Source organism: Limnohabitans sp. B9-3 (assembly GCF_002778325.1).
Lineage (GTDB): Bacteria > Pseudomonadota > Gammaproteobacteria > Burkholderiales > Burkholderiaceae_C > Limnohabitans > Limnohabitans kasalickyi.
Genome location: NZ_NESI01000006.1, coordinates 115344 through 173014 on the forward strand (window position 1 = coordinate 115344; position 57671 = coordinate 173014).

Consider the following 57671-nt stretch of genomic DNA (forward strand, 5'->3'; position numbering starts at 1 on the left):
GATGAAGTACGAACGCACATCTTGCGCAGTGCCTGGAATGAAGCGCAACAACTGGGGCAAGCGACGCAACATTTTCATTTGCGTGGCACCGCCTGTGGCGGGTTTGTCCTTGCTGCCGCCACGCAATTTTTTCAGCAAAGCCATGGGGCCGCTGGCGGGTTTGCTCATGTCAAACTGACCAAAGCGGGTCAATTGTGTGACTTCGGTGGCACTGGCCATACACACCATGGCATCGCAGTTCATGCGACGTGCACGCAGATCGTCCAAGATCGGCAAAAAGTGATCTTCAAGGAACAACATGCCGCACAACACAATGTCGGCAGAGGCAATGTCTGCCTTGCATTTGGCGATGAGCGCATCGTTGCCGGTGTATTCGGAAGCTGCGTGCAGAGACCATGTGAGGCCTGGAAAATCACGTTTCAATTGGCCATTGGCGCGATTGAACGAGCTGGCAAAGTGCGTGTCCATGGTGACCACCACCACTTTGATGGGGGTGGCATCACGCGGCATGACCTTACTGCTGTGAGAAGTAAGCTTTAGATTCATAAAGTGTCTCCGTCGTGATGACCGAGATGCCACGCTCGTTGGCGTACTTCTCGGTATTTCTTCGTGCTTTGCCTCTCACGAAAAATGGGATTTTTTTCAGTTCTTTTTCTGCACCCGTATCCCAGACCGACACAGTGATACTTTGTGGCGAGATGGCGACTTGGGGCTGTTGTTCTTGCGTTTGCGCAACTTCTAATGGCTGGGCGACGTCAAGCTGACTTTGTGCATGGACCCCTCCGCCTAGGTGAGATGGCGCAGCGTCCTCATGAAACTCAGAGTCGCCTCGGAACATGCCGATCAAATGTTCCTCAAGGCCCATCATGAGTGGGTGAACCCACGTGTCAAACAACACATTGGCACCTTCAAACCCCATTTGAGGGGAATACCTTGCAGGGAAATCTTGCACGTGAACTGGCGCAGAGATGACCGCACAGGGCACCCCCAAACGCTTGGCGATGTGACGCTCCATTTGGGTGCCCAGAACCAATTCAGGGTTCAAGGCTGCAATGCATGCTTCTATTTCTAAATAGTCATCGCTGATCAAGGCTTCGACGCCGTACAGACTGGCGGCCTCTCTCACCTCACGCGCAAACTCACGGCTGTAAGTGCCAATGCCCACCACCGTGAAGCCCATCTCTTGAGCTGCGACACGCGCCGCAGCCACCGCATGCGTAGCATCGCCGAATACAAAGACACGCTTGCCCGTCAAGTAGGTGGAATCGACCGATCGGGTGTACCACGCGGCACGCGACGTGGCATCGTGAAGTGCGGCAACGGGATCAATGCCCGCCAATTGCGCCACCTCGCGCACAAAATCGCAGGTAGCGGAATGACCAATAGGAATGGTTTTGGTGAAGGGTTGTCCAAAACTACGCTTCAACCACTGCGCACTCAAGTTGGCGATTTCAGGGTAGAGCACCACATTGAAATCCGCATTGGACAAGCGGGCAATGTCATCAGGCGTTGCCGAGAGCGGCGCCACCACATTGATGTCAACGCCCATATCGGTCAGCAACTTGCGAATTTCAGCAACGTCATCGCGGTGCCTGAAACCCAAGGCCGTGGGCCCCAAGATGTTGCAGCGAGGCTTGGCTGATTTCGACTTTTCAATCGCGTCTTTTGGCAACGCCAAGTTGCGAACCAACTGGTAAAAGGTTTCGGAAGCGCCCCAGTTTTCTTTGCGCTGATAAGAAGGCAACTCCAAGGGAACAACGGGAATAGGCAAGTTCAGTGCTTTGCACAAACCACCTGGATCGTCTTGAATCAGCTCAGCGGTACAAGACGAACCCACCAACATCGCTTTAGGCGAAAAACGCTCAAAAGCTTCGCGCGCAGCGGTCTTGAAAAGCTCAGCCGTATCGCCGCCAAGATCGCGCGCTTGAAACGTGGTGTAGGTCACAGGCGGACGCTTTTGCAATCGCTCGATCATGGTGAACAACAAATCGGCGTATGTGTCACCTTGAGGCGCATGCAGGACGTAGTGGACATCTTCCATCGCCGTGGCGATACGCATCGCACCCACGTGAGGCGGACCTTCGTATGTCCAGAGTGTGAGTTGCATGGCTCTGACTCCTTTAGCTAGCGAGGCGCATGCGGCGCATCAGAGGACGGGTGAACAACTCAGCCAAATCACCGGCTTGGTCGTAGCCCTGAATCGGGGTAAAAACCAACTCAATGGCCCATTTGGTGGTCATCCCCTCAGACTCGAGAGGATTGGCTAAACCTAAGCCGCAGACCACCATGTCGGGGTGAGCCGCACGACAGCGGTCCAGTTGTTTTTCAACATCTTGACCTTCCGATAAAAAAGTACCTTCAGGCAGCATGGCCAACTCCATGGCCATGTGCTGACGATGCAAATAAGGCGTGCCCACTTCGACCAATTGCATGCCCAACTCACGCGATAAAAATCGCGCCAAGGGAATTTCAAGTTGCGAGTCGGGGAAAAAGAAAATGCTTTTTCCATCCAAATGCAACTTAGCGCGTGCCAAGGAAGCCTCAGCTCTGGCCATAGGGGCTGCAACAGCAGCCTGAAAACGATCGGACGTGATGTCAAAGGCCGTGGCTGCAGCTTGCAGCCATGCAGTTGTGCCTTCAATGCCCAATGGGAACGGCGCTGGCAACAAGCGCGCACCACGCGCTTGCAACACACGCGCTGTATCGCCTAAAAAGGGCTGTGCCAACAGCAAACGTGTGTTGGCCCCGATAGGCACCATGTCTTGTGCGCGCCGCGGGGGAAAGAACCGAACGCGCTCGATGCCCATGTGGTTCAAGATACGCACAAACTGGTCTTCCACCACATCGGCCAATGTGCCCACAATGACCAACTCTTGTTCAGCATTGGCTTGAGGCACTGGCAGATCGGGCACCATCGATGCCAAACAAGCGTCTTCGCCTTGGGTGAAGGTGGTTTCGATGCCACTGCCTGAATAGTTCAACACGCGCACAGCAGGCGAATGCTGCACAGACAACCTAGCGGCAGCGCGGGACAAATCCAGCTTGATGACCTCAGAGGGGCAAGAACCCACCAAGAACAACAATTTGATTTCAGGACGGCGGGCCAGCAGTTGATTCACCACGCGATCCAGCTCGTCATTGGCATCGGCCAAACCCGCCAAGTCGCGCTCATCGATGATGGCCGTGCCAAAACGGGGTTCAGCAAAAATCATGACACCCGCAGCCGACTGGATCAGGTGCGCACAGGTGCGTGAACCCACCACCAAAAAGAAAGCATCTTGAATTTTGCGATGCAGCCAAATGATGCCCGTGAGGCCACAAAACACTTCGCGCTGGCCGCGCTCAACCAAGGGCACGACGTCTGTGCAGCCTTTACCCACGTTGGCGCGAATAGGAATCACAGTACTCATACAGCCACCTGAACTGCCGAACCGGCTTGGTTGACACTGGGCTTTTGCAAACGCGCCATGCGAAGTTTGCGAATGTACTGGGCAGCGTTGATTCCGTAGGTGATGTAGGCCGTCAACGCCAACCAGAGTTGCTCACTGGTTGACCAACTGCCCGTCCACCACACCCACAAATAGGCCGTATGCAAGGCCATGACCCCCATGCTGACCACGTCTTCCCAAAAGAAAGCGTGGGCGAACAGGTATTTGTCAAACACCACCTTCTCCCAAATGCAGCCCGTGATCATGATGGCGTAGAGCACCAACGTTTTGAGCACAACAGAGGCCAAGGCCCAGTCGGTGTGCTCACCCGTTTTCAAACTGTTCAACACCAGGTAAAGGCTGACCAAAAAAACCAAGAATTGAACAGGTGCCAAAACACCTTGCACCAAGGTCCACCGCGTCGCATCACGCTTAGCGCGCTGCTCGGGTGTGTATAAAACCTGTGGTTGAGACTGCTGCATGACCTGCCTTCATTGCAAATGAACTGAGGCAACTCTAATGCTTGAAACCACATGTGTCAACATTAATTGACAATAAATATGTTGTCTAGGGTTTACACTTAATGGAGATCCATACAACTTCGGTGAAACTTGCTCGGTCTCGTAAAAGATGAGGAGAGTCGCCGTGACTCAATTTAAATTTGACCCACCTAATACTTCGCCAAGCACGCCATGGACGTCTGAATTTCAAGACGCCAGGGTGACAATTGAGTTAGGCACCAGTCCTCGACTCGTGGGCGGCACGACCTTTTCTACCAAATCGGCGATCGATCAAAATCAAGTGAAACTGCTGATTCAAGCAGCGGTTCACAGCATCGAAGAGACCCGAAAATTATTGATGAAATGGCGTCGGCAAGGGCAGTCTTTAAGCGATATTTATCTTTACGGCATCACGGAGTCCGCCAAGGCAATTGGTGAACTTTGGTTTGATGACAAATTAGACTTTTTAAACATTACCATTGCACTTTCACATCTGCACCAAATCATGGAAGAGCTCAGCCCAGAATTTTTGGCAGAGGGCCATCCAGGGTCAAAGGAGCTCAGTCTTCTGCTGATGGCCGAGCCTGGCTCCCAGCACGGATTGGGTCTTTTTATGCTGAGTGAGTTCTTCCGTCAAGCTGGCTGGCGTGTCACGCTCGCTATGCCCCAAGACATGGCTGAATTCAAGCGGATATTTCTATCGGACTGGTTTGACGCTGCTGTTTTATCGCTCCCAACAGACCGATACATCGATAGCGTCGCAAAGGCTGTGGCCGAACTACGCAAAGCAACCACCAACCCTCATTTAAAACTCTACGTGGGTGGGCCGATGGCGCACATTTCACCGGAGTTGCTGAACTGGCCCGGAACTGTGCTTCTCTACACAGACGCACGCCAAACCGTGAGGCTTGTCACACAAGCCATGGATGTTTCTCAACATGAACCCGTTCAAATTTCTCGCAACACCAGATCCCGCAGCTGTGTTGAGGAATTAGGCCAAATCAACACAATGTGACGATATAATCGGCACCTTATAAAGTCATTACTCAAATACAAAGAATTAATAATAAAAATGAACTTTTCCGATCTTGAAGCCGTGACCTTCTCCAAGCTGTTGGGCGCTGTTTCCGACGTCAGTTTGGTCATCAGTTCCAAAGGCGTGATCGAGGATGTGTCAACTGGACAAGACACCATGGCAGCTTTGGGTTGTCAGAGTTGGTTAGGAAAACGGTGGATTGATACCGTCACTTCCGAAAGTAAGAAAAAGATCGAAGATCTACTCGCCGTCCAACCTGACACGCCAAATTTACTTTGGCGTCACGTCAATCATCCGCTGCCCTCTGGCGGTGAAGCCGCTATTCAGTACATCACCGTTGCTCTTAAGGGCGACAAATTGTTAGCCGTCGGTCGCAGCCTTGAGCGACTTGCCGAACTCCAACGCCGACTGGTTGAAACGCAACAGTCCATGGAGCGCGACTTTCTCAGACTCAGGCACATTGAAGCGCGTTACCGCATTTTGTTTGAAACCTCGCCAGACGCGGTATTGTTGGTGGACTCACATTCCTACCGATTAATTGAAGCCAATGCAGGCGCGCAAGCGCTGTTCAAAGATGCTGGCAAACGGATGGTGGGCCGTGATTTCCGAGAATGTGTCGATCCTGAAAGCCAAGCCGAAGTTCAATCCCTCCTGAGAACCGCGCTCGCAACGGGTCGTATTGAAATGTGCTCGGCCACCCTGCCCGGCTCTTCGTTGCCAATCACGGTATCGGCCTCGGTTTTTAGGCAAGATGGTGGAGCGCAATTTTTGGTGCGTATGACTCCCCGCGAAGCGCATACATCGGCCCACACATCCATCGATGCGGCCACGGTTTTGAGTGAACTGATGGCGCACTTCCCAGACGGATGGTTACTCACAGACACGACGGGCACCGTCAAGAGCGTCAACGAGGAAGGCATGGCGCTCTTGGGGTTAACTGCAGCTTCTCAAGCCGTGGGCCAATCGTTAGAACGCTGGTTAATCCGAGGCGCTGTTGATTGGGGCGTCCTCAACACCTCACTGAAACAGCAAAAACCCGTCAGAAACTTTGCCACCGAAGTCAAAACACTGTCGGGTATGACGCTTCCCGTCGAGATTTCGGGAATTTATTTGGCCAATGCAGAACCCCTGTACGTGTTGTTTGTGCGAGATTTGAATCGACGCGCTCAGTCAGCTGCGCATGCCTCGGAACCGCTGCCCAATCCTTTTGCAGACCTGTCGCAATTGGTGGGTCGACGCCCTATCAAAGACATCGTTGGCGATACTGTCGATACGATAGAGCGCATGTGTATCGAGGCAGCGCTGGAGATGACGCATAACAACCGCGCCTCTGCTGCAGAAATGCTGGGACTCTCTCGCCAAAGTCTCTACGTCAAGCTGAGAAGGTTCGGAATTTCCTCTGAAAACGACTTCAACTCGGACACAAACGCTTGAAGCGGTCCAATCTGTTGATCTACAAAAACCACCACTAACCGCATTTGTCTTAGGCAACCAAGGGTAATTGATAGTGGTGCGTGGGCTGATAATTGATCAAAATCAAGGCCTGTTAGCGAATCGGTATGCTATTTTGCTGGTGAACCATCACCCCGATCATTTTTCCGATATGTCGGTACGCTAGCTTTTCTGTAGGAATCTTCATGCCTAAGATGAACAGCATGCATCACCAGCGTGCGACAGACTCGGCGAATGATGAGTGCAAAGAGTCTCTCCAAGACTTAATCGGGGAGCAACTCATCCCCAGGCTTTTGAATTCTCAAAACTACAGAGAACGCCTGAGTACGCCAGAAGTCTCTGGTGCCAACACGGGCGCCATCCTTGAATTTAATGACTTTACAAACGCCTGCATTCAAGGCGATTCGTTGCGGGTCAACAAAATTGTGGACGATTTGATCGCACGAGGTTTTGCACAAGAACGGATTTTTTTAGAGCTGATCACGCCAACCGCCAGGCACTTGGGCCATCTTTGGGACAACGACCTCTGCAGTTTTACTGACCTGACCTGTGGCTTGGCCATCATGCACCAAGTTATTTACCGATTTGGCTATGAGTTTCGTGATGGGCCGCATGACAAAGGTGAGCAGTCCAATGTGCTGGTGTGTTGCGCCCCTGGCTCATTGCACCTTTTGGGCGCCACCATTGTGGGCGATTTGTTCAGAAGAACAGGCGCGAGTGTGGTGGTTGAAATTTCTTCCACAGAAGAAGAGTTGGTCCGCGCCGTCGCTAACGAATGGTTTGATGTGATCGGCATTTCTGTCGCGATTGAATCCCAATTGCTCCAATTGAAATCACTCGTTCACGCGATGAAACGCAACTCCGGCAACCCTCATGTCAAGGTGATATTGGGTGGCCCTATCTTTTTGCTGGTGGATGTCACGGCTGACCTATTTGGCGCTGATGTGATTTCCAACAACCCACAAGAAGTCTTGTCTTTGATCTAACACTTGTTGAATCAAAGGGCACGTCGCGATCGATCAAGGCCGCCTAGGCATACGCCAAGGCAACATCAATCTCACTGGCCATGAGACAAGCCTCGGAATATTCAAGCTCTCGTGCACGACGGTGAGGTCTTCACCTAATAAACGTGTTCGCAGCAATGAGCGAGCATAAAACGGCGTGTCTTCCAACGTACTCACCACCTCTGGTGCGGTGCCAGATTCACTGCACATCGCGCGCTCAACGCGCCAAGCAGATGCTGGCAATGGGTAGCGGGCTGGAGCCTCAAAAGGCGTGTGCGAACCATTTGGAGCAAATCTTTGTGACACCACACGGCCCGGACCCTTTTTGGGCCTCACGTCATACACCACGCTGGTGTCGCCATTGCTCATTTCGGCGCGTGCCCAGTCCCAGTCCCAAAATCCTTTTTCAACGGGTTCATCACCTTCATTCGAGTCCAAGTACGCGTGACCACCCCAACTCAAGCGGGGGTTTTCCATTTCAACTTGGACGCGTGAGCAAGGTGCAATAGGTCCCCAACGATGTAGACCTTCATTGTCTAAAGACGTGACAAACTGACAAAGCCCCTCGGGTCGAACCGTCACGCGACCACGCACCCGTTTGGGCAAAGGCACGTTAACCTCATCAATGTCGATGACCAAGGCTTGGCCATCCCAATGCAAACTACTGGGCCCAATTTGGTAGTGGTGAGCGCTGCGTTGAATGTGCTGACGACCGCGCTCGGTCATGGTCCAACGCTTACCGCCTTTGCCATACAAGGCCACATTCAAGGCACAAAAATTTTCTGGATCTGCGACACCGCCTTGAAGGCTGCGGGCCAACGCGTAATAAGGTGAGAAAACACTGCCTACAAAAGCGATGATGGACAAACCATGTTCGCCATCATCACTCAACGCATCGACATACCACCAGAGATAACCACCCGGTGGGACTTTTTGGTCAAACCGAGGTCCGCCATCAGCGTCGCGGCCGCCAAACGTCCCGACATGGCTGCCATCGGAACGCCCGGCCCCGGGTGAACGCTCCCCCCCGCCGTGTAGAGGCCCGGCACTTTGCTGCGCGCAGAGGGGCGACGAAATGCTGACATCCACCCGTGGGTCGCCTGACCATAAAGCGCTCCCCCACTGCCCGGAAAGAGTCGGGCAAAGTCCTGAGGCAAGGTTCGCACCACCTGCTGTGGCGTGACTTCGATCTCCAAGCCACAGCGACGCATCAGCGCCATACTGCTTGATTCGCATGCGTGTATCTCCGATGCATTGAATGTGTGTGTATCGCCATCAGCGGGCGCATTGACAAGGCAGAAAATTCGTTCTGAAGCTGCTTGTGTCAGCCCGTCATCGTTGCGATCTTGGGCGCAAACATAAACCGTGCCCTGCGCAGGCAATTGCCGTTTGTGAAAAATATCATCGAACTCAGCGCGGTAATTTTGGTTGAAAAACACGTTGTGACGCACCAACGGAAAACCATTTGTTTTTGCGTGCATCGACAACGTCATCGCCGAGAGTGAACGCTGCTTTGCGCTCACCGCTTGAAAGTTAGGGCTGAGACCTTGACCCAGCATGCCATGGGCCAACGCCGCCACATCACCGTTAAAAACAACGTGATCAGCGTCTAAGTGCTCACCTGTAGACAATTCCACGCCACTCACCCTTCCCTGCTGGGTGTGGATCTGAGTGCACGACACGCCATAGCGAGCTTTCACGCCATGCGTTTCACCTAACTTGGCGAGGGCGGATGCCACTTGAAACATCCCGCCCTTGACCGACCAAACGCCATCAAGCTCCACCTGCGCCACCAACATCAGTGTGGCAGGTGCAGACCAAGGCGATGAGCCGCAATAGGTGGCGTAGCGGCCAAACAACTGTTGCAGACGCGGATCGTGAAAATGACGGCCCAAGCTGCGCCATAACGAGGCAAAAGGACCCAAACCACTCAGTGTGGCCATGCCACTCATGCCTAAGTCGCTCACCATACTCACGAGATTCGGGCGTTCACTGCGGATATAGGGCTTCTCTAGCGTGTCATACAGGCGTCGCGTTTGCTGACAAAAGTTGAGAAAACGTCGCGCCTCTTGTGGGCTGCTGAATTGTGCAATTGCCTCGGCAGTGCGCGCCGTGTCTGAATACAAATCAAGCCGTTGTGGACTGGCATCCCAAGCGTGTCGGGCCAAAACACCGATGGGCTCCAATTGCAAAATGTCCTCCAACGAGGTGCCTAGATTTTCAAGCATTTGGTCCAACACCCATTTCATGGTGAAGACCGTGGGGCCGGAATCGACACCCACCCCATCGACTTGCACTTGCCTGATTTTTCCGCCGGGTTGATTGGCACTTTCTACCAAGGTGACATCGAGCCCTTGATGCGCCAACAGCAACGCGCTCACCAAGCCGCCAATGCCCGCGCCCACCACCACCACACGAGGCGTTTGCATGGACTTATGCATACCGTTTGCCCAACCACTGACCTTCAACTTTCAGAGGCACAAAACGTGCAAACATAGATTCCGAAAAATAGCCCTGCTGATTGGCCGCTTGAATCGCTTTGAGGTGCGAACCCGAACGCGCGTAGGCATTCATTTCAGTCACGCTGTTCCAAATGCTGAATGTGGCTTGGCGAAAAAAAGGTGCTTCGCCTAAGCCCACAGCCAACTGACATCCCTCAACGCCCTCAAGCGCAGTTTGTGAAGGAGGGGCATGACGCCAAAATGCATGCGCTTTGCTGAACTTGATGGAGGCTCTGGTCAGCGCTGCAACAGGACCGTTGATAGGAGGCTCGGCATTGGCTTGAAAAGAAACGCCATCCCAACTGCCACGACAGGAAAAAGCTTTCAAGGTCACGCAGCAAAATTCATTCGATCGCTTCTGATAGTCACCAACAAGGGCGGAGTGAGAAATGAAATCTTGCGCCGTTTGAACAGATTCAAACAACGCGAATACACCTTGACGGGAAGGACTTGGCCGAAGGGCAAAGCCACCCTCATACCCGCTGCCCAATACTTTTGAAAAGAGCAAACCAGGAACGCGCTGCAAAGCACGAGGACCTCGCACTATGCGCGACCAGCCCCACAGTCGAGAAGCCTCTGCAATGTCGGCCAATAAGACAACAGCCGTCTGGTCATCAAGCCCCACTGGGTGTGCTTGGCTCATTTCTGGACTCCCATTAAAAAAGGCCTGCACCGCAACGGGTGCAGGCCTTATGAACTTCTGAGTTTAAGGCTTTGCTAAAACTTGAAGTTCAGGAAAGTCTTTCGCCATCGCTGCGCCATAGAGAGGCTTGAAAGCACCTTGGTGGCACGTGCTGCAATTGACTTTTGCAACATCTCCTTTAGGCCCCAAACGATGGGGGGGGAAGGTATCTGTTAGAGGCGTCATGTAGTCATTGTTGAGCTCGCGCGCCATCCGAATGCCATGCCAAGCGGTCACACGTTGAGGCCTCGATTCCTCCCAAGATTGGAAGTTGCGTGTGTTGTGGCAATAAGTACAGTTCACACCTAAGGACTCTGACATGTGCACCATCAAGGAGTACGTGTGTTCAGTCTGCTTGAGAGAAGCACGGTTGGCATTGGAACCCACACCCGCCATGGCCTCATTGCCGTTGACTCGGATGGGCGCCGCGTCTTTGAGGTAAGGCGAAAACGGATCGAACGGCAACGATGTCAGTCCGGCTTCTTTGGTGGCAATGTTTTGGCCAGCCAAATCACCCAACAAACTGCTTGCATATTTGCGATCCTTAGGCTCCGTCCAAACTTGCGTTGGCACGTTGTTGCCACGGTGGCAGGTATAGCAAGTCACACCCGTTTCAGCTACGTGGGGCTTCCAGTCCTGGTTGACTTTTTGCGTCATTTGGATCATGCGACGCGCCACCACCTTGGTGTACTTGCCGTCATCCGCAAAATTCTGGACGTTGTGGCAATAGGCACAGCCCTGATCTGGTGCCACCCACTGCGTGATGGCGACCATTTGTCGATTGAACTGCCCTACGCTCAGATCACCCAAAACTTTGACGTTCTGATAAACCTGACTGGCCTTTGGACCATCGGCAGCTGCGGCATCTGGGGCTGCGGGTGCTTGATTCAAAGACGCTTGTTTTAGCAAGGTTCTGGGGTTGTAGATTTGCTCCATGCCTGTGCCGCGAAAACCCGTCTGAACGGTTTCGATGGGCGGGCGTTCGCAGCCCGTAAGCATCACGGCAGCCCAAATACAAAGCGCTAATTTAAAAATCAGTTTCATGGCTTCACTCCCAGAATTGCAGGATCAAGCACGGTGGGGCTGACCAAGGGGTACGCTGGCACAACATGGTGTTTGACGGACCACAGATACCAGTTGTCCACCACAGTACCGGTGAGCAAAATACCCACACCACCCACCAAGGGACAAAGCACGGCAAACCACCAAGCCCAACGGTGGATGGACTCCATCGTGGCATTGAAGCCCATGGTCCAACGCCAGAACAAGGCTGCGCGCTCAGATGCTGTACCGCGATCGACAATTTGTTCAATCTCACGCTCACCGCCGTAACGGGTTACCGCCAAGATGGTGGCACCATGCATCGCAAACAGCAGCACCGACCCGTACAGGAAAACGATCGACAGCGCATGGAACGGGTTGTAAAACAAGTTACCGTAGCGCAGAGATATGGCAGAGACCCAGTCGAGGTGAGGGAATATGCCAAATGGGACCGCCTCAGACCAGCTGCCCATCATGATGGGACGGAAAAAACCGCACACCAAAAACAACCAAATCGCAGCCGCATAAGCCCAAGCGATATGGGTTCCTAAGCCCAACTGGCGCGCACGTCTGTAAGTACGTGCCCACCACAGCATGATGGACGCGGTCAGCATGAAGCCAACAATCAGCCACCAACCGCCTTGTTGAAGCGGCGGAAAACTCAAACCGTAAGCAGGTGCGGGTGGCTCTAGCGCCAACCAAAACAACTGACGTACTAATTGGACGGGGTTCCAGTCCACAGAGGCCAACATATTGAAGCCAATGATGTTGAAAGCAAAGATGCCCAAAATTAAGGACGCCAGACCGAGCGTACCTAAATAGACGGGACCGATTTGGGCATTACCAATGCGCCCTAATAGGTGCATTAAAAATGGTTTGCCTAAACGTTTGTCATCACCGCGAGGTAAGTCCACCCCGTCGTGCAGGGGCCCGACCGGCTGCACCGTGGTGAAAAGATTTTGATATTGAGACATTTCAATTTCCTCTCTTTTTGAATCAAGTGCGCCAGATCGGCATATTCAGCCACCAACTCCACCACTCTGGCCAAGCACCCGTCCAAAATGGACCACTGACCACAATGCAGACGATGCCAAACCAAACGCCAGAAAGCGCTAAGAACAGACCCAATCGGTGAATGCCAAGCGTGCCAACGGAGTAACCAATCAAATCGCGGAAGAAGGTGTCTTCGTGTTCAGGCGACTTCACTGTTTGCCCTTTTCCAGGATTGGTAGCCGACAAGACCAAGCCACCGTGCATAGAGAGTGAAAGTACTGTGGCGAAGAACAAAGTCACGGCAATCATGTGCCACGGGTTGTAGTGAAAGTGCAGGTACTGATAGGCCGTGTTGCTCACCCAATCTAAGTGGCTGTAGATGCCGTATGGGAAAGCATGCCCCCAAGCACCCATCAAAACTGGGCGAATCACTTGCAGGCTCACATAAGCCAAGATAGCCATGCTGAAGGCAACAGGCACATGCAGACCCATTCCTAATTTGCGGCAAATCTCAACTTCACGCAATGCCCAAGAAACGAATGAGCCGATGGCACACACCGTGATGAGTTGCCACAACCCCCCTTCCATCATGGGCGCAAATCGCAACCCGTATGAAATGTCTGGTGGGGCAATATTAATTTGCCAAATGTTCCAAGTGGGCCCCATGGCAGCGCCCCACAGAATCATCATGGTTCCGGAAAGCGCAAAAAACAAGGTGGTGATTCCGAAGAATCCAACGTAAAAAGGACCGATCCAAAAATCAAACAGGTCGCCCCCAAATAGGGTACCGCCGCGCACTCGGTATTTGCGTTCAAAACTTAACATGGACATAGTTGTATCCTCCGACCGGATGACTGTTTGTAAGGTCTTTTGGGCTTCAAGTTAACAATTCAAAAGGACAGACGTATCGTTCAAAATGAGCGAATTACGTCTGCCTGAATAAAGACCAATGGTCCTTACTTTTGCGGCAAAGCCGCGTTTTGTGACTGCACTCTCGCCGCTGCGGCTTTGGCCGTATCGGGATGCCAGCTGTTGATGTTGTAACGATCGCCACTGATTTGGATCAGATGAATCGAGGTTGAAATAAAGGCAATCATCATTCCAGTCAGAACGATGGCCTTGAGGGGATCTATCACACGCCAAATGCGCCACATAGTAATTTCCTTTCTTAATTCAATTGAGAAATAACGGTGTAGACAGAGGACTTCACGCCGTCCAAAGTGCCCGTTGAACCCTCAGCCCCAGGGAGCCAGCTTCGCCAGTCAAGAACCAGCAACTGTCCCGCTATGGCGAGAACCATGAACACTAAAAACAGCAAAACAAACGTGATCCCATAACCATCGAAATGGCCGTGAGATTGAACCGTTGTTGTGCGATCGTTCGGGTGGGTCATATTCATCTCCGTTGATTGGTTTTTTTAGAACCAGGGACGCCAGATCCACACTAAGCTGTGGGCGAAGAAAGCTCCTACGGCCCACAACAGGTAACCCTGTATGAAGTACGTATGGAACTCTTGGGCTTCTTCGTCTGACAGCCCTGAAGGGTTAGCTGCATCAGTCATAGTTTTTGCCTCTTTCTAAATGCCTTGCGGCAACTCCCTGAACTCTTGCAAGTACAGGACGGACTGTTGTGGTTGTGACACCGCAACAGGTGGACCCTCGGGCTAGCCGAAGGATTGGACGGTCCAACAAACTCAAGTGCACATCGTTCATGCATGTGCCCCTTCATTTGCTTTTCCGAACAATTCTGTGAATCTCTCTGCTTCAACATGCGAACGGCCGGTTTCCCGTGCATCGCGCTCCGCTTGATCGCGCATTCGCTTCGCTGCTGAAATTCGAACCAATACGGGCTGTTGCTCCAGCAAAGCGTCTAATCTGTCTTGTGCCTCGGGCTCCCACGGCACGGTGGTGTTGGGCGCAGAGCGACCCAAGGTGCCTTCGATCTTGTCCATCTCTGTGCCCAGGGGCAAGATGTGGAATAAGGCATCAAAGAGACCGTTGCAAAACTCTTGAATGATGTATGTCGCGCCGGCATAACCCATGAAGGGCGTGCCGGTATGGCGACGAATGATGGGCAAAGGAAAACTGGCTGGAATGAAGCTGGTTTTCATCATGCCGCCACCGCCACACTCGGCCAAATAAATACGCTCGTTGTAGCTGCCGTACAAAATAAGCGGTGTTTTTTCGGTCACCAGTTTGCGCACTTCTGCGTTGTCAGTTTTGGCACCTGCGATGCGCGAGATAGCAAAGTTGCAAGGCAGGCCCATTTCGTCTTCTAAGAAATGGCGAATGCCGCGTGTGTAGGTTTCATTGGCCACGACGCCAAAGTTGGCAGTACCAAAAAAGTCTTGTGTGACCGAGCGCCATAAATCCCAAATGGGTTTGATGGTGCTGTGCTTTTCTCGTTCAATGAACGGCTCTGGATCTAGGCCGAGCAACTCACCCAAAGAACGAAGGAATTTGGTGGTGCTGTGCAAACCAATAGGCGCTTGCAAATACGGGCGCTCTAGGGCTTCACACAACATGCGGCCGAATTCGCGGTACATGCAAATATTGACATCCGCCTCAACCAATCGGGACACATCTGCGACGTGCGAACCCAATGGGAAGACCATATTGATGTCGGCGCCAATGCCTTGCACCAAGCGACGAATTTCAGCCAAATCACTGGGGCAGTTGAAAGTGCCGTAGCTGGGTCCAATGATGTTGACACGAGGACGCTCGCCCTCTTTGCGCACACGCTTAGGAACATGCTTGACACCGTACTGCTGCCAAAGCCAGTACATGGCGCGATTGGCACATTGCCACTGGTCTTCGTCAATGGTGCGCGGCAAAAAGCGTTGCAGATTGGTACCCTCAGGCGTCACGCCGCCACCAATCATTTCAGCAATCGATCCCGTCACAACCACTGAAGGTAGATCAGGGTTGAGCGTGGCGTGCGCACGGCGCATGGCGCCTTCGGTACCTTCGCGACCCAATTGCTCTTCGGCTAGTCCTGTGACCACAATCGGCAGCTCATGGGGTGGCAGTGCATCGGTGTAATGCAACACCGAAGTGACAGGCAAGTTCTCGCAGCCCACAGGGCCGTCAATGACAACTTGCAAGCCTTTGATGGCGGTGAACACATACACCGCTCCCCAATAGCCACCCGCGCGATCGTGGTCAAGAACTAGCATCAGATCATGGCCTCCGCTTTGCGTTTTTTGGCTTGCTTTTCCAGTTGCCTGCGCGTTTCAGCTTCAAACTCAGGGCGGTTTTGCGGCACGCCGTGTGAGGCTTCCCACACACCTGCGGCGTGCCCAGTACCGGTATCGCCAAAGAAGGCTTTCATTTCGTCAAAGCGCGACTTGTTGGCAATGGCGCCATTGATGACTTGCGCCAACGAACCCGCACCTGCAGGACCCATCAAGGGACGGGCAGAAATGAGGTTGGTGAAATACAAGCTTGGAATACTGAGCTCCTTGGCCGCTTGCACCACCGGTGTGGTGCCAATCGCCAAATCAGGCTTCCATTCGTGGATAGCAGCCAAGTCTTGTTCAAGGGAAGCACGGTATTGCACATGCACGCCTCGCGCTTGCAGCCATTCGCAATCCGAGGCGCTCCAAGGCGTTTTTGGACAGGCTGTGCCGACATAGCGCAAATCAGCTCCACTCTCCACCAACAAACGCGCCACCAACAACTCAGAACCTTCATAGCCACTGAGGGTGATGCGACCCTTGATGGGTGACTTGGCTAAGCCGGCTTTGATGGCGCCGAGCATGATGTTTTTGACCATGTCGATTTTGGCTTGCGGCACATTGGCTGCGTTGCCGATGGCTTGCAACCAAGCTTCTGTGCCGTCATGGCCCACCGGCGCTGAGCCCACAATGGGGCGGCCGGCCGCTTCAAATTCGCGGATGCTGGCAGTGTAGAAAGGATGGATGGCAGCCACCGCAGAACAATCCAGCGCCGCATAAAGTTCGCGCCATTCTCGGGTGGGCACCACAGGACCGGCAGCAAGGCCCATGGGTTCGAGCATGCGCCCAATGATCATGGGGTCGGCGGGGAACATTTCACCAATCATGGTGATGGTGGGCTTGTCAGAACGCCCTGTGCGGGGGGCTTGAACAGGACCTGCCAAAATTTCTTCACGCGCATACTTCAACATCGCGCCAGCCAACACATCTTTGGCTTCCGCATGGGTTGGCACGCCGAAACCGGGCACATCCACACCAATGATGCGAACGCCATTGATCTCTTTGGGCAGCAATTGCAGTGGCACGCCGCTGGCTGTGGGCACGCACAAATTGATGATCACGATGGCGTCGTATTTCTCGGGATCGGCTTGGTCGTAAACAGACTCGCGAATGTCTTCGAACAACTTACCCGTAACCAAGGACTCTGAGTTGAAAGGCACGTAACCGACACTGCGCCGAGCGCCGTAAAAATGCGAGGTGAAAGTCAGGCCATACACACAACAAGCTGAACCCGACAAAATGGTGGCGGTGCGGCGCATGCGAAGGCCCACGCGCAGAGAACCAAAGGCGGGACACATGCTTTGCGGCTGATCGTGGGGGCCTGCTTTAGGATCAACTGGATAGTCCTTGGCATATTGCGCCAACACGTCAGACTTGCCAGAAGCCTTCGCTGCTGCCAACATTTTTTCGCCGCCGGCATGACAACCCATGCCATCACCTTCTATGGAGGTGCTCATGCCTTCTGGTGCCTGAGCCATCGCGGGGATGATGGGTATGGTTTTAGTCATGGTGGTTATTGACTGAATGTCAGACTTCGTCGTAAACAACTTCAAGCGTTGGCTTGCTGGTGTCTGTCTTGCCGCACATATCAAATTGAGTGGCGGGCTCCAGCACCACATCGCGCCCCACAGCTGAAGCGGCAAACAAGCCCAACAACTGGTCTTGCGTCATCGGGTTCGGACGGATCGGCACCGATGTGGCCACGTTGGCGGCCAACTCTGCAAACATCGGGCCCCACACAGAATCAGGGCGACCAATGATTTCGTAGCTCGCGCTCTTTCTGCGAATGTCTTCGTTGGCAGGAATGGTGGACAACACAGGAATACCCACCTTCTCAGCAAAGTTGGCAGCTTCACCGGTGCCATCGTCGCGGTTGATCACCATGCCGGCCACACCCACATTGCCACCGAGCTTGCGGAAATACTCAACCGCTGAACACACGTTGTTGGCCACATACAGGGACTGCAAATCGTTGCTGGCCACCACAATCACTTTTTGGCACATGTCGCGTGCAATCGGCAAACCAAAGCCACCACAGACCACGTCGCCCAAAAAGTCGAGCAACACATAGTCAAAGCCCCACTCGTGGAAACCCAACTTCTCTAGCAATTCAAAACCGTGGATGATGCCGCGACCACCGCAACCGCGACCCACTTCTGGCCCGCCCAATTCCATGGCGTACACGCCATCGCGTTTGAAGCACACATCGCCAATGGCAACCGCTTCACCTGCTAATTTTTTCTTCGAAGAAGTTTCAATGATGGTGGGGCATGCGCGACCACCAAACAACAAACTGGTGGTGTCGCTCTTGGGATCACAGCCAATCAGCAACACCTTTTTGCCTTGCTGGGCCATCATGTAACTGAGGTTGGCCAAGGTGAAGCTTTTGCCGATACCACCTTTGCCATAAATGGCAATGATTTGGGTTTCTTTGGTGACTGCCTCGGTACTCACCGACTCCGTTGGCAAGGCCGCCTCTTGACGAAGTCGATCCACGAACTGGATCGTCTGTTCGTTGGATGTTGTTTGATTATTCATGCGTGAGCACTCCAGTCCAGGACCATCTTGAGACAAGAAACATCACCAAACGCCGTTTCATAGGCAGCGTTGGCAGAGTGAAAGGCTTGGACATGCGTGACCAAACCCTTGAGAGACAGTTGACCGTTGTTGACCAGCTCATTCACCGCCAACAAATCTGCCCTTTTCCATTCGGAAGCAATCCGAATTCGAGCCTCACGATTGAATGCAGGCGAGTAAGAGAACTGAAGGCCATGCTTGTAAAAACCAGCCAACACCACTTCGCCACCAGGACGAATTCGCTGAATCAAGTCGTCCAAAACGCCAGCATCGCCATTCACGTCATAAATGGCTTGGTAGTCTTTGCGTGGATCGTCTTCAGGACGAATCACGTCATAACCTTGGGCGCCTTTGGCAACCTCTGGGCGAGATTCCCAAACGGTTGGCGCCGGAAAACCAGCCGCCACAGTGAGTCGCGCCAACAAACGGCCCATCACACCGTGGCCGATGATCAAATCTGGCGGCGTGAATGGCTCGCCAACACCACCACCCGAAACGGCGTGATAAGCGGTGGCAGCAAGCGCCAACATCACAGCATCCACACCCAACTGGTTTGAGACTGGCAAAACCAGATCGTCGGACACCACCAACCGGGATGCAGCACCCCCATACAGACTTTTGACACCAGAGAAGCAATTGGCCCCAGGCACGAACACCATGTCGCCTTCTTTCAGCTTCGCGCCTTTGTGCGCCTTGACCACTTGTCCAAAGGTTTCAAAACCTGGGACCAATGGATAGGCCAGACCCGGCAAGGCAGGCATGCTGCCATCCCACAGCATCCGCTCGGCGCCAGTACTGATGCCGCTGTATTGAACCGCCACCTCCAATTGACCCGCTTTGACTTCGGGCAGCTCGAGCGCCTGCAAAGACAATTGCTTGGGTCTATCAAAAACGACGGCTGTTGATTTCATGACTGTATTTTCTGCATTACAAATTGATGTGTCAAGCTGGATTTACATTTATTTGCAGAAACTAGGGCAAACACTTACTCTTTCGTCCCAAAAGAATCTGCGCATGGATCGGCATGTTGTTAGGCACCAACTCCACACGGGCAAATCCCGCCTCGCTCATCATGAGCATCAACGCTTCTGGCGTTCTCAAGCGGCCGGCGCCCATGGCAAGCAAATAAAAATGGAAATAGGCATCTGTCTGCGTCGGTCCATCGGCACTTTGCGAATAAGTCCTGGCCATGGGCTCTGCCAAAAGCAAGGTTCCACCCACAGGCAGTGCCTCATAAATTTTTCGCAACAACTGCTGAACAACATCGTCTGGGTGATCGTGAGCCACACGAACCAAAGTGACCAAATCAGCACCTTGGGGCAATGCGTCATGCAAAAAATTGCCAGGACACAAACTCAAACGATCGAGCAAACCTTTGCTCTCAAAAGTGGCCTTGGCCAACTCAAGGACGGGTGGCAGGTCAAACAATTTAAGGTCGAGGTGCTTGGCGTGCAAGGCCAACTCGCTGGCAAATCGGCCCTTGCCTGCACCCACATCCAACACGCAACGGTGTTCATCAAAAAAGTAGGCGCCAAGAATTTCTTGAACCACAAATTCTTGCGACGACGCCATCAAGTCTGAATAACGACTGAACTTGTCTTGGGCCACACGCTCTGCCGCTTGTGCGTCATGGGCATAGGGCCAATATTCGGCCATGCCACCGCGCCACGCGTTGTTGAGAAATGCCAATGGGTCTTGCATGTCCTGATACAACAAATGGTTGTGCTCAACCATCGCTCCAATGCCTGGATGAATCGCCATGGGCACACCCAAAGCGCCCAATCCAAAACGCTGACGACTGCGGTACTCCAGCAGACCGACGGAGACGGCAGACAACAACAATCGCTGCAATGCCTCTTCGGGTAATTTGGTTTTAAGTGAAATTTGCTGGAGGTCTAGAGGCCGCAGTTGCAGCATTCGGAAGAGGTCCAATCGAACGCATCCAAGAAGTACTTGCGAGTAGACAAACCCGGACATCAAATCGAAAATTTGTTGTGTTCGACGTTTTGTAATCCAGCGCGTCACGGGATTACTCAACGACCATTTGTAAAGGCTAGGACTGGCATAAATACGTTCCAACCACTGAAGTACTTGGTCGTGCCAAGAGGTCACCTCATTCAGTGCATCAGGTAAGCGAGCGGCGTTCATAGGACGGGTCATTGAATGATTTGCTGTGGATGTTTGGCGATCACGCGTGAAGCCCGCTTCTTGGTTGGCTTCGTGCTCGCGAGACGCTTGCGATAGTCTTCGCACATGGATTTAGGCACCAAGCGTTGCGACTCCAGCAGGACCAACTGCATCAACATGTCTCTGCAAGCGCAATCTGGAATGGCCTGACCAGCCTGGGCGATGAGTGCATCAAAATGCGCAATTGCGCCCTCTAATCCCATGGCTTGCGCTGAACTGGGTCGCTCATTGAGCTTGTCTTGCCCAGCAGGTTTGCCCAACATCGCGATGTCACCCAACACGTCACGAATGTCATCTGCAACTTGATATGCCTCGCCTAAAAAAGCCCCCAAAGAGGCCCAGGGCTTAGGCGATTGGCCACTCGCAATCGCACCCGCACGCGTCGCTGAAACGAACAAAGAACCGGTTTTGGATCGCTGGTAGTGCGCCAAGTCAGCGGAGGATTCACACTCCCAAGCTTGGCCCGCCACAATGCCGTTTGGCAACCCCACACCCTGCGACAGGTTGTCCATCAACGCAATCAATCGGTCAGGATGATGCCGGCCTGCGTTCAATAAAACTTGATAGGCCATCACGATCAGGCCATCCCCTGCCAACAGCGCCAAAGGCTCACTGAACGCTTTGTGAACCGTTGGCAAACCCCTGCGGAAATCGGCATTGTCAAAGGCTGGCATGTCGTCGTGAACCAACGACGCACAGTGCATCAACTCTAGGGCGACGGCTGCGGCATTGGTCAACTCAGGCGCATCATCACCACACGCGGTGGCCACGGCCAAGCAGAGCTGCGGGCGAATTCTGGCGCCTCCCGAAAACACAGCGTGACGCATCGAAGCTTGCAATCGAGGCGGGGCCCCAGCCCCGGCGGCTGCGTCAAAGTGTGACTTCAGCGCCTCTTCGGCGCGGTTCAAAAGACTCATAAAGCCCCCTTTTAACGAGTTTGACAAGATGAAAGAACACATCTTGGTGTAAATATAGCATTACACATTTCGTTGTCAATAGAAATTGACACGCAGCAATTGAAGCCAATCAATCGCGCTGAAAAAGGGGGATACGCGCTTCGTGGTGAGGGTAAAAATTAAGAAGATTGGCGGTGAGCCAGCATCAATCCACAGTGGATGCTTTGGAAGTGCGCTTTAAGGTGGCATTTAAAAATTCAGTCACTGGCGTCAAACCCAACTCAGGTTGTTCTTCCTGAATCAAGTGACCTAGCTTGGGCAACAACACAGTTTGCGAAACTGCCAAAACATTGGCATAGCTTTGAGCGTTACTGCTGGGAATCAGCTGATCTTGGTCTCCCCAAATAAGCAAGGTAGGTGCCGTAATCTTCTTCAAACGGGGCACGGGGTCCGTGTAAATGGTCTGGTTTGCACGGTCCAAGATGGCATCGCGCACGCCGGGCGCTCGCAACATGTCGTAGTAGCGATCGACCAAGGTGTCGGTCAGTGCGTTTGCGTCAAAGAATGCAGACTCAATGGATTTACGAACCAAAAACTTGGGCAAAGAAAATTTGATCACACCCATGATGGCTGGCATCGCATAGGGCTTGGTGCCAATGTCTTTGGTTTCAGGAAAACCGTCAGGTGCCATCAAAACCAAGGCCTTGACCCGGTCGGGCTCCGCTGCCGCCAAACTCCAAGCCATTTTTCCGCCCATAGAGTGACCCACCACTGAGAAACTGGATAAACCCAGCTTGTCCACAAAACGCGTCAATGCAGCCACATCGTTTTGCTCAGAATAATCATGGGTAGGGCTGGGGCCTGTCAGACCAAACCCAGGCAAGTCTGGTCGGATGACCCGGTAATCTTGTTCTAACTTACCGGCCCAAACATCCCAAGTCTGAAGGCTTGAACCAAACCCATGCAAGAGCAAAAGGACCGGCGCATCTTTGGGGCCTGTGTCTTTGTAATGGATATTCAATCCGTCAACTTGCACCACATGCTCGGACGTAGACCCGTAACGTTGGCGCAGCTCCGACATCGTCAAATCAGGTGCCCAAAGCCCGTAAAGAACACCGACAGATAAAAAAGCACTGGCTAACAAAACACCACCTCGATCAAGTAATTTATGCATACGGTTAAAGAGTTGCAAGCCCAATATTTGTCAACCCATTATGCATTTAATGACTTTGAAACCACCGCATTTGAAGCGGTGAGTAAGGTTGATCGGGCCACCGCAACACGCCGTGAAATCTTTGACAAGGGCCATCGATTCAAGTCAGAATTGAAGTTATGAAAGCCAAAGCTATTGTTTTTGAAGCTCCCCAATCTCTGCGTGTTCGTGAACTTGAACTCGCGCCCATGGGGCCACTCGATCTAGAAGTCGAGGTCTCGTTCAGTGGCATCAGCACGGGAACAGAGCGCTTGTTATGGGATGGCACCATGCCCCCTTTTCCTGGCTTGTCTTACCCCTTGGTTCCGGGGTACGAAACCGTTGGCACTGTGGTTGACTTAGGTGCTGACGTATCTGGATTGCAAAAAGGCGATCAGGTCTTCTTGCCCGGCTCGTATGCGTTTCAAGGTGTTGCCAACTTATTTGGCGGGGCAGGTTCTCGTTTGGTGGTACCGCACGACCGCGCTGTCCGGCTTGACCCCTCACTGGGGAACAAGGGGGTGCTTTTAGCACTGGCAGCGACCGCGCATCATGTGTTCACCGTGGGCCGTGAAGGCGCATCGTTGACCTATCCAGACTTGATCGTTGGCCACGGCATCATGGGAAGACTACTGGCGCGCATGGTGGTGGCGGCTGGCAAGCCGGCTCCTGTGGTCTGGGAAACACAAACCTTGCGGCAGGCGGGTGCGATGGGGTATGACGTCATTCACCCCAATGAAGACACGCGCAAAGATTACCGGTGCATCTGTGATGTCAGCGGAGACGCAGGCATTTTGAAACATGTCATTCCAAAAATGGCACCTGGTGGCGAGGTGATCCTCGCGGGGTTTTATAAACAAGACCTGTCCTTTGCCTATGCCCCCGCTTTCATGCGAGAAGCCAGCATTCGTGTCGCTGCACAATGGAAAAAGCAGGATCTCGATGCCGTTGTGGCCATGTTTCACGACGGCAGTTTGTCGCTCGATGGACTCATCACCCATACTGAAAAAGCGATAAACGCACAGCACGCCTACGAAGTCGCTTTTGGTGATCCGCAATGCCTCAAGATGGTGATCGACTGGACAGAGTGAGGCAACGCAGTGGCATCCAGCAACACTGACGTGCCTTTACCGATACAAAAATTAGGGCGTTTTACGAAACTCTCGCCCTAACAAATACAAACCACTCAACACCACAATGCCCGCCCCCAAACCCACGGCGCTATCAGGCACTTGGCCAAAGACCAACCAGCCACCCAAGGTCATGTAAATGATTTGCTGGTACAAAAATGGGCCCAGCACCCCAGCCGTCGCATAGCGGTGTGCCAGCGCCGAGGCGATATGTCCCAAGCCACCACTCAAACCGGTGAGAAGAATAATCAGCCACGTTTGCCATCCATCGGGTGACTGCCATTGCCACAATGCAAACGGAGCGAGCAACACCGTTGACACAGCGGCAGACGTAAATTGCGTGACCACAGGGTTATCGCTGCTCGCCAAGCGACGCGTCATCAAATTAAAACCCGCATACAAACATGCGTTCATGAGGCTGAGAAAAATAGCTGGATGAAATGCATGACTTCCCGGGCGGATGATGACCAGAACACCTAAAAATCCAACGCCAATCGCAGTCCATCGCTTGGCATCGAGTCGCTCTCCTAGAAAACATGCGGAGACCAAGGCGATCAGGAGAGGAACAGAAAACTGAACAGCGCCAGTCTCAGCCAATTGCAAATACTGCAAAGCAAAAAAGTTCAGTATCGTCATTGAAACCAACATCACACCCCGCAACAATTGCAACCGTGGATTGGTGACGACGAACAACCGTGGGCCCATGAATGGCATGAAAGCCGCTGCGGTGAAAAGTGTATGAAACAAAAACCTCAACCAAACCACTTGTAAAACAGGCAAGCTTTGCACCAACCATTTGGCGCTGGTGTCCAACACGGCAAACATCAGCGTCGTGGCTGTCACCAAAGCAATGCCAATTTGACGGTGACGGGCTGTATCTGTGAAAAGGTTTGACATGCGCCTGGTTGTAGTGGATCGGGACAGCTGGCCATTGTCACCTAGGCATCAAGCGCCACCCAAGAAGCATCCACATCAGGCCATGATTCACCACTGACACATGTCACCACGCCCAACGCTTTTTAGAAAGGTAAATCATGACCGTTCACGCACTGCCCACCCAAACCCATTCCGAGGTCATCCGGCAAACCAAAATTCATTTGGCAGCGGCTTTGCGACTGGCAGTCCATGATGGTTTTGACGAGGGCATTGACAACCATTTCACAGTCAGCGTTCCGGGGCGCGAAGATCAATACATGGTTTTGCCATTTGGTACGCACTGGTCAGAAGCCAGCGCCAGCAACCTCATGGTTTTCAATGAAGCCGGTGACACGCTTGAGGGCAAAGGCGTGGTCGAACTCTCAGCTCGCAGCATTCACGCACCACTGCACCGAATCTCGGGTGCCAAAGTGGTCTTACATACCCATCAGCCGTGGGCTCTTGCACTCAATATGCTCAAAGACAACCGCCTGCTGCCCGCGACCCAAACGGCTGCGTTTTTTCATGGACGAATTGCCTATGACGACACCTACACCGGGCTAGCAGCCTCTCTCAACGAAGGCGAACGATTGGCTTCTCTGCTGGATGGTAAGTCCGTCATGTTCTTGAAAAATCACGGCGTCATCACCGTTGGAGACACCGTGGCACAGGCCTACCGTTTGCTCTACAAGCTTGAAAAAGCTTGCAGAACACAAGTGCTGGCGATGAGCACAGGTCAGCCCATTCATATCTTGGAAGAGCATGTGATTGAGAAAGTCCGCACGCCCAGCAAAGACGATAGCTACTCTAGAACTGAGCGGGAAAAGCTTTACTTTGAAGCCATGATGCGCGTGCTAGACCGCATCAATCCTGGCTACGCAGACTGACGCCTTTGCCCGCCATTGCAAAAGGAATTTATGCAAAAACGTTTGAGTGGTCGCGTTGCCATCGTGACGGGGGCAAGCAGAGGCATTGGTTTGAGCATCGCTCAAGCCTTTGCCAGTGAAGGCGCATCCTTGTGTTTGGTCGCAAGAAACAAAACAGCTTTGGACGACTTGGCAGCGAACCTAACTTTGGACGCTTCACACGTGATGACGCAGGCAATCGACGTCACAAACAGAGAAGCTTGCTTACAAGCCGTTGCGGCCGCCAAAAGTAAGTTTGGACAAATTGACATCTTGGTCAACAACGCGGGTGTTTACCGCTCCAAACCTTTTTTAGATTTCAGTGCCCAAGACTTTCAAGACATGCTCGATGTCAATCTATTTGGGGTTCTGCACTTCACACAAGCCTGTCTGCCCCATATGCAGGAACAGAAAAAAGGCAGCATCATCAACATTGCGTCTACGGCAGGTAAATGGGGCTCGCGCAACCAAAGCGCTTACAACGTCAGCAAGCATGCGGTTGTGGGCCTCACCCGTTGTGTGGCACTTGAAGCGAGTCCACATCAAGTGACCGTCAATGCGATTTGCCCCGGTTTTGTCGAGACCGACATGCTGGACGAACTCAAAGCCCAAGCCTCACAAAGCGCAGGAACGTCGATTGAAGATTTTGAAAAATCTGCACTCTCTCGGGTCCCCTTAGGTCGCATGATGAGGCCGCAAGAAATTGCAGCCATGGCGGTCTTTTTAGCCTCGCCAGATGCCACAGGCATCACCGGCCAATCCATTCAAATGGATGGTGGCATGGTGCTGACTTGAACCCTTCACTCCATAAATGGCCCGAGCTTGCTAAGGCAACCAGCTAGGTAATCACCTAGAACAGCGACGCCAAGTCTTCCATATGATTTTCCACGTCACACAACATTTACATCCTTGGACGTGCACATGACGCAAACAGAAAAATCCCCCGTTTTGATCATTGGCGCGGGTCCCGTTGGCCTGAGCTTGGCGATGGATTTGGCTCAACGCGGCGTTGAAGTGATCGTGGTGGAAACCCGCCACCGTGGTCAAGCGCCTAGTGTCAAGTGCAACCACGTGTCAGCCCGCACGATGGAGATTTTCAGGCGCCTGGGCGTAGCTCAAAAAATTCGCAGTAGCGGTTTGCCTGCAGACTACCCACACGACGTGGCTTATCGCACGTCCTTCACGGGCATGGAGTTGTCGCGCATTTCCATTCCCTGCCGCCGGGATCGCTTCACAGACATTGATGGACCCGATGGCAACTGGCCCACCCCAGAGCCACCGCACCGCATCAACCAAATTTATCTCGAACCCATCCTTTTTGAACATGTGGCGAGCTTGCCAAACGTGAAAATCCTGAATCGAACCTGCATCGATGATTTCACCCAAGACGACGAGGGTGTCACTGCGCTAGGCCATCATTTGGATTCAGGCGATTTGGTGTCGATCCGTTGCCAATACATGGTCGGCTGTGACGGCGGCAGGTCCAGCACACGCCAAAAAATTGGGGCCAAGCTGGAAGGTGTGGACGTGGTGGGCCGTGTGCAATCCACCTACATCCGCGCACCAGAACTGATTAAATATTTGAAAGTCGCGCCTGCTTGGGCGACCTTCTCACTCAACCCTAGACGCTGTGGCAACGTATACGCCATCGACGGGCAAGAGACTTGGTTGATTCACAACTACCTCCTAGAAAACGAAACCGAATTTGATTCGGTCGACCGTGATTGGGCTATTCGACAAATTCTGGGTGTGGGTGAAGATTTTCAATACGAGATCTTGGCCAACGAAGACTGGGTAGGCCGCCGCTTGGTAGCCGACAAATTCAGAGACCGACGCGTTTTCATTTGCGGAGACTCGGCTCACCTTTGGATTCCTATGGCCGGCTACGGCATGAACGCAGGTATTGCCGACGCCATGAACTTATCTTGGTTGTTGGCTGCACACCTCAATGGCTGGGCAGGTGCTGGCATCTTGGATGCTTATGAACGTGAGAGAAAGCCCATCACCGAACAAGTCTCGCGCTTCGCCATGAACCATGCTATTGCACTGCAAAAAGAACGCGAAGCCGTTCCCGACGGCCTTGAGGAAATAGGCACAAACGGTGAGGCGCTGCGCACTCGTACCGGACAAAAACTTTATGACTTGAACGTGCAGCAGTATTGCTGTGCGGGCTTGAACTTTGGATACTTCTACGATGCGTCCAACCTGATTGCCTATGACGGTGAAGCCCAACCCGGCTACTCCATGTACCAATTCACACCGTCAACTGTGCCAGGCTGTCGTACACCGCACGTTTGGATGGACAGCGGTCAGTCCTTGTACGACGCCATGGGCGACGACTACAGCTTGTTGCGCACGGATCCCTCGATCGATGTCAGCATCTTGTTAGACGAAGCCAAAGCACGTGGCATACCGCTGCGTTTGGTCGACATCACAGGCGAAGCAGCACACCTCATCTACAAAGAAGCCTTGGTCTTGTCTCGGCCAGATCAGCATGTGGCTTGGCGCGGCAACACACTCCCCAACAACTTACACGCCCTCCTCGACTTGATCAGTGGCACAACGAAGGAACTCGCATGACATCGCATCGACAAAATTTTCGGCTTTTGCTCTGCGGCATCACCGCCTTGCTATTCACAACGATGGGCGCGCATGCGCAAAAAACGGACTACCCAGCCAAGCCCGTTCGGATGGTCGTCACCTTTCCTCCCGGTGGCAGCACCGATGTCGTGCTGCGCATGCTCGTGCCTCGATTGAACGACAAACTGGGCCAGCAAGTGGTGATCGACAACCGTCCGGGTGCGGGTGGCAACATTGGTTTGAACTTGGTGGCCAAAGCCCCCGCGGACGGCTACACCCTTGGGATTGGTGCCGCAGGTGGCTTGTCTGCCAATGCCAGTTTGTATGCGCAAATGCCGTTTGACCCCGTCAAAGACCTCAAACCCATCAGCATGGTGGCCGCCATTCCTTTTGTGTTGATTGGCCAACCAGGACTGCCCGCAAAGACGTTCAACGAGCTCATGGCGTACGCCAAATTGAATCCGGGAAAGTTGTCGATTGCCCACGGTGGCAACGGCACAGCCATGCACTTGTCCTCTGCTTTGCTCAACCAAATGAGCGACATGAAATTGGTTGAAATCCCTTACAAAGGTTCAGGTCCAGCGGCCATGGACGTGCTTTCTGGGCAAGTTCCTTTGGCGATTGTGGATTTGCCAGCTTCACTGCAACACATCAAAGCGGGCAAGCTCACCGCTTATGCCGTGACCAGCTTGCAACGCTTGAGCTCCCTACCCGATGTGCCCACCTTGTCTGAATCCGGACTCACAGGTTACGACTCGACGGGCTGGTTTGGCATGGTGGCACCCGCAGGCACACCAAGCGCTATCGTCGCGCGCATGAATAGCGAGATCACCGCCGCACTGAACGACGACGCCATCAAAACCAGCATGAGAAATCTGGGCGTCGAACCCGCACCCAGTTCGGTAGAGGCTTTTGAGGCCTATATCAAATCTGAATCGCAAAAATGGGCCAAAGTCATTAAGACGGCCAACATCAAAATCGAATGATCTGCACATGAGCACTACCTTGCACACCGACGTGTTGATCGTCGGCGCCGGCCCCGTTGGCCTAACCTTGGCCATGGATTTGGCTGGACGTGGCGTCAAAGTCACCATCGCCGAAATTCGCCACTACGCAGAACCACCCAACGTCAAATGCAACCATGTGTCAGCGCGCACCATGGAGCAGTTTCGCCGTTTGGGCGTGGCCAAGGCTGTGCGAGAGGCAGGCTTGCCCAGCGATTACCCCAACGACGTGGTGTTTCGCACCCGCATGACGGGCGAAGAGCTCACCCGCATTCCCATTCCCTGTCGAGAAGACCGTTACACAGAAACTGAGGGGCCCGATGCTTGGTGGCCCACGGCAGAGCCGCCACATCGTATCAACCAAATTTTCCTTGAACCCATCTTGTTGCATCACACGGCAAGCTTGGACAACATAACCTTGCTCAACCGAACACAAGTCACCCAGTTCACACAAGACGATGACGGCGTGCATGCAGAGCTGCTCAACCTCGACGACCAAAGCACACAACACATCCATGCACGCTACATGGTCGGTTGTGATGGCGGTAGCTCGAATGTTCGCAAGCAAATGGGCGCGCAACTTGAAGGCACAGCCGTCATTCAACGCGTGCAATCCACTTACATCCGAGCCCCTCAGCTGCTGGGCTTGATGCCGGGCAAACCTGCTTGGTGCTACTACTCGGTCAACCCCGACCGCTGCGGCACTGCCTTTGCCATCGATGGCCAAGAAAAATGGTTGGTGCACAACCACTTGAATCCCGACGAGCCTGAGTTTGACTCGGTCGATCGCGATGCCTCCATACGCCACATCTTGGGTGTCGATCAGGACTTTGAGTACGAGATCATCAGCAAAGAAGACTGGGTGGGTCGACGTTTGGTGGCCAATCGGTTTCGCGACCGCAACGTGTTCATTGCTGGAGACGCTGCCCATTTGTGGGTGCCCTACGCAGGTTACGGCATGAACGCCGGCATTGCCGATGCTGTCCACCTGGCCTGGTTGCTGGCTGCACGCGTGCAAGGCTGGGGCGCAACAAGCATCCTCGATGCTTACGAGGCCGAGCGTCAACCGATCACCGAACAAGTCTCGAATTTTGCGATGGACCACGCGCAAAAAATGATCAAAGCACGACGCGCTGTGCCTGCCAACATCGAAGCCAACGACGCGCAAGGCGCCAAGGCCCGTGAAGACATTGGGCGCGAAGCCTACGAACTCAACGTGCAACAGTTTTGCTGCGCCGGCTTGAACTTTGGCTACTACTACAACGACTCCACGCTCATCGTTGCCGACCAAGAAGCACCTCCGCCCTACACCATGGGTAGTTTCACGCCATCCACCGTGCCCGGGTGCCGAGCGCCCCACTTTTGGCTACACGATGGTCGCTCGCTGTATGACGCTTTCGGTCCTGGCTACACCTTGCTGCGCTTTGCACCTCAGTCTGATGTACACACCTTCATGGATGAGGCCAAGGCTCAAGGCGTGCCACTCACCTTGTTGAACATCAAACCGCAAGACGCGCCACCCGAGATCTACCAACACCCCTTGGTGCTCTGCCGTGCAGATCAACATGTGGTGTGGCGCGGTCAGCAGTTGCCTGCCGATGATGTATCTCAACTGGTTGCGCGCTTGCGAGGTTTTGTCAATGATTCGGCTTGAGCATGCGTGCGCCTCAAGCCCTATTCAATCGAAACAACCAAGCCGTCAATTCAGCTCACCACGCCCAAATGCCATGGCACGAATTCATGGTTACCCAAATCTAAAAGCTCGCTCTTGGTCGGCTCGCCTGAAGCATGCTTGAGAAGGTCCTCAAAAATGAGTTGCCCCATTTCCTGCACCGTCGCTTCGCCATCCAAGATACGACCGCAGTTGATGTCCATGTCTTCCTCAAGACGGGTAAACATCTCCGTGTTGCTGGCGAGCTTGATGGTGGGTGCGGGACGTGAGCCAAACATCGACCCGCGCCCCGTGGTGAAACAAATCAAATTTGCACCGCTGGCAATTTGACCGGTCACCGCCACAGGGTCGTAGCCCGGAGAGTCCATGAACACAAAGCCCTTGTGCGTGATTGGCTCGGCGTATTCGTAAAACGCTTGCAAGGGCGTTGAACCAGCCTTCATGGCGGAACCCAACGACTTCTCAAAAATATTAGCCAACCCGCCTTGCTGGTTACCGTGCCCCACCACGCCGTTGAATTGCACATTCGTGCCGCGGGTGTATTGCGTCCACCAAGCCAATTTGTCCAACAGTTTTTGGCCTACCTCGGGCGTCACGGCACGCCGAGTGAGCATGTGCTCGACCCCGTGAATTTCAGGTGTCTCCGACAAAATAGCGGTGCCGCCGTGACGCACCAAAATGTCCATCGCTGCACCCAACGCCGGGTTGCACGTGATGCCGGAGAAGCCATCCGAGCCACCGCACTCCAAACCAATAGACAAATGGCTGGCAGAGACAGATTCGCGCTTCACATCATTAGCAGCCGCCAGCATGCGTTCAACAGCGGCAATGCCTGCTTCAATCGTAGCGCGGGTGCCCCCCACCTCTTGCATGACCAAGGTTTGCATCAACTCACTGGGACGAAGCGCTTGCGAAGCCACCAAGTCAGCCACTTGATTGCGCTCACACCCCAAGCCAACGATCAATGCGCCGGCCAAGTTAGGGTGGCGTACATAACCCGCAATCGTGCGGCGTAGCAAATCAAAGTGCGGGCTCGGTGAGGCCATGCCGCAGCCTGTGGTTTGCGCAAACGCAACCACTCCGTCGATGTTGGGATACGGTCTCAAACGCTCTGGCGTGAAATAAGCCGCAATTTTGTGAATCACCGTGGCGGAACAATTGACCGATGAAAAAATACCAATGAAATTTCGCGTCCCCACACGACCATCTGGCCGCATGTACCCCATGAAACGCGCTTGCTCTGATATGGGCAATATCGCCACCGGCTTCACATCAACGCCAAAAGCGGGGTCGTGGTAAAAATCGGCCAAAGCCAAGTTGTGTCCATGCACATGCTCGCCCGCCGCAATGTCGCGGGTGGCCACACCAATTTCGGTGTTGTACTTGAGAATTCGCTCACCCGCTGCGATGGCACGTAAGGCAATCTTGTGGCCCGCTGGCACCTGCGCTTTAACTTTGACGCCCCATGCATCGACGTGCTCACCCAAGCTGAGCGGTCGTTTGGCGATCAAGACACTGTCGTTGGCGTGAAGACGGATCAATGGCATAGCTTAGTTTTTCACCAGTTCTTTGAGTTTCAATTTATCAATCAACACGGTTTCTTTTTTGTAGACCTGTGCCACATAGCTCTCGTAATCAGGGCCATCTAAATACAGCACGGGTGCATCAATTTTTTCGCACGCCTGCTTAAATTCATCGCTGGCAACGGCCACACGAAACGCTTGACGCAACCGCATGGCGACTACGAGATCTAAACCTTTGGGCGCACCAATACCGTTGGGCGCATCGACCACCACATTGAAACCTGCATCCTTCAAGGTGGGAACCTCTTTGAAACGACTCACGCGCTGCTCGCCCCAAGTGGCCAACAAACGCATTTTTCCGGCCTCCACATGGGGGGCCCAAGAGGACGAATCAACCAACACGTCCACATGGCCACCTAATACGGCCTGCAGCGCATCTGCACCGCCCTTGAAAGGAATGTGGTTGAACTTGATGCCTGCAGACATGGCGAACTCTTCCATGCCGACATGTGTGGCACCGCCAACGCCCGCGTGTGCATAAGTGATCTTTCCGGGGTTGGCACGTGCGTCAGCCACCAGTTCTTGCAGCGTTTTCCAACGGCCGTTCGCCAAAGTCGCCATGCCAAAGGTTTGACCTGACGTACGCGCTAGGTAAGTCAAATCTTTCAATGGATCAATCGCCACCGAACCCAACTGAGAGAAGCGTGTGACCGAGATGGGAATTTGACCAATCGTGTAACCGTCAGGCTTGGCATTGGCCATCGCTTTCAAACCGATCATGCCTGAGGCGCCCACCTTGTTGTCCACGACCACAGCTTGCCCTAACTCCTTGCCTGCTGCTGCGCACAGCGCACGCATGGTTTGATCCGCCGTACCGCCCGCAGGCCATGGACAAATGAAGGTGATGGGCTTTTCGGGATAGGCCGCAGCTTGGCTGGGCAAAGAAAAAACCAAGGGGCTGGCGGCGAGGCAAAAAACTGTCTTGCCGAATTGACGTCGGGTGTTGTTCATGCGATGTGTCTCCTGTAGGTATGCCGTCATTTTTACCTTTTTATCCATTACCATCTAATGAAAAATACGACTGTATTCATAACAAAAATGGCAACTATTCAAATCCTATGAACAGCATAGACCGCGTTCTACGATCCAACCTCAAACTCAAGCACTTGCAACTCTTGGTGGCCTTGGATCAATTGAGGCATTTAGGCAAGACGGCAGAATTTCTCGCCATCACGCAACCCGCAGTGTCTAAAACGTTGGCAGAGATTGAGCGTTTGTTTGACCTCACGCTGTTCACACGCTCCACACGCGGCACCGAACCTACGCCACAAGGCGAAAGCGTGGTGCGCTTTGCACGCACCGTGCTCAGCGAGTTCGAACGCACCAAGGAAGACATCACCTCCGCATCAACGGGTGCCTCAGGTCGAACCCATGTGGGTGCGATGGTGGTGGCAATGCCCACCTTGCTCAGCCCAGCCATTGAAAAAGTCAAAAAACAAGCTGCACAAATGCGCGTGATGGTGGAAGAAGGCGACCTCACACGATTACTGCCTCGTTTAAGAAGAGGTGAACTTGATCTGCTGGTGGGCCGTCTGGAACCAGGTTATGCAGCGCCCGATTTGGACACCGAGCCGCTGTACCAAGAGCCTATGTGCTTGGTGGTCAAGCCGGACCATCCTCTGACACAACACAAAAAAATCACCTGGCAACACCTCGCCCAACAGGCTTGGGTGGTGCCTCCGCCCTGGGCATCCTCCAGAATCAAACTGGAGCAAACGTTTCACAGACACGGGCTGAACCCACCCAGCGATTTGATTGAAAGCGCGTCTTTTTTAGCCATTTTGTGCGCGGTACGTGATCAACAAGCCGTGGGTTTCGTAGCGCATGGTGTGGGTCAGCATTTTCAAAAAGAAGGCTTATTCAAAGTGTTGCCTATCTCTCTCTCGATGGACTTACCGCCGGTGGGGCTGATCACCATGCGAGGGCAAAAAATATCACTCACCACGCAAACCTTGATGACGTGCTTGCGGGCTGTGGCCAAAAAACGAAAGAGTGAGCGAATTCGCCAATTTTCTTAGGGAAGCCCTTCAGCAGACCTCGCTTGATACAACGCGACGCCTGCCTCGTTCAAGATGCGCGTCACTGCGCCTTGGTGCAACAGGTAATTGAGGCAAGCGACACTCTCGCCAGTGGCGAGGTTGAGCAAACCAGCATCGGTTTCGTCGATGCTGCGGCCAAACAAGGTGGTGAAAACATCGACCACGCGTTTGGGCTGTTTCAAACTTTGACGCAAGCGCTCCAGCGTGCGTACTTGGGCCAAGGCCAAGTAATCAAGTCGGGCATGCAAACCGCGAAAGCACTCGTTATGCGAAGGCAGCACCAGCACATCATCGGGCACTTCCTGCTTGAGCTTGGCCAATGACGCCAACCACTCTTGCATGGGGTTGGCATCCGGCTCAGTGGGATGCACCGACACGTTGGACGAAATGCGTGGCAGCACTTGATCGCCAGAAATCAAGAGCTTGCGATCTTCGCAATACAAACACGCGTGCTCGGGCGAATGCCCAGTCCCCACAATCACCCGCCAAGTGTGTTGCCCAATTTGAATGCGCTCGCAGTCTTTGATGCGGCGGTAACTTTCAGGTAAGGCATGGATGTACTTCCCAAAATTCCCGAAGCGGGCTTGGTAGTTTTCAATGGCAGCGCCCGACCAACCCGCCCGACGATAAAACGCCAAGGCATCCTCAGGCGCTTGGCGCCCAGAATCAGCAGCGAGCACACGGCAATTCAAATACTCAAGTCGCGTCATCCACAAGCGGCATTTGAATTTGCGCGTCAACCAACCCGCAATGCCCACATGGTCAGGGTGCATGTGCGTCACAAAAACTCGGGTCAACGGCCGTTGCTCCGTGGCGTTGGCAAAGATTTGACGCCAAGCGCTCAGGTTCGCCTCGGTCTGCATGCCCGTGTCTACGATGGCCCAGCCGTTGTCGTCTTCAATGCCCCACACATTGATGTGATTGAGCGTGATGGGCAAAGGCATGCGCATCCACACCACGCCGGGGGCAACTTCAATCACCTGCCCCACTTCTGGGACTTTCTCAAACGGGTAGACAAGTGTGGGCTTTTCAAGCCGATCGCGCGGCGGTGTGACTTCAGTCATAAGTTAGCTTGCCGGTATAAGTCGCTTGCGCGAGTCAGGTGATCGGTCATGGCCTTGACAGCCCCTGGCACATCATGGGCGGCAATCGCATCGATAATTTTTTGATGCTCCGCCAAGGTGAGCTCTTCGGCACCTGGCGCACGAACAATGGACTGGTAATACGCACTGGCCCAGCCAAACAAAGCCTCCACGATGGCCGGGAAAATCGGGTTGCCGGTGATGCGGGCAATCTCGCGATGAAAAGCCATGTCTTTTTTCATGAACTGATCCAAATTGACCATGGAAGCTCGGTGGTCTGCTTGTCGCGCTTGCAGCCTCAGCACGTCATCGGGTGTGGCTTTTTCAGCAGCGAGCTTGACCATACCGGTTTCTAAAAACAGCCGCGCTTCTTTCAGATGATCCAGCGTTTCAGGCTGCATACGTAACAAATGGCGAGCGCCGCCAGCAATTTGATCGATCAGCAAATGCGCAGTGGGCACCACCACCCTCGCCCGCTCGCCATGAGAAATTTCCACAATCCCCGAACGCGCCAACTCTTGCAGCGCCTCGCGCACAGCCACGCGACCCACGCCATACACCTCCATCAACTCACGCTCCGAGGGCAGTTGGTCACCAGGGCTGATCTCACCGGACTCAATGCGTTGCATGAGTCGATCAAGTACTTCTTGGTAGAGCTTTCGTCTTTGGATAGGTTCAACAGTCATGGCATGAATCTACCATCATGCGAATTGCCCCGACCGCACCTGCCCGTAAAAGCTGGCCGAACCCAACTGCCCGCCTTTCAACGCGACTTCCAAGCCATCGCGTAGGGGATCGTTTGACCAAGCGCGACACAAAGGCACGCCCGGGGCCATGCCAGCCTCCACCGTCAACGCTTGAATGCCCAAGTGGCTGCCCACAGCACCCGAACTGTCGCCCCCAGCCACCACGATGCGGCGAATGGTGGAGCCGTCGAGTACCTGCCGCATGATTTCGGCCAGCACTTGGCCGACACGTGCAGCAGCATCGCTTGTACTCATCTGCGCAACCGAGGCGGAGCTTTCAAAGTTCAACACAGCTGGGTCATCGGGCCCTTCGGCTGAAAAAATGATGGGCGAAACATTTTTCGCAATAGCGGCCAACGCTCCCACAACCAAACGTGCAATTTCTGCGTCGACTTGCTGCGGGTCCAAACATTTGGCGATGTCTAAACGTTCGGTGGCAAAGCCGTTGGCCCGCGCCCACTGAATTTGGGCCGCACTCATGGGGGAGCAACTGCCGCTGACCACGGCAATGCAAGGTACCTCGAAGGCCACGGGCAAGCTCGGTGTCGCGGGAATCAACCCCTGCTGACGCCAATACGCCGCCAGTGCATATTGCAAGCCTGATGAGGAAGCACTGAACACGCCTTGACCCCGGTTCTCCCACACCAATCGCCCAGCTTCAATTTGACTGGCCGTGTCGGCCACATCAATCATGACCACAGGAGCGTCGTCCCCTTGCAGGGCTGTGCAACGTGCTTGACCTACGCCCTCGGAGAGTTCGGCCAAGTCAATCAGTTCAATGCGACGCGGCGTTTGCGCCGCCAAATGCACGCGCAAGTCACCCTCTTGCATGGGGGTGACGGGATGGCGTGACATGGTGGGATGACGATCAATGCGATGCACAGCACCATTGGCTGCCGCAAACAAATGCCCAAACACTTGGTAGCGCTTGAGCCGCGGCGCCCCGACCACCATCGGCGACCAAGTCGATGCAAACGTGTTCACACCCGAATCAATCGCCTGACCAATCGATCCCACGCGCGGCGATGAGTCAAAGGTGGAGCACACCTTGTATTGCAAAACGGGTGCACCCAAGTCGCGCAAGCGTTGAAACACAGCAGGGAGTTCACGCCTCATCCATTCAGGGCTTTTGCCGCGCGATTGACCGGCCAAGCCTATGCAGCGCATGTGCCCAAAGCGCGCTAGATCTTCAAGTCGGGGCACGTCCAAAAATAAAACAGTGGGCACACCGGCTGCAGTGAAGGCTTCCATCACGTCGGTGGAGCCCGTGAAATCATCACCGTAATAGGTGAGCAAAAGTCCATCAGGCCAAGCGGTCGAGGTAGCGTTTGACATGGGCATGGGCATCACCAAAAAGTCAAAGCACGTTGCAAGGCGGGGCGGTCTTTGGCATAGCTGACCAAATCCACACCCGCTTCGGCTGCTTCCCACGCTTGGCGCAGCGCCGTGACACCACAAGACACGCCATCGGGATGACCAAAAATACCGCCACCCGCCGTGCAAATCAAATCGGCATTGCCCAACGCGGCATAGGTGTCGTGCGCTTGCAGGCCCGTTTGGGCCGAGCTGAACACGGGCACGGCTTGCATGGGCGCGTCCGCAAACAGGGGTGTGATCACCGAACGCGCAGAGGCAATGACTACCGCATCGGGTTCGCTGAATTTGTTGCGCAAACCATTCACATGCAAATGGTCGACGCCCGCCAAGCGCCAAATTTGTTGCCAGGCGGCAAAGTCCCAGCCCACGTATGGGCTGCGGCTCAAGTAGCCCCAGCCTGCGCGGTGCGCATGGATGGGCAAGGTGCTGTGCTGCCTGAAGGCGCTTAGACCAGTCAGACCCACGGAATTCAAGCACACCATCACACACGAGCCTTGGTGCTTGAGCACCCAATCGTGGCGACGCTTCATTTGGTCAAGGTTACCGGTGATGTTGAAGGCCACCATCACTTGACGCCCCATCTTTTGCGAGGCGTCGTTCACCACGCGCATCACGGCTTCTACGCGTTGGTCAAAGGGGCAGTAACTGCCATCGGCTTGCAGTTCATCGTCTTTGATGAAGTCAATCCCACCATCGACCAAGAGCTGCACTTGCTGGGCCGTTTCAGCAACACTCAAACCCACGCTGGGTTTGATGATGGTGCCAATCAACGGCCCTTTGGCCACGCCACTCAAACGACGTGTACCTGCCATGCCAAAGGCGGGGCCCGGATAGGCTTTGGCAAACGCGGGCGGCAAGGTTAAATCCAACAAACGCAAACCCGATACTTGTGCCAGCTCGAACAAATTGCCAGCGACCGTGGCCATCAAGGTGGGCAAACAAGGCCCCATGTTCTCTAAGGGCCAAGACAGTTCCAGCAAACAACGTGTGTAAGTGTTCGACTTCATGCCACCCGGCAAGCTAGGCTCGCCCACGGTTTCTAAGATCTGCAATGACTCCACCCGTGCGCCAGAGCGCTCTTTCAGAGCCGGTGTTTCCGTCGCGAGTTTTAAAAATGTGCCACTCGACTGCTCGCCCGCGATCACCTCTGCAGCGCGCATCGGATCATCACCTGTCTCCAACCAATATCGGGCGTAAATTCGTTCGCTCATCTCAGTACTTTCTTGCATAAAAAAAGACGACCTCAAGAATGAAGGTCGTCTTTCAGAGTGACTTCGCTTTACTTGTATTCTTGAATTTTGCGAATATTGTCAGCGCCAAACTCTTTCGAATAATTGGCATAAGCCGGGCGCAATGCATCACGGAAGGCCACACCGTCAACCTTGCGGATCACGGTCATGCCCTCTTTCTCAAGTTGCGCAATGCCATTGGCCTCGTCTTCGTTCACCTTCTGGCGTTGCGCGACGTTGGCCTTTTTGGCGGCCTCATAAAACACCTTTTTATCGGCCTCGCTGAGCTTGTTCATCAAGCGCGGAGAAGTCAAATACAGAGCAGGCGAATAGACATGACCCGTCAACGACAAATGCTTTTGCACTTGCGAGAACTTGGAGGCCAAGATGACAGGAATCGGATTTTCTTGACCATCGACCGTGCCTTGTTGCAACGCCCCGAACACTTCAGGGAAGGCCATAGGTGTTGGTTGAATTCCAAACGCACGGTAGCCATCCATATGCACTTTGTTTTCCATGGTGCGCATCTTCAAACCAGCCGCATCCTCAGGCTTGACGATGGAACGTTTGCTGTTGGTCATGTGGCGAAAGCCATTTTCAGTCCAAGCCAAGGCCACCAAGCCTTTGGCTGGAAATTTGCTCAACAACTCTTGCCCTGGAGGGCCGTCAAAATACTTGCGCGCATGATCGTAGTCGCGGAACAAAAACGGGATGTCGACGATCTTCACCTCAGGCACAAAGTTACCAACGGGTCCGGTCGATGTGTTCACGATGTCGAGCGTACCAAGCTGCACCGCTTCGATCATTTCACGTTCACCACCCAACGAACCGCTGGGAAACTGCTGACATTTGTAACGGCCTTGTGTGCCTTTTTCAATTTCATCGCACAACACCGTCGACCCCACCCCGTAATGCGAGGTGGCAGCGGGCGTGTACCCGATCTTCAAAATGGTTTGAGCACTGACTGAACTCAACGCCAACAATGAAGCGGCAGCGATGGATGCGAAACGCACTGTCTTTTGAAATGTCATGAAGTCTCCTTGGGGTCTACGTTAGAAGGGCAAAAGGTGCAAAAAAATCAGGTAATGCGCTCAATGCTGTCGGCAATTTCTTGGTGATCAAAAATTTGCTTCCAGTCATCGCGCATCAGGCGTGGCTTACCGAAGGTGATGGCTTTGTTGCAAGCGTCAGAAAACTGTCCTGGGACTTGTTTGAAAATCACAGCTGCCAAAATGGTCATGTGGCCCAGCAAAAAATCGCGCGCCGCATCGGCAGGTACACCGCGAGAAACGACCTCATCCATCGCCTCGCGCATCACATCCAGCAAGGTGGCGCACACGGTTTCCGACAAGCCGGGCTCCAACAACGCCATTTGCTCAACGGTCACACGGTAAGAACGCAAGATCGGTTGGTAAATGGTTTTGGCAATGTCCTCACCCAAGTCAAAAGCTTCGTCTGGCCCTTGCATCAAAGCGCTGACGATGGATTGCGCAGCGCTCACACCACCAAAGTAATCTGGCGCTCCCGGCGCGTGGACCTCGGAGCTGAAGATGCTAGGGTGGCATGGATGCGCCACGAAATACGTCAAATCAGGCCGCTTGGGCAAATGGCCAGCAAATGGCGCTGCAGCATCCAAAGTCATCACCATGGTGCCGGCTTTGAGCTGGGGAGCGATCTCGGCGGCGAGCTTGCCAATCAAGTTATCGGGCACAGCCAAAATGACCACGTCCACATCTTTCAGGGCATCTTCGACCGAACAACAGGCAATGCCCAACTCGTCTTGCAGGCGCTTGCGCCCCACTTCACCCACTTCCACATGGCGCACTTGGTAAGGTGATCCCACCAAGTTCTTCGACAAGCGTGCGCCCATCTTTCCGCCAGCGCCAAACAAAGCAATTGATTGTGTCATCCATGGTCTCCACTCATATAGTGGCGTGATGGTATGACGAGTTAACCAGTTGAAGGCCTAGGACATGTACCTAGCCCATGGGTTCAATTTCAGGATCTGTGCCTCAGCGTACGGACGGTAGAAAGAGTTAAAGAGACCATGTGCTTGTTGCCGCGCAGTTCGCGAGCTACATACCGAAAGCCCATGTGATTAAAGTTTCTTGGACTTCTTATCTCGTTTTCTTGCTATCACATGAAGCCATGGCGCAAACCATGCCAAGTGCGGGTGGTCAGATGCAGCAAATACCCGCAGTACCGACACTGCCTGCACCGTTTGCACCAACCAGCGCTTTGCCAGAGTTGCTGTTTCAAACGCCCCTGAACAACACACGTGCGTCGAATCCGCAAGCAAGCACGTTTGTAGCCATGCGTTTGCAGGTGACAGGCGCCAGCATTTACGCCGAGTCCGAGCTGGTCAAGGCGTCTGGTTTTGAGTCGGGTCGCGCGTTGAACTTCGCCGCCTTGGCTGACATGGCCGACAAAATCACCCAGCACTACCGACGCGACGGTTTCATCGTGGCTCGTGCCTACTTGCCCGCGCAAGAAATCAAAGACGGGCTGGTGACCATCACGGTGCTGGAGGGCCAATATGGCCAAGTCCAGGTGAACAACACCAGCTCGCTTAACCCTGCACTGCCCTACGATGTGTTGAACGGTTTGTACAACGGCGATGTGATTGCCAGCGCGCCTTTGGAAGAGCGATTGCTGCTGCTCTCCGACGTGCCGGGTGTGCAGGTGCGCTCGTCCTTGGTGCCCGGTGCATCCGTGGGGTTGTCAGACTTGATCGTGGAGGTCAAGCCCGGCGTGCGCGTCAGTGGCAGCCTAGACGTGGACAACGCGGGTAACCGCTACACGGGCGAAAACCGCATCGGCGCAACACTCAATCTGAACAACCCCACAGACAGAGGCGACCTCATCACCCTGCGCGGCTTCACCTCAGGCGCGGGGTTGCAATATGTGCGTGCGGCCTATCAAACACCAATCGGCAGAGGCCGCATCGGCGCGGCCTACAGCGATTTGTCCTACGCGCTAGGTCGTGAGTTCAAAGCCCTTGACGCCCATGGTCAAGCACGTATTGCCACCTTGTTTGGCAATTACCCCGTGCTTCGCTCCGGCAACACCAATGTGAACGTGGGCTTGAGCTTGGACAGCAAGCTGCTTCAAGACCGTGCGGACGCCATCCCTTCCGTGAACGACAAACGGGTACAGGTGGCAACTGCCTCCTTGTACGGCGACCACAAAGGCGCATCGAGGTCGGCTGGCGTGAGCCGTTATTCGCTGGCATGGTCGTTGGGAAACCTCCAATTACAAACACCCACCGCACATGCCGTTGACGCCAAAACGGCCTTGAGCCACGGGACCTACAACAAGCTGGCTTTTGCTTTATCGCGCTTGCAACCCACCCCGATCAACCGCATGTCCCTGTTTGCCTCACTGAGCGGACAAGTGGCCTCCAAAAATTTGGATGTTTCAGAAAAGATGGCGCTGGGTGGCATGTACGGCGTGCGGGCCTACCCAGAAGGCGAAGCTTATGCCGATGCGGGCTATCTGTTGACGCTGGAAGTGAGACAACAACTGCCTCTTCCAGTCACGGACCAAGTGCATATGGCTGCATTTGTTGACACAGGCCTCGTCAAGCTGAGCCAGAGCCCTTGGACCTCGGCCACCAACACACGACACCTGAGTGGCGCAGGCGTTGGTTTGTATTGGACACGTTCAAGCGAGTTTTCGGTTCGCATGTTTTATGCGCGCAAGTTGGGCGATGGGGTGGCCTTGTCCGCCCCCGACAGATCGGGGCGGTTTTGGGTCCAAGCCGTGACGTATTTCTGACCAGCCCAAATGAAAGACCCACACCATGAACCGCAATGACCGACCGATCTGGGGCAGCATGCCATCCTTTCGCTTCCGAAAACTAACCGTCGCGGTAATGCTTGCGTGCAGCGCATTGGCGCAGGCCGAGCCCACGGGAGGCGTAGTCACTGGTGGCAGCGCCACGGTGGGCGGCACTGCCGCTCAAATGACCATCACCCAAACGACGGCACGCGCAGCCATCAACTGGCAAAGCTTTGGCATCAAGGCGGGCGAGTCGGTGCAGTTCATCCAGCCAAACAGTAGTTCGGTGATTTTGAACCGTGTAACTGGCAGCGAACCATCGGCGATCCTGGGCCGGCTGACGTCTAACGGTCAAGTGTTTCTGGTCAACCCCAGCGGTATTTTGTTTGGATCGGGCGCTTCCGTGAATGTGGGCGGCTTGGTAGCGTCCACCTTGAACATCAGCAATGCCGATTTCCTGTCAGGCCACTACCGTTTTTCTGGCGCAGGCACTGGCGCCGTGCTCAACCAAGGAAACATCAGGGCAGCCGATGGTGGCTATGTGGCCTTGCTAAGTAGCAGCGTGAACAACCAAGGAGTGGTGAACGCACCGCTGGGCACGGTGGCCATGGCCGCCGGCAACGCAATTGCCCTGGATGTGCTGGGTAACCAGTTGTTGACGGTCGCCGTTGATGAAGGGGTTGCACGAGCGCTTCTGGCAAACGGAGGCTTGTTGCAAGCAGATGGTGGTCAAGTGCTGATGACCACGCAAGTCGCAGGCAACTTGCTGGCGAACGCTGTCAACACCACGGGCGTGGTGCAAGCGCGTTCGCTTGAAAACCACAACGGGTCCATCCTGCTGCTGGGCAGCACGGAGACCGGCATCGTGAATGTGGGTGGCACTTTAGATGTCAGCGGCGGCGCAAACCTGACTGGCGGCCGTGTGGTGATCACGGGTCATCAGGTGGGTCTGTTCAATGCGCAGATCAACGCCTCTGGCGACTCAGGTGGCGGTGTAGTTTTGGTGGGCGGTGATGCGCAGGGGCAGAACCCGGCTGTTCCTCACGCTTCTACCGTTTATATGAGTGCGGATTCCACGATTCATGCCGATGCCAACATAGAAGGCCCAGGAGGACATGTAGTCCTGTGGGCGAATGAAGAGACACACGCTTACGGCCATATCTTTGCGCGAGGCGGTACCCAAAGTGGTAATGGGGGTTGGGTAGAAACCTCAGGCCACGCACTGGATATGAATGGACTCAAGGTGGATACGCAGGCGCCCTACGGACACACGGGCATGTGGTTGCTTGACCCCGCGGATGTCACGATCACAACTGCGACGACAGATACGTCGATCGGTGCTGGCGTTTATTCACCCATCTCAGGTGCCAGCGCTGCGAATGTCAACGTGGTCGATCTGGTGGCGGCACTGGCAAGCACCAACGTCACCGTGACCACCACCAACACCGGTGCCAGTGGCAGCGGCTTGGGTGACATCAACGTCAACGCCGTTGTCACATGGACGGCACCGACCACATTGACCTTGAACGCTGCACGCGATGTGAAAGTCAACCAAGCCATCACGGGAACAAATGGCAGCTTGGTGGCCAACGCTGGACGCGATGTGGTGGTCGGGGCCGCTGTCACCACGACCACGGGTAACTTGAGTTTTCAAGCAGCGCAAGATGTTCTGGTGAATGGCGCAACAACCATCACCACAGGTACCTTAAGCGCCATTGCGGGGCGACACATCAATCTCTCGGCTGCTTCGACGGTCACCACAGGCGACGTGGTTCTCCGCGCTGACAACAAGGGCACAGGCCCTGGCGCATCGGCAGGCGCAGTGACGGTCAGTTGCGGCGCGAGTTGCATCACCGTGACCACAGGTGTCCTCAACATTCGCTTCAACCCGGTCAGCTACGCCACCACCAGCAACCAGATCTTGTCGTATGCGGCAAATTTGACGGGAGGCGGCACCTTGAATGCGAAAGCTTGGGTGTTTGGATTGGGAGACAGCAAACTGTATGACGGAACGAGCACCGCAACGGTCAGTGGCTTGAAGCTAGATACAGCAAGCTTGGCGCCGACAGTGTCCTTAGGCACGGTCAGTAACGCCAGCTTTGACAGCAAGCATGTTGGCGTCAATAAAACCATCAGTTTTGACACTGTTTTCACGAACGCTGCATACGATTTGTATGCGCCCCTGACTGCGCCATTCGGCACCTACCAAGCCAAAGCCGTCGTGCTGGTCAGACCGCTGACCGTCAACGCCACCACGGACAGCCGCACCTACAACGGAACCACGAGTTCTGCCAACATGGCCACGGCCTTAGGTTTGCAAATTGGCGACACATTGAATGGCAACTTGACCCAAACCTATGCCAGCAAAGACGCCCTAGGCACGGGCAACAGCACCTTGGTTCCCGGTGGAACTTACACCGTCACAGATGGCAACAGCGGGGGGAACTACGCCATCAGCGCCATCGCGGCGCCAGGAACAATTACCCCAGCGCCTTTGACCATCACCGCACAAGACGTGAGCAAGCGTTATGGGCAGACACATGCTTTGACGGAGTTCACGACTTCGCCACTTGTGAACGGCGAGACCGTAGGCAGCGTGGCTCAGACAAGCTCGGGTCAAGTTGCAAATGCTGGCGTGCTTGCTGGTCCTTATGTCGTGACTCCGAGTAATGCTACTGGTGGAACATTTGCACCAGGAAACTACACCATCAACTACGTCAACGGCGCGCTTACCGTCACGCCCGCCCCGCTCACCATCACCGCTCAGGATGTGAGCAAGGTTTACGGGCAGATACCAGCTTTGACGGGCTTTACCTCTTCGCCACTCGCCAATGGTGAAACCGTAGGTACGGCGCCTCAGACAAGTGCAGGTCAAGTCGCAAATGCTGGCGTGCTTGGTGGTCCTTATGTCGTGACTCCGAGTAATGCATCTGGCGGAACATTTGCACCTAGTAACTACACCATCAGCTATATCGATGGCGCTTTGACTGTCACGCCAGCCCCGCTCACCATCACCGCTCAGGATGTGAGCAAGGTTTACGGACAGACACCTGCTTTGACTGGCTTCACGACTTCACCACTTGTGAACGGCGAGACCGTAGGCAGCGTGACTCAGACAAGCTCCGGTCAAGTCGCAAGTGCTGGTGTCCTTGGTAATCCATATCTCGTGATGCCGAGTAATGCCACTGGCGGCACCTTTGCGCCTAGCAACTACACCATCAGTTACGTCAACGGCGCGCTTACCGTCACACCTGCTCCACTAAACATCACCGCTCAAGACGTGAGCAAGGTTTACGGGCAGACACCAGCTTTGACAAGCTTCACCTCCTCGCCACTCGCCAATGGTGAAACCGTAGGCACGGTGCCTCAGACAAGTGCAGGTCAGGTTGCAAGTGCTGGTGTCCTTGGTAGTCCTTATGCCGTGACTCCGAGCAACGCAACAGGCGGAACCTTTGCGCCAAGCAACTACACCATCAACTACGTCAACGGCGCGCTTACCGTCACACCCGCTCCACTCACCATTACGGCCCAAGACGTCAGCAAGGTCTATGGACAAACTCCAACTCTGACTAACTTCACTTCCTCGCCACTCGTAAATGGTGAAACCGTGGGCAGCGTGACTCAAACAAGCTCGGGTCAAGTCGCAAGTGCTGGTGTGCTTGGTGGTCCTTATGTCGTGACTCCAAACAACGCAACTGGCGGAACATTTGCGCCAAGCAACTACACAATAAGCTATATCGATGGCGCGCTTATCGTCACACCAGCTCCGCTCACCATCACCGCTCAAGACGTGAGTAAGGTTTATGGTCAGACACATGATTTGACAGGTTTCAGCACTTCTGCTTTGGTGAACGGTGAGACCGTAGGCAGCGTGACTCAAGCAAGTGCAGGTCAGGTTGCAAATGCTGGCGTGCTTGGTAACCCTTATGTCGTGACTCCGAGCAACGCAACTGGCGGAACATTTGCGCCAGGTAACTACACCATCAGCTACGCCAATGGCGCTTTGACTGTCACGCCCGCCCCGCTCACTATCACCGCTCAGGATGTGAGCAAGGTTTACGGACAGACACCTGCTTTGTATGGATTCACAACCTCGCCTCTCGCCAATGGTGAAACCGTGGGCACCGTCACTCAGACAAGTGCAGGTCAAGTCGCCAATGCTGGTGTCCTTGGTGGTCCTTATGCCGTGACGCCGAGCAGTGCCACTGGTGGAACATTTGCGCCAGGAAACTACACCATCAACTACGTCAATGGCGCTTTGACAGTCACACCCGCTCCGCTCACCATTACGGCCCAAGACGTCAGCAAGGTCTATGGACAAACTCCAACTCTGACTAACTTCACTTCCTCGCCACTCGTTAATGGTGAAACCGTGGGCACCGTCACTCAGACAAGTGCAGGTCAAGTTGCAACAGCCAACGTTTCTGGCAACCCTTACACCGTAACGCCCAGCAATGCGACCGGCGGCACGTTTGCGCCAGCCAATTACACCATCAGCTACGTGAATGGCGCTTTAACGGTGACGCCTATCTCAGTTGGCCCAGTTCCAATCAATCCTCCGGACGTGGATCCCGTGCCTGATCCCGACAATACGCCGCCACACAAAGCCTTGCCTGAGTTCAGCGCTGCGCAGGGGCTGCCAAAGATGCCGAGATCACCAGTGAAACCTGTCCTGTTAGATGTTTGGCCTTTGGCTGCCATCGTGCAGGGTCCAATCACGTTTCCCTTGGCTGAAATGCCTCTGCCTCTGCCTGAAGCAACGCCCGCGCTGGTGACGACCTTGCCCGAACCGCCTGTACAAAAACTACCCGTACTAGCGCCCAAGCAAGACCGTAATTGATCGTCCAAATTTTAAAAATAAACAGGATCATGAAAACAGACACCGATGAACGGATGCACAGAAACGCGGGTTGGGCTGTCACCACGCTGTGGCTGTGCATCGTCATCGCTTGGTCCGTGCACCCAACCGGCGGTGAGGCCGAAGCCTTGCAAGAGAAAAACCAAGACCAAGTGTTGCCTTCGCAAAATGACTTCAAGGCCATGCCCGCGTCTGCAGAGGCACATGGGTTGGTCGACTGGATCTTGTCATCGAATGACCACCAAGGACTTCCCTTTGCAGTGGTGGACAAGATCAACGCCCGTGTTTTTGTGTTCAACCGCGTCGGCCAATTTTTAGGAAACGCCCCGGTTCTTCTAGGCTTAGAGCGAGGGGATGATGGCGTGGTGGGTATCGGAGAACGGGCGCTGTCGCGTATTCGCCCTGAAGAGCGCATCACACCATCGGGGCGTTTCATGGCCAATCTGGCACGCAACCTGTCAGGCCAAGATATTTTGTGGGTCAGCTACGGGCAAAGCATTTCAATGCACGCTTTGCGAAGCGCTGATCCTAAAGAAAGACGACCAGAACGTTTGGCCTCACCAACAGAGGTGGACAACCGCATTTCGTATGGCTGTATCAATGTACCGCGAGCGTTCTGGCGCGACATCGTATTTCCCACATTCAAGAACCAACAAGGCGTGGTGTACGTGCTGCCTGAAACCCGATCTTTTCATCATGAATTTGGCATACCGATCACACGGCCCCTTGACGCAGTTGTCACCCATAAGAAAGTGTTGTGATGAAACATATCAACCGTTACGCCATCTTTGCCAAGCAAACCGCTCGCATCTGTGGTCGACCGTATTCGTTCGCCACAGCGCTGGCCATCATCGTTGTTTGGCTTCTGACTGGGCCATTCTTTGACTACAGCGACACCTGGCAATTGGTGATCAACACGGGCACCACGATCATCACATTTTTGATGGTTTTTTTGATTCAAAACACGCAGAACCGGGACACCGAAGCCATTCAACTCAAACTCGACGAGCTCATTCGTGCCACCCAAGGTGCACACAACGCCTTGCTGGATTTAGAAGAGTTGGAGCAAGAAAACTTGCAAGTATTCAAAGAGAAGTATTTAGCACTTGGCAAAGCCGCACGTGTGCAGCTGAGTGAAGGTTTGACAGACACCGGCACACCTGAAACCAAATAAACATTTGGCCATTTTCAGTTTGGGTACGACAGCACACAGACAAGCGGGCATCAACACGGGAGACTGAATACCTCAGCAGATTTGCTGAGTTTAATGAACCCCTATTTTTTGAAAGCCCCAGCTATGACCGAATTAATTCAACGCAATGCAGCCAAAATTTTGGCCTTATCACTCGTTCTTCTGACAGGCGTGGCATCGGCACTGCCGAGCGCACAAGAACTCAAAGACGAAAAGCAATTGCAATCTGATCGCACATCACTCAAAGCAGATCAAGAGAAGCTGAAGCAGGATGAAAAAACCCGCAAACTCGACAAATCATCAGGCCGCATGTCAGGTGAATCCAAAGATGGCATGAAGGTCGATGACGACAAGCAAAACATCAAGAGTGAAAAGTCAGTGATTGCCAATGACAAGAACGGTTCAGCCCAAAAGAAACAAGACAAAGCACGCCTCGTGAAGGACAAGGAAAAGCTCAAGTCAGACGAGAAAAAATAAGCCCACCAAAGAGCGCCTCAAAGTTTTACGTCTTAGGGCTGTGAACGCCCCACCAAAAGCGGGATGATCTCCGGCAACAGGGCTTGAGGATTTCCTTCTTGACAGGCTGCAGCGAGAGTCTTCTGAATGGCCTCAGCCACGGTGCGATCCGCATGCGTGTCTTGGGCCATCTCGTTGTAATAGCTCAAATCTTTCAAAGCGTTGGCCATGCTGAATCGCAAGCCCGAAGAATCGCCATTCGCTAAAAAGGGTTTCAAACGCTCTAACGCTGCGCCCCACCCGCCGCCCATCGCCAACACATCCACGAAGGTTTGGGCGTTCACACCCGCCAATTGCGCGCAGGCCGCAGCTTCGGCGAGCAAGGTCACCGAGCCAAGCGACACATAGTTGTGCAACAACTTCATCCGGTGCCCAGCACCCACAGGCCCCGCATGCACGATGTTTTCAGCGAAGCACGACAAGATGGGCTTGCATTCCTCAAACAACTTGGCATCGCCGCCGACCAGCAAATTCAATCGCCCTTCGGCTGCCTCTTTGGGCGTACGGGTCATGGGTGAGTCTAAAAAGTAGCCACCCTGAGCCATGACCAGCTGCGAGACCTTTTCGGTTGACGTGGGCACAGCGGTCGAACAATCTATCACGATGGTGCCCGGACGTATGCCCTGCAAAACGCCCTCCTCGCCCAACAACACAGCCTCCACTTGCGGTGTGCCTGTCACACACAAGATGATCACATCGACATGACTGGCCAGAGTTTTAGGCGTTTTGAACGTGGTGACACCGCTTGCTAACAAGGCGTCTAAAGGCTGGTTGCCAGCGTGTTCAAGCACCGACAGGTTATGACCGTGTTTGAGCAAATTGCTGGCAATGCCATGGCCCATCATGCCAATGCCGATCATTCCGATTTTTTTCATAGTCGCTCCGAATAAGGTGTGATGTGCCTGAATCCACTGCGGCGCAGTGACTCAATCATGTTTGATAGAAATCGTCTTTAAAACCGTGAAGCTGTACAAGGCTTCAAAGCCTTTTTCACGACCATGGCCACTGGCCTTGACGCCACCAAAGGGCAACTCAATGCCACCGCCTGCGCCGTAGTTGTTGATGAACACTTGCCCCGCACGCATCTGCCGCGCCAAGCGCATTTGACGTGCGCCATCACGCGTCCAGACGCTGGCGACCAAACCAAAGTCTGTGCCGTTGGCCAATTGAATGGCATGGGCTTCGTCATCAAAAGGCATGATGGCAATGACGGGGCCAAACACCTCTTCTTGCGCCAAGCGGTGCCCGGGTGGCACATCACGAATCAATGTGGGCACTTGGTAAAAACCGCCCTCGGGCGCGCCTACCACCACTTGTCCCGCTGCGGCAACCGTCAACCCATCGCGCTTGGCTTCGTCCAAAAAGGCGGTCACGCATTGCAACTGGGTTTGGCGAATCAGCGGGCCGCAATCCAAATCCATCGCAGCCGGCCCCACGCGCAAGGCATTGAAAGCCGATGCCAGTCGTGCAATCACCGCCTCATAAACGCTGCGCTCGACCAACACGCGGCTGCCCGCCGAGCAGGTTTGCCCCGCGTTTTGCACAATCGCATTCACGACCACTGGCACCATCGCCTCCAAATCAGCGTCGGCAAACACCACTTGGGGCGACTTGCCGCCTAACTCCAAAGTCACGGGTGTGTGGTGCTCGGCCGCGGTTTGCACCACCAATTTGCCAATGTTGGGCGAGCCGGTGAACGAGATGTGGTCGATGCCCGGATGGCGCACCAAGGCGTCTCCCGCTTCATGGCCGTAGCCGGTGACGACGTTGATGGCTCCTGCAGGAAACCCCACCTCGGCCGCCAATTCAGCCACACGCAAAATCGACAAGCAGGCGTCCTCCGCGGGTTTAACCACACAAGCGTTCCCCGCCGCCAACGAGCCTCCCACACTGCGCCCAAAAATTTGCAAGGGGTAATTCCACGGAATGATGTGACCGGTGACACCTTGAGGCTCGCGAATCGTGAGGACGGTGTAGCCGTTTTGATAGGGAATGGTTTCCCCCATCAGCTTGTCTGCAGCCCCCGCATAAAACTCAAAATAACGCGCAATAGCTGTCACGTCAGCGCGTGCTTGCTTGAGCGGTTTGCCGCAGTCACGCGACTCCAACTGCGTCAACGCATCGATGTTGTCGAGCATTTTTTGGGACAGTTTTTGCAGCAACCGCCCGCGCTCTGTGGCCGTCAAACGGCCCCAAGCCCCCTCAAATGCAAATCGGGCCGCCTGCACAGCCACATCGATGTCGTGGGCGTTGCCACGCGCCAAGTGGTCAAACGTCTGGCCGTCGGAAGGGTCAAGCACATCGATGTAATCACCCGAAGCGGGGGCCACACTAACATTGTTGATGAAGTGATGTTTCATAGCACTGAGGTTCTGCGCAAGGGCACGGCGTTTTTAAAAACAGGCGCGCTTTGTAAAAACATTCACTTTAATTCATTTGGCGAGACACAAACCTGCAAGCCGACACGTTTGGGTCAGATGAGACCAAGGGCTCAGAGCATCTCATCCACAATCCGACCATCGACCACCTGAAGTGTTTTTTCACAACGCGAAGCTAGCTCAGGGTTATGCGTCACAAACAGCACCGTGGTGCCTTGGTCGCGACTCACGCGATGTAAGAGATCAAACACGGCATCCGCACTTTTGCTGTCTAAATTGCCTGTGGGTTCATCAGCAAGTAACAACGCAGGGCTCATGGCCAGGGCTCGAGCCACAGCCACACGTTGCTGCTGCCCACCTGACAAACTGCCAGACGCTTGATGATAAAAAGTACGCAACCCGACGCTGTCGAGTAAAGCCATCGCTTTTGCCGTGATGTCAGCGTTAGAGAAACCTGCAGCCCCCAACATGGGCATCATCACGTTTTCCAAGGCTGTGAATGCCGTCAGCAAATGGTGATGCTGAAACACAAAGCCAATGGCATGCCCCCGCAAACGTGTGAGAGCTTGGTCGCCCAACTGCGTGGTTTCCTCGCCACGAATGGCCAACTGGCCTTGCGTCGGGCGATCCAACAAACCAATCAAGTTAAGCAATGTGCTTTTGCCAGAACCGGAAGGACCCATGACGGCACAAAACTCACCGCGGTCCAAGGTCAGATCAATGCTGTGCAAAATTTCAATTTCATTGGGCTGTCCCACATTGAAAGACTTACAAACTCCGCGCAGCACCACGACGTGTGCTTCATGGTCGAGCGCCTTGGGGTTATCCACGAATCGCCATCACAGGGTCAAGTCGTGCGGCGCGTAGCGCTGGCGCAAAGGATGCCAACAAGCCCGTTACCGTGGCTAACAACAACGCCATGCCGAACAAACTAGGTTCAAAGCGCATGGCGAACATGGCGGAGCCATCGGCATTGCGCTCCACATATTGCCAAAACAACAAGCCACCAAAGCCTAAAAGCGCCCCTGCCAATGCACCGCCAAAACCCAACAAGCCACCTTGCAATAAAAAGACACGCAAAATTTGTCCGCGCGTGATGCCCATGGCACGCAAGATGCCAATCTCACGCGATTTTTGCACCACAGAAACAACCAACACACTGGCAATACCGAAGGCTACTGACAAGCCAACAAAGATGCGAATCGCCGTGTTCGCTGTGGTTTGAGCGCTGACCGCGGTGAAAAATTGCTCATTGGTTTTGATCCAACTGTCCGCCTCAACACCCGTCAATGCGGTGATGTGACGCGCCACCGTCTCTGCACTGTAGACATCACGTACCGTCACATCCAGCACGGACACCCCGCCAACCAAACCCAACAAACTTTGGGCAGATCGCAATGCAACGAGGGTGGTACGAGTATTGGCACCTTTGTTGCCCAGATCGAAAATGCCACTGATCACTAATGTGTTCGAGTTGCCATTGGCTGCCGTGATGCGTAATTTATCGCCCACCCCCACACCTAAATCGCTGGCCAACTCAATGCCTATCAACATATCGCCCACCGTCAAACGAGCTTGCCCATGTGCCATTTTTTCAGGAATGGGAACAATCCGAAAGTAAAGATCAGGCTCAACACCCAACACCGTGATCGCACGGTTAGCCTCCCCACGCAAGGCCAGCGCTGAACCGCTCACAGCGGGTGACACCACAGCCACCTCGGGTAAGGCTCGAATCTGTATGGCCACGCTTTGCCACTGGTCAATGCTTTTAAGTCGCTGCAGAGGGGCTTGCAAGATGTGCGCGTGCACGCCATCGTTTTGGTCTTGATAGAGCGGGCGCACAACCTCTTTGGGTGGCAACAACTGAATATGGGCTTGCCCCGTCAACACCCGCTTGACGAAATTGGCTTGCAAACCACTGAGCAAGGCAGACATGAAGACAATCACGCCTACGCCAATGGCTACTCCGCCAACGATGAAGGCGGTTTGCACACGACCTTCACGCAAAAAACGAAATGCCACTAGCCACTCGAAAGGTAGCCAGTGAGAAATGGCGTGTGAATTTTCGGCAGAAACGGTAGCCATGTTCATGACCTCGCAGGCTGTGGCACCGCGTGAACTCGGGCTTTGTCCAACACTTGCGTGGATGTGGTCGGTATCACCCAATCGCCCGCCTTTAAACCTTGCAACACCTCACACAAGGCGGGTGTACGCAAACCCAATTGAACGGGTGTACGAATGGCACGGCCATCCACCACGCGCAACACCCAAGGTGAGGCACCAACTAAATCATGTAAGGCCTCGGTGGGCACCAACACGGCTTGGCTACGCTGACCCACTTGAATATCAACCGACACGGTCATGTCTTGCTTCAAATACGCAGGGGCTTGAGTCACGTTCAACTTCACCTCAACCGACCCACGTTGTGCATCCACACCCGGATTGATAAACACCAGCGATGCCTCAAACTGCTGCGTCGCATACGCATCGGCTGAAGCCAACGCAGCTTGACCCAGCTTTAAAAGATTCAGGTGCTTTTCATCCATCTGAAGCACCAACTGCGTTTCGCCTTGAGGTGACAACACCATAAGTACTTTGCCCGGTTGCACCACATCTCCGGACTCGACGCTGCGGACAATGAGGGCCCCAGAAACAGGCGCTTGAATGCGCGCATAGCGCAAGCGGGATCGGGCCAAATCAGCACCCGCTTGCGCTTGAAACAGGGCTGACTCAGCTACTGCCAAATCGCTGCCCCCTGCTCGTACTCCGCGCAGTTGTTGCTGGGCGCTGCCCAGTTGCGCACGGGCAACAGACGCTGAGCGCTTGGACTCATCCAAGGCCGCTTGACCCAAGAAACCTTGGTCAAACAAGCTTTGTGTGCGCTGCAATGCATGCAGGGCCGCATCATGATTCGCGTGTGCTTGAAGCTCTAATTGCTCACCAACAGGCGCTTGCACTTCATGAACTTGGCGCAATTTAGCCTGGGCTTGTAAGACGGCCCACTTCGCTTGATGCAACGCGGCTTGGAGTTCTGTATTTTCGAGCTCAATCAAAGTTTGACCCGCCGCCACACTTTGGCCTTCGGCCACGGGTATTCTCAACACCGTACCCGTAATTTGCGCCCCAAGTTCAACGCGATGCGGACTTTCGACATGACCGCTTGCGACCACGGTTTGCACAAAGTCACGTTGCACCACCGCAAGCACAGGTGTTGCAGGCCCCTGCAAAACGTAACGTAGGCCCCAAAAGCCCCCAGCCAATGCAGCAACGAGCAAGAGGAACCAGCCCGCATGGCGTTGAACATAGAAGCGCAAAGTGGTGAGCGTAGGCATGGTGAAATCATGTTACGACGCAGGAACCACAAAGACTGTGCCTAACGTCGTGCGATGTAGGTTCATAAGCCGTTGATCAAACCCCGCAACCCACACTACCAGGCGGACACAGACCCATCGCTGCGTGGGTCTTCGCCTCCTTCAATCCAGCCCGACGGGTGCAGCACCAAAGCACCCGCGTGGCCCATGCGCTCGTCAAAGTCAGACACCACTTCGACGGGGTGACCCAAGGCTTTGAGGCCCTCCACCACATCGGCGGCGTAACGCGACTCGACTTTCAAGCTGGTGCTTTGCTCGGCCCACGTGCGCCCCAACAACCAGCGCGGTGCTGCCACCGCCGAGCGCACGTTGTGCCCGCCCCACACGTAGCGTGAAAACACCGCCGCTTGTGTTTGCGGCTGGCCTTCGCCGCCCATGGTGCCGTAGACCAGCAAACGGCCATCGTCCAGTTTGGCCATGGCTGGGTTGAGGGTGTGAAAGGGTTTACGCCCTGGTTCTAAGCTGCGCAGCTTGCCCGGTTGCAAGTCAAACGAACAGCCTCGGTTTTGCCACCAAAAGCCACTCTCGGGCAGCACCACACCGCTGCCAAACTCAAAGTAAATGCTCTGAATCATGCTGACCGCACGGCCTTGGTCGTCCACCACCCCCATCCACGTGGTGTCTCCATCCGAATTGGGCGCGGGCCAAGGACTGGCTTTGTCCGTGGGCACGGCATCGGCCAAGCGTTGCACTACCTCTGGTGTGAGCAAGGTAGTCGGGTCGATCGACATGTGGGCAGGGTCGGTCACAAAACGGTCGCGCACGATGAAAGCTTGTTTGGTGGCCTCCACCAAGGCATGAATGCCGGCCACGTTGTCTGGGTTCCAGCCCTCTTGGCGAATGCGGTCATAGACACCCAAGATCAACAACGAGGCCAAGCCTTGTGTAGGTGGTGCCATGTTGTAGACGGTTGCGTCGGACAACTTCAAAGACAAAGGGGGTTTGACCACGGCGTGGTGTTTGGCCAAATCTTGCGCGGTGATGGGGCTGCCCACGGCGACCAAGTCACGGGCGATTTGCTGCGCCAACTCACCGCGGTAAAAGTCGTCTGCACCGGCTTCAGCCAAGCGTGTGAGTGTGGCTGCCAGTGCGGGGAACGCATGGCTGTCGCCATACTTCGGCACATCGCCTTGGGCATTCAAAAAGGCAGAGGCAAAGCCGGGCTGGTGTTGCAACTCGCCGAGTTTGTTGCGCGTGTTGGCCTCTTGGCTGTGCGTGACCGGAAAGCCTTCCCGAGCATAAAAAATGGCACTCTCTAACAAGCGTGCGAACGGCAACTTACCGCCCCAATGCGCTTGGCTGTAGGCGTAGGCAGCACCCCAACCCGAGATGGTGCCCGCCACGGTGTTGGCCGCCAAAGGGCCACGCCAAGGAATGCTGGCCATGTCGCCATACAGCGCTGGCGTCACGCCTGCACCCGCAGCGCCACAGGCGTCAATCGACTGCATGGCTTGCCCAGGCGCATGCATGAGCCAAAAACCATCGCCACCAATGCCCGTCATGTGCGGGTACACCACCGCCAAAGTAGCGGCCACCGCAATGGTGGCTTCGATGGCATTGCCACCTTCGCGCAAGATGTCTAAGCCTGCTTGTGAGGCCAAAGAATGGGGGGCGACCACTGCGCCTCGACGACCAAGAATGGGGTTCATACCGTGCTCCAAGAAGGGGTTACGCGCGCGGCTGCGCTGCGTGCTGATAAAAGATGGCCGCGCATTTCGCGGTAACAGGTCACCACGTCGCGCGCCAGCAAGGCTTCGACAATGACCGAGTGCTCTTCGTAAGACGCCGACATGCGCGCGATGTTGCGAAACTGCGTGCGTCTGAAGGTGGATATTTTGTGATGCAAGCCCACCACCATGTCAATTAACACGGGGTTGTGACAACCGCGAATGATCACATTGTGCAAATCGCGGTTGATCACATCGTAGGCATCGGCGTCTTCGTTCTGAATGGCGAGGCGGCTTTGGGCATGCAGTTCGGACAGGCGCTGGCGTTCGGCATCGCGCATGCGCACGGCCGCATGACGTGCGCAAGTGGCTTCTAACTCGCCGATGACTTCAAACATTTGGTCCAACTGCTCTGAGGTCATCTCCGCCACCACCGAACCTCGGTTCGGCCGGTTGGCCACCAAGCCCGTGCTGGCCAACTGCTTCAACGCTTCGCGCACCGGCGTGCGCGACACCTGAAAACGCATGGCGAGCGTGGTTTCATCCAAACGCTCGCCGGGCAAAAAAACACCCAAGGCAATGTCATCTGCCAATTTGCGAGACACCTCGTCCGCCAAGCCACCTCGGCTGCGTGCCTGCGATTTGAGTGCCGCATCCATGCTCATGCCACCTGCGGCACAGACACGGGGTGCCAACACGCCAGCGCCGACGAACCTTGCCGCACCGTCGCAGGCACTTGCGCCACGCATTGCGCACTGGCTTGTGAACAACGCGCAGCAAAGCTACAGCCCGGCGGTAAATTCGACAAATCGGGCGGCGAACCAGGTACCGCGGGCAAGGGCTTGCCTCGGTCTGCGGCACTCACGGTCGACGCCAACAAGCCTCGTGTGTAAGGGTGCTGCGGTTGGTTCACCACTTGCGCA

The 57671-nt window shown here is 54.5% G+C and carries 52 protein-coding genes (2 of these 52 cut by a window edge); 15 read left to right on the forward strand and 37 right to left on the reverse strand.

What is annotated here, in order from left to right; translation table 11 throughout:
* The 4 genes in view from B9Z42_RS10750 to bchF are tightly spaced (at most 13 nt apart) and all read right to left on the reverse strand, a layout consistent with a single transcriptional unit that may run on beyond the window.
* On the reverse strand, positions 1–510 hold the 5' end (the start) of the coding sequence (locus B9Z42_RS10750; protein WP_199172038.1) for a magnesium chelatase subunit H. The gene continues 3252 nt to the left of window position 1, outside the view; only the first 510 of its 3762 coding nucleotides appear in the window; it begins with the start codon at positions 508–510; its stop codon lies off the left edge, out of view.
* A gap of 4 nt (positions 511–514) precedes the next feature.
* Positions 515–2107: a ferredoxin:protochlorophyllide reductase (ATP-dependent) subunit B gene (gene bchB, locus B9Z42_RS10755; protein WP_100133388.1), complete on the reverse strand. Its 1593-nt coding sequence runs from the start codon at positions 2105–2107 to the stop codon at positions 515–517.
* Between the two features lie 13 nt (positions 2108–2120).
* Positions 2121–3410, reverse strand: a complete 1290-nt coding sequence (locus B9Z42_RS10760) for a ferredoxin:protochlorophyllide reductase (ATP-dependent) subunit N (protein WP_100133389.1) — start codon at positions 3408–3410, stop codon at positions 2121–2123.
* Positions 3407–3910: a 2-vinyl bacteriochlorophyllide hydratase gene (gene bchF / locus B9Z42_RS10765; protein WP_100133390.1), complete on the reverse strand. Its 504-nt coding sequence runs from the start codon at positions 3908–3910 to the stop codon at positions 3407–3409. Before bchF ends, B9Z42_RS10760 begins: the two co-directional genes overlap by 4 nt.
* A gap of 163 nt (positions 3911–4073) precedes the next feature.
* Between bchF and B9Z42_RS10770 the strand changes: the two genes are divergently transcribed.
* The 3 genes from B9Z42_RS10770 to B9Z42_RS10780 all read left to right on the forward strand — a co-directional run bounded on the left by B9Z42_RS10770 (position 4074) and on the right by B9Z42_RS10780 (position 7402).
* A complete protein-coding gene (locus B9Z42_RS10770; protein WP_233203608.1) occupies positions 4074–4943 on the forward strand; it encodes a B12-binding domain-containing protein in 870 nt (289 codons plus the stop codon).
* 57 nt (positions 4944–5000) lie between these two features.
* Positions 5001–6398, forward strand: coding sequence for a transcriptional regulator PpsR (gene ppsR / locus B9Z42_RS10775; protein ID WP_100133392.1), 1398 nt, complete (start codon positions 5001–5003; stop codon positions 6396–6398).
* A 203-nt stretch (positions 6399–6601) separates the two neighbouring features.
* The gene (locus B9Z42_RS10780; protein ID WP_100133393.1) at positions 6602–7402 is read left to right on the forward strand and encodes a B12-binding domain-containing protein; all 801 of its coding nucleotides are present in this window, start codon (positions 6602–6604) and stop codon (positions 7400–7402) included.
* Positions 7403–7435: 33 nt separating this feature from the next.
* Here B9Z42_RS10780 and B9Z42_RS10785 read toward each other — a convergent pair whose 3' ends face one another.
* The 16 genes from B9Z42_RS10785 to B9Z42_RS10860 form a co-directional block, all read right to left on the reverse strand.
* A complete protein-coding gene (locus B9Z42_RS10785; protein ID WP_233203609.1) occupies positions 7436–8287 on the reverse strand; it encodes a carotenoid 1,2-hydratase in 852 nt (283 codons plus the stop codon).
* A 20-nt stretch (positions 8288–8307) separates the two neighbouring features.
* Positions 8308–9849 carry a 1-hydroxycarotenoid 3,4-desaturase CrtD gene (gene crtD, locus B9Z42_RS10790; RefSeq protein WP_100133395.1) on the reverse strand — a complete coding sequence of 514 codons (1542 nt, stop codon included), beginning with the start codon at positions 9847–9849 and terminating at the stop codon, positions 8308–8310.
* Between the two features lie 4 nt (positions 9850–9853).
* Positions 9854–10249, reverse strand: a complete 396-nt coding sequence (locus B9Z42_RS16450) for a hypothetical protein (protein ID WP_233203610.1) — start codon at positions 10247–10249, stop codon at positions 9854–9856.
* Positions 10250–10627: 378 nt separating this feature from the next.
* Positions 10628–11647, reverse strand: a complete 1020-nt coding sequence (pufC, locus tag B9Z42_RS10800; protein WP_100133398.1) for a photosynthetic reaction center cytochrome PufC — start codon at positions 11645–11647, stop codon at positions 10628–10630.
* On the reverse strand, positions 11644–12618 hold the full coding sequence (gene pufM, locus B9Z42_RS10805; RefSeq protein WP_100133399.1) for a photosynthetic reaction center subunit M: 975 nt from the start codon (positions 12616–12618) through the stop codon (positions 11644–11646). The genes pufC and pufM overlap by 4 nt, the downstream gene beginning before the upstream one ends.
* 22 nt (positions 12619–12640) lie before the next feature.
* Positions 12641–13468 carry a photosynthetic reaction center subunit L gene (pufL, locus tag B9Z42_RS10810; RefSeq protein WP_100133400.1) on the reverse strand — a complete coding sequence of 276 codons (828 nt, stop codon included), beginning with the start codon at positions 13466–13468 and terminating at the stop codon, positions 12641–12643.
* Between the two features lie 125 nt (positions 13469–13593).
* Positions 13594–13791, reverse strand: a complete 198-nt coding sequence (locus B9Z42_RS10815; RefSeq protein WP_100133401.1) for a light-harvesting protein — start codon at positions 13789–13791, stop codon at positions 13594–13596.
* A gap of 14 nt (positions 13792–13805) precedes the next feature.
* The gene (locus B9Z42_RS10820) at positions 13806–14030 is read right to left on the reverse strand and encodes a hypothetical protein (protein WP_100133504.1); all 225 of its coding nucleotides are present in this window, start codon (positions 14028–14030) and stop codon (positions 13806–13808) included.
* Between the two features lie 24 nt (positions 14031–14054).
* Positions 14055–14198, reverse strand: a complete 144-nt coding sequence (gene pufB, locus B9Z42_RS10825) for a light-harvesting antenna LH1, beta subunit (RefSeq protein WP_100133403.1) — start codon at positions 14196–14198, stop codon at positions 14055–14057.
* Between the two features lie 147 nt (positions 14199–14345).
* A complete protein-coding gene (gene bchZ / locus B9Z42_RS10830) occupies positions 14346–15812 on the reverse strand; it encodes a chlorophyllide a reductase subunit Z (protein ID WP_100133404.1) in 1467 nt (488 codons plus the stop codon).
* Complete coding sequence (bchY, locus tag B9Z42_RS10835; RefSeq protein WP_100133406.1) at positions 15812–17380, reverse strand: chlorophyllide a reductase subunit Y; 1569 nt, start codon at positions 17378–17380, stop codon at positions 15812–15814. Before bchY ends, bchZ begins: the two co-directional genes overlap by 1 nt.
* Before the next feature lie 19 nt (positions 17381–17399).
* Positions 17400–18410 (reverse strand): chlorophyllide a reductase iron protein subunit X, encoded by a 1011-nt coding sequence (locus B9Z42_RS10840; RefSeq protein ID WP_100133407.1) that lies wholly within the window; start codon positions 18408–18410, stop codon positions 17400–17402.
* Positions 18407–19360 carry a chlorophyll synthesis pathway protein BchC gene (gene bchC, locus B9Z42_RS10845; RefSeq protein ID WP_100133409.1) on the reverse strand — a complete coding sequence of 318 codons (954 nt, stop codon included), beginning with the start codon at positions 19358–19360 and terminating at the stop codon, positions 18407–18409. The genes B9Z42_RS10840 and bchC (B9Z42_RS10845) overlap by 4 nt, the downstream gene beginning before the upstream one ends.
* Before the next feature lie 61 nt (positions 19361–19421).
* Complete coding sequence (locus tag B9Z42_RS10850) at positions 19422–20597, reverse strand: acetylserotonin O-methyltransferase (RefSeq protein ID WP_233203611.1); 1176 nt, start codon at positions 20595–20597, stop codon at positions 19422–19424.
* Positions 20598–20605: 8 nt separating this feature from the next.
* Complete coding sequence (locus B9Z42_RS10855) at positions 20606–21553, reverse strand: polyprenyl synthetase family protein (protein ID WP_100133411.1); 948 nt, start codon at positions 21551–21553, stop codon at positions 20606–20608.
* Positions 21554–21737: 184 nt separating this feature from the next.
* Entirely contained in the window at positions 21738–22706 is a 969-nt protein-coding gene (locus B9Z42_RS10860; protein WP_100133412.1) for an alpha/beta fold hydrolase, read from the reverse strand.
* A 158-nt stretch (positions 22707–22864) separates the two neighbouring features.
* Here B9Z42_RS10860 and bchC (B9Z42_RS10865) point away from each other — a divergent pair, with 158 nt between their 5' ends.
* The gene (gene bchC, locus B9Z42_RS10865) at positions 22865–23815 is read left to right on the forward strand and encodes a chlorophyll synthesis pathway protein BchC (protein WP_100133413.1); all 951 of its coding nucleotides are present in this window, start codon (positions 22865–22867) and stop codon (positions 23813–23815) included.
* Between the two features lie 51 nt (positions 23816–23866).
* Here bchC (B9Z42_RS10865) and B9Z42_RS10870 read toward each other — a convergent pair whose 3' ends face one another.
* The gene (locus B9Z42_RS10870) at positions 23867–24751 is read right to left on the reverse strand and encodes a DMT family transporter (protein WP_100133414.1); all 885 of its coding nucleotides are present in this window, start codon (positions 24749–24751) and stop codon (positions 23867–23869) included.
* Between the two features lie 137 nt (positions 24752–24888).
* Between B9Z42_RS10870 and B9Z42_RS10875 the strand changes: the two genes are divergently transcribed.
* From B9Z42_RS10875 to B9Z42_RS10895, 5 genes are all read left to right on the forward strand, one after another.
* Positions 24889–25656, forward strand: coding sequence for a class II aldolase/adducin family protein (locus B9Z42_RS10875; RefSeq protein WP_100133415.1), 768 nt, complete (start codon positions 24889–24891; stop codon positions 25654–25656).
* Positions 25657–25686: 30 nt separating this feature from the next.
* Entirely contained in the window at positions 25687–26469 is a 783-nt protein-coding gene (locus B9Z42_RS10880) for an SDR family NAD(P)-dependent oxidoreductase (protein WP_100133416.1), read from the forward strand.
* Positions 26470–26595: 126 nt separating this feature from the next.
* Positions 26596–28254 carry an FAD-dependent oxidoreductase gene (locus B9Z42_RS10885; RefSeq protein WP_100133505.1) on the forward strand — a complete coding sequence of 553 codons (1659 nt, stop codon included), beginning with the start codon at positions 26596–26598 and terminating at the stop codon, positions 28252–28254.
* Positions 28251–29240, forward strand: a complete 990-nt coding sequence (locus B9Z42_RS10890) for a tripartite tricarboxylate transporter substrate binding protein (RefSeq protein WP_100133417.1) — start codon at positions 28251–28253, stop codon at positions 29238–29240. Before B9Z42_RS10885 ends, B9Z42_RS10890 begins: the two co-directional genes overlap by 4 nt.
* 7 nt (positions 29241–29247) lie before the next feature.
* Positions 29248–30912: an FAD-dependent oxidoreductase gene (locus tag B9Z42_RS10895; RefSeq protein WP_100133418.1), complete on the forward strand. Its 1665-nt coding sequence runs from the start codon at positions 29248–29250 to the stop codon at positions 30910–30912.
* Between the two features lie 50 nt (positions 30913–30962).
* Here the strand turns inward: B9Z42_RS10895 and B9Z42_RS10900 are convergent, their stop codons facing one another.
* Both B9Z42_RS10900 and B9Z42_RS10905 read right to left on the reverse strand, forming a co-directional pair.
* Positions 30963–32477, reverse strand: a complete 1515-nt coding sequence (locus B9Z42_RS10900) for a UxaA family hydrolase (RefSeq protein WP_100133419.1) — start codon at positions 32475–32477, stop codon at positions 30963–30965.
* Positions 32478–32480: 3 nt separating this feature from the next.
* Positions 32481–33464 carry a tripartite tricarboxylate transporter substrate binding protein gene (locus B9Z42_RS10905; RefSeq protein ID WP_100133506.1) on the reverse strand — a complete coding sequence of 328 codons (984 nt, stop codon included), beginning with the start codon at positions 33462–33464 and terminating at the stop codon, positions 32481–32483.
* 107 nt (positions 33465–33571) lie between these two features.
* On the opposite strand from B9Z42_RS10905, the gene B9Z42_RS10910 reads away from it, so the two are divergent.
* The gene (locus tag B9Z42_RS10910; RefSeq protein ID WP_100133420.1) at positions 33572–34531 is read left to right on the forward strand and encodes a LysR substrate-binding domain-containing protein; all 960 of its coding nucleotides are present in this window, start codon (positions 33572–33574) and stop codon (positions 34529–34531) included.
* Here B9Z42_RS10910 and B9Z42_RS10915 read toward each other — a convergent pair.
* The 6 genes from B9Z42_RS10915 to B9Z42_RS10940 all read right to left on the reverse strand — a co-directional run bounded on the left by B9Z42_RS10915 (position 34528) and on the right by B9Z42_RS10940 (position 40895).
* Positions 34528–35616 (reverse strand): MBL fold metallo-hydrolase, encoded by a 1089-nt coding sequence (locus B9Z42_RS10915; RefSeq protein WP_100133422.1) that lies wholly within the window; start codon positions 35614–35616, stop codon positions 34528–34530. The genes B9Z42_RS10910 and B9Z42_RS10915 overlap by 4 nt on opposite strands.
* Entirely contained in the window at positions 35613–36320 is a 708-nt protein-coding gene (locus tag B9Z42_RS10920; RefSeq protein WP_100133423.1) for a transcriptional regulator NanR, read from the reverse strand. The genes B9Z42_RS10915 and B9Z42_RS10920 overlap by 4 nt, the downstream gene beginning before the upstream one ends.
* Positions 36321–36335: 15 nt before the next feature.
* Positions 36336–37715 carry a 3-oxo-isoapionate kinase OiaK gene (gene oiaK, locus B9Z42_RS10925; protein WP_100133507.1) on the reverse strand — a complete coding sequence of 460 codons (1380 nt, stop codon included), beginning with the start codon at positions 37713–37715 and terminating at the stop codon, positions 36336–36338.
* 11 nt (positions 37716–37726) lie between these two features.
* Positions 37727–38968: a ribulose-bisphosphate carboxylase large subunit family protein gene (locus tag B9Z42_RS10930; RefSeq protein ID WP_100133425.1), complete on the reverse strand. Its 1242-nt coding sequence runs from the start codon at positions 38966–38968 to the stop codon at positions 37727–37729.
* A gap of 68 nt (positions 38969–39036) precedes the next feature.
* Complete coding sequence (locus B9Z42_RS10935) at positions 39037–40017, reverse strand: TRAP transporter substrate-binding protein (RefSeq protein WP_199172040.1); 981 nt, start codon at positions 40015–40017, stop codon at positions 39037–39039.
* 47 nt (positions 40018–40064) lie between these two features.
* The gene (locus B9Z42_RS10940; RefSeq protein WP_100133426.1) at positions 40065–40895 is read right to left on the reverse strand and encodes a phosphogluconate dehydrogenase C-terminal domain-containing protein; all 831 of its coding nucleotides are present in this window, start codon (positions 40893–40895) and stop codon (positions 40065–40067) included.
* A gap of 221 nt (positions 40896–41116) precedes the next feature.
* On the opposite strand from B9Z42_RS10940, the gene B9Z42_RS10945 reads away from it, so the two are divergent.
* From B9Z42_RS10945 to B9Z42_RS10965, 5 genes are all read left to right on the forward strand, one after another.
* Positions 41117–42763 (forward strand): ShlB/FhaC/HecB family hemolysin secretion/activation protein, encoded by a 1647-nt coding sequence (locus tag B9Z42_RS10945; protein ID WP_233203612.1) that lies wholly within the window; start codon positions 41117–41119, stop codon positions 42761–42763.
* Between the two features lie 25 nt (positions 42764–42788).
* A complete protein-coding gene (locus tag B9Z42_RS10950; protein WP_100133427.1) occupies positions 42789–47606 on the forward strand; it encodes an MBG domain-containing protein in 4818 nt (1605 codons plus the stop codon).
* A 29-nt stretch (positions 47607–47635) separates the two neighbouring features.
* Entirely contained in the window at positions 47636–48385 is a 750-nt protein-coding gene (locus tag B9Z42_RS10955; RefSeq protein WP_100133429.1) for a hypothetical protein, read from the forward strand.
* On the forward strand, positions 48385–48798 hold the full coding sequence (locus tag B9Z42_RS10960) for a low affinity iron permease family protein (RefSeq protein ID WP_100133430.1): 414 nt from the start codon (positions 48385–48387) through the stop codon (positions 48796–48798). Before B9Z42_RS10955 ends, B9Z42_RS10960 begins: the two co-directional genes overlap by 1 nt.
* Positions 48799–48921: 123 nt before the next feature.
* On the forward strand, positions 48922–49293 hold the full coding sequence (locus B9Z42_RS10965) for a hypothetical protein (RefSeq protein WP_143474079.1): 372 nt from the start codon (positions 48922–48924) through the stop codon (positions 49291–49293).
* A 32-nt stretch (positions 49294–49325) separates the two neighbouring features.
* Here B9Z42_RS10965 and B9Z42_RS10970 read toward each other — a convergent pair whose 3' ends face one another.
* From B9Z42_RS10970 to B9Z42_RS11005, 8 genes are all read right to left on the reverse strand, one after another.
* Positions 49326–50240: an NAD(P)-dependent oxidoreductase gene (locus B9Z42_RS10970; RefSeq protein WP_369806870.1), complete on the reverse strand. Its 915-nt coding sequence runs from the start codon at positions 50238–50240 to the stop codon at positions 49326–49328.
* Positions 50241–50258: 18 nt separating this feature from the next.
* Positions 50259–51692, reverse strand: a complete 1434-nt coding sequence (locus B9Z42_RS10975; protein ID WP_100133434.1) for an aldehyde dehydrogenase family protein — start codon at positions 51690–51692, stop codon at positions 50259–50261.
* A 131-nt stretch (positions 51693–51823) separates the two neighbouring features.
* Positions 51824–52540: an ABC transporter ATP-binding protein gene (locus B9Z42_RS10980; protein WP_100133435.1), complete on the reverse strand. Its 717-nt coding sequence runs from the start codon at positions 52538–52540 to the stop codon at positions 51824–51826.
* Positions 52533–53795 (reverse strand): ABC transporter permease, encoded by a 1263-nt coding sequence (locus tag B9Z42_RS10985; protein ID WP_199172043.1) that lies wholly within the window; start codon positions 53793–53795, stop codon positions 52533–52535. The genes B9Z42_RS10980 and B9Z42_RS10985 overlap by 8 nt, the downstream gene beginning before the upstream one ends.
* 2 nt (positions 53796–53797) lie before the next feature.
* Positions 53798–55042, reverse strand: a complete 1245-nt coding sequence (locus B9Z42_RS10990; protein ID WP_100133437.1) for an efflux RND transporter periplasmic adaptor subunit — start codon at positions 55040–55042, stop codon at positions 53798–53800.
* 95 nt (positions 55043–55137) lie between these two features.
* On the reverse strand, positions 55138–56730 hold the full coding sequence (gene ggt / locus B9Z42_RS10995) for a gamma-glutamyltransferase (RefSeq protein ID WP_100133438.1): 1593 nt from the start codon (positions 56728–56730) through the stop codon (positions 55138–55140).
* Positions 56727–57446 carry a GntR family transcriptional regulator gene (locus B9Z42_RS11000; protein ID WP_233203613.1) on the reverse strand — a complete coding sequence of 240 codons (720 nt, stop codon included), beginning with the start codon at positions 57444–57446 and terminating at the stop codon, positions 56727–56729. Before B9Z42_RS11000 ends, ggt begins: the two co-directional genes overlap by 4 nt.
* Positions 57410–57671: the end of an ABC transporter ATP-binding protein gene (locus B9Z42_RS11005; protein ID WP_100133440.1), read on the reverse strand. It continues 716 nt past the right edge of the window; only the last 262 of its 978 coding nucleotides appear in the window; the start codon falls outside the window, past its right edge; its stop codon occupies positions 57410–57412. Before B9Z42_RS11005 ends, B9Z42_RS11000 begins: the two co-directional genes overlap by 37 nt.

Coding starts and splice junctions, on each gene's coding strand:
- B9Z42_RS10885 (WP_100133505.1), top strand. CDS start 26,596: ATGACGCAAACAGAAAAATCCCCCGTTTTGATCATTGGCGCGGGTCCC.
- pufL (WP_100133400.1), bottom strand. CDS start 13,468: ATGTCCATGTTAAGTTTTGAACGCAAATACCGAGTGCGCGGCGGTACC.
- B9Z42_RS10890 (WP_100133417.1), top strand. CDS start 28,251: ATGACATCGCATCGACAAAATTTTCGGCTTTTGCTCTGCGGCATCACC.
- B9Z42_RS10780 (WP_100133393.1), top strand. CDS start 6,602: ATGCCTAAGATGAACAGCATGCATCACCAGCGTGCGACAGACTCGGCG.
- B9Z42_RS10975 (WP_100133434.1), bottom strand. CDS start 51,692: ATGAAACATCACTTCATCAACAATGTTAGTGTGGCCCCCGCTTCGGGT.
- B9Z42_RS10955 (WP_100133429.1), top strand. CDS start 47,636: ATGAAAACAGACACCGATGAACGGATGCACAGAAACGCGGGTTGGGCT.
- B9Z42_RS10760 (WP_100133389.1), bottom strand. CDS start 3,410: ATGAGTACTGTGATTCCTATTCGCGCCAACGTGGGTAAAGGCTGCACA.
- B9Z42_RS10985 (WP_199172043.1), bottom strand. CDS start 53,795: ATGGCTACCGTTTCTGCCGAAAATTCACACGCCATTTCTCACTGGCTA.
- ggt (WP_100133438.1), bottom strand. CDS start 56,730: ATGAACCCCATTCTTGGTCGTCGAGGCGCAGTGGTCGCCCCCCATTCT.
- B9Z42_RS10935 (WP_199172040.1), bottom strand. CDS start 40,017: ATGACATTTCAAAAGACAGTGCGTTTCGCATCCATCGCTGCCGCTTCA.
- B9Z42_RS10880 (WP_100133416.1), top strand. CDS start 25,687: ATGCAAAAACGTTTGAGTGGTCGCGTTGCCATCGTGACGGGGGCAAGC.
- B9Z42_RS10815 (WP_100133401.1), bottom strand. CDS start 13,791: ATGTGGCGCATTTGGCGTGTGATAGATCCCCTCAAGGCCATCGTTCTG.
- bchZ (WP_100133404.1), bottom strand. CDS start 15,812: ATGCTAGTTCTTGACCACGATCGCGCGGGTGGCTATTGGGGAGCGGTG.
- ppsR (WP_100133392.1), top strand. CDS start 5,001: ATGAACTTTTCCGATCTTGAAGCCGTGACCTTCTCCAAGCTGTTGGGC.
- B9Z42_RS10840 (WP_100133407.1), bottom strand. CDS start 18,410: ATGAATAATCAAACAACATCCAACGAACAGACGATCCAGTTCGTGGAT.
- pufM (WP_100133399.1), bottom strand. CDS start 12,618: ATGTCTCAATATCAAAATCTTTTCACCACGGTGCAGCCGGTCGGGCCC.
- B9Z42_RS10870 (WP_100133414.1), bottom strand. CDS start 24,751: ATGTCAAACCTTTTCACAGATACAGCCCGTCACCGTCAAATTGGCATT.
- B9Z42_RS10930 (WP_100133425.1), bottom strand. CDS start 38,968: ATGAGCGAACGAATTTACGCCCGATATTGGTTGGAGACAGGTGATGAT.
- B9Z42_RS10875 (WP_100133415.1), top strand. CDS start 24,889: ATGACCGTTCACGCACTGCCCACCCAAACCCATTCCGAGGTCATCCGG.
- B9Z42_RS10940 (WP_100133426.1), bottom strand. CDS start 40,895: ATGACACAATCAATTGCTTTGTTTGGCGCTGGCGGAAAGATGGGCGCA.
- B9Z42_RS10905 (WP_100133506.1), bottom strand. CDS start 33,464: ATGAACAACACCCGACGTCAATTCGGCAAGACAGTTTTTTGCCTCGCC.
- B9Z42_RS10820 (WP_100133504.1), bottom strand. CDS start 14,030: ATGACCCACCCGAACGATCGCACAACAACGGTTCAATCTCACGGCCAT.
- B9Z42_RS10895 (WP_100133418.1), top strand. CDS start 29,248: ATGAGCACTACCTTGCACACCGACGTGTTGATCGTCGGCGCCGGCCCC.
- B9Z42_RS10855 (WP_100133411.1), bottom strand. CDS start 21,553: ATGAGTCTTTTGAACCGCGCCGAAGAGGCGCTGAAGTCACACTTTGAC.
- oiaK (WP_100133507.1), bottom strand. CDS start 37,715: ATGTCAAACGCTACCTCGACCGCTTGGCCTGATGGACTTTTGCTCACC.
- pufB (WP_100133403.1), bottom strand. CDS start 14,198: ATGACTGATGCAGCTAACCCTTCAGGGCTGTCAGACGAAGAAGCCCAA.
- bchB (WP_100133388.1), bottom strand. CDS start 2,107: ATGCAACTCACACTCTGGACATACGAAGGTCCGCCTCACGTGGGTGCG.
- B9Z42_RS10915 (WP_100133422.1), bottom strand. CDS start 35,616: ATGACTGAAGTCACACCGCCGCGCGATCGGCTTGAAAAGCCCACACTT.
- B9Z42_RS10910 (WP_100133420.1), top strand. CDS start 33,572: ATGAACAGCATAGACCGCGTTCTACGATCCAACCTCAAACTCAAGCAC.
- bchY (WP_100133406.1), bottom strand. CDS start 17,380: ATGACTAAAACCATACCCATCATCCCCGCGATGGCTCAGGCACCAGAA.
- bchF (WP_100133390.1), bottom strand. CDS start 3,910: ATGCAGCAGTCTCAACCACAGGTTTTATACACACCCGAGCAGCGCGCT.
- B9Z42_RS10965 (WP_143474079.1), top strand. CDS start 48,922: ATGACCGAATTAATTCAACGCAATGCAGCCAAAATTTTGGCCTTATCA.
- pufC (WP_100133398.1), bottom strand. CDS start 11,647: ATGAAACTGATTTTTAAATTAGCGCTTTGTATTTGGGCTGCCGTGATG.
- crtD (WP_100133395.1), bottom strand. CDS start 9,849: ATGCAAACGCCTCGTGTGGTGGTGGTGGGCGCGGGCATTGGCGGCTTG.
- B9Z42_RS10860 (WP_100133412.1), bottom strand. CDS start 22,706: ATGCATAAATTACTTGATCGAGGTGGTGTTTTGTTAGCCAGTGCTTTT.
- B9Z42_RS10900 (WP_100133419.1), bottom strand. CDS start 32,477: ATGCCATTGATCCGTCTTCACGCCAACGACAGTGTCTTGATCGCCAAA.
- B9Z42_RS10950 (WP_100133427.1), top strand. CDS start 42,789: ATGAACCGCAATGACCGACCGATCTGGGGCAGCATGCCATCCTTTCGC.
- B9Z42_RS10850 (WP_233203611.1), bottom strand. CDS start 20,597: ATGAACGCCGCTCGCTTACCTGATGCACTGAATGAGGTGACCTCTTGG.
- B9Z42_RS10960 (WP_100133430.1), top strand. CDS start 48,385: ATGAAACATATCAACCGTTACGCCATCTTTGCCAAGCAAACCGCTCGC.
- B9Z42_RS10990 (WP_100133437.1), bottom strand. CDS start 55,042: ATGCCTACGCTCACCACTTTGCGCTTCTATGTTCAACGCCATGCGGGC.
- bchC (WP_100133409.1), bottom strand. CDS start 19,360: ATGAAATCAACAGCCGTCGTTTTTGATAGACCCAAGCAATTGTCTTTG.
- bchC (WP_100133413.1), top strand. CDS start 22,865: ATGAAAGCCAAAGCTATTGTTTTTGAAGCTCCCCAATCTCTGCGTGTT.
- B9Z42_RS10920 (WP_100133423.1), bottom strand. CDS start 36,320: ATGACTGTTGAACCTATCCAAAGACGAAAGCTCTACCAAGAAGTACTT.